Here is a 57,671-nt window from a genome sequence, read left to right as displayed (position 1 = left end):
AGCATGTTGCTGACGTAGTCGGCTTCGCGCAGGAAAACGCTTTGCTGGCCATCGCCGGCCACCACCAGGCTGTACAGCTGGATGGGCGGCGTTGAGCGCGGTACCCGGGCCAGCGACTCTTCAAGCAGCCGGCCCTGGTTGAGCAGGGCCAGGTCCAGTGGGTCGGGCAGCAGCTTGCCTTTCTGGTCGCGTACGCGCACACCGTTGGCCCAGGTGCCACCTTCGACCTGGCCGCTTGGCAAGGTCAGCTGGCCATGGCCATGGTAGGCATCGTTCAGGAAACCGCCGACGTAGATGCTGCCGTCGGCCAGTTGCAGGCTGCCCCGGCCCGACAGGCGCCAGTCGACGAATTCGCCCTTGTAGTGGCTGCCGTCACTGCCCAGCAGTTCGCCTTCACCCATCAGCGCGCCGTCCTTGAATTCGCCGATCCATACATCGCCATCGGCGTTTTCGTAGCGGCCTCGGCCTTCCAGGCGATTGTCCTTGAACTCACCGATGTACTGCTCGCCGTCGACGCTGTCGTACGTGCCGCTGCCTTGCAGCTGGCCGTTGACGAAGCGCCCACTGAACTGGTTGCCGCTGGCATCGCTGCGCACCCCGGCGCCGTTGGGCTTGCCCTTGGCGAACAGGCCCTGGTAGCGGCTGCCGTCGGCCAGTTCCAGCTCGCCTGCGCCATCGTACAGGTCGTCCTTGAACTGGCCGCGGTAGGTCTGGTCGGCTTGCTTGAGCGTGCCTTCGCCGTCGCGGCGGCCGTGCTTGAAGGTGCCGCCATAGTGGCTGCCCGGCGTGGTCAGGTCGCCCAGCCCCTGGAACAGTCCCTCGGCGAACTGGCCACGGTACACCTCGCCGTTCTGGCCATGCCATTCGCCCTGGCCATGCCACTGGCCGTCCTTGAAGCCGCCGGCGTACCAGCTGCCGTTGGGGTAATCGATACGGCCCTCGCCCTGCAGCAGGCCATCAACCACCTGCCCCCGGTAACGCCCCCCGTCGGGCAGGCGTGCGTCCGGCGCAAGCAGCGATTCGCCATCGCCACAGGCGGCGAGCAGCAGGACCAGGGTAATGGGGAGCAGTGGACGCATGGCGAGGACCGGGCAATAGGTCTGCCGAGTATGACGCAGAATGGGATCCTGAGACAGCTAGGGCAAGGCTTGTACGGCGCCTGAAGCTCACGCGGCCCCTGTGGGAGCGGGCGTGCCCGCGAACACCGGCGAAGCCGGTGCCATCCACCGCGGCGCATTTTTCGCGGGCAAGCCCGCTCCCACAGGATTCTGCACTGCCCCGGGGTCTTGTGCAGTACCTGTGGGAGCAGGATGTTGCTGCAGTCAGCGCACGCCCGGTGAAACGATGATCTTCACGTTCTCCTCTTTGTTGTTCACCAGTTCCTCGAAGCCCAGCTCGACAATCTGCTCCAGCCCGATCCGCCCGGTCACCAGCGGGCGGATGTCCAGCCTGCCATCTGCGATGAAGGCAATCACATCGGCAAACTCGCCGTTGTACGCCAACGCTCCCAGCACCTGCTTCTCGGTGGACACCAGCTCGAAGAAGTTGAACTCGCTGGGTTCTTCGAAAATGCCCACCAGCACACATTTACCTGCCTTGCGGATGGTGTCGATGGCCAGCTTGGCCGTGTGCTTGTTGCCGATGCACTCAAAGCTCACATCCGCCCCCAGCCCGGCGGTCAGCGCGCGGATTTCCTCCAGGGCGTCGCACTGGCTGGGGTCCAGCACCACGCTTGCACCCACTTCCTTCGCCTTGGCTTTACGCGCCGAAGACATCTCCAGGGCGATTACCTTCGCCGCCCCTGCGGCTTTGGCGCACATGATGGTGCACAGGCCGATGGTGCCGGCGCCAACCACCACAACAGTTTGCCCGAGCAGGCTGCCGGCCTTTTTCACCGCGTGCATGCCCACCGCCAGCGGTTCGATCAGTGCCCCTGCTTCTGCAGGGAAGCCTTGCGGCAGCCGGTACAACAGATTGGCAGGCACGTTGACCAGTTCGGCGAAGGCGCCGTTGTTCATCAGGCCGGTGAAGGCCAGGCGTTCGCAGATGTTGTACAGGCCGTGGGTGCAGTAATAGCAAGTGCCGCAATGCTGGCAGGCGTCAGCCGCCACGGGGTCGCCCACCGCGAACCCTTCCACACCTTCACCGAGCTTGGCGATCTGCCCGCAGAATTCGTGGCCGAGGATGCACTGGCCCTGGATGCCGGTCAGCGGGTGAGGGGCCTCCACCGGGATGAATACCGGGCCGGCGACGTATTCGTGCAGGTCGGAGCCGCAGATGCCGCACCAGTCCACCTTGATCTGTACCCAGCCGGGCGCAGGGTCGGCTGGCAAAGGCACCTGTTCGACGCGAATGTCGTTGCGGCCATGCCAGACGGCGGCGCGCATATGGTTGTGGCTCAGGTCATTCATTGTTGTTCTCCAGGCTCACGGATAGGGCTTAGTGCTTGCGCAGGAATGCAAGCAGTTGCTGGTTGACCTGTTCGGCCGCCTCCATCTGCACCATATGCCCAGCCTCGGGCAGCACCAGTACTTCTGCCTCCAGGCCTCCGGCATGGCTGGCCGGGATGATTGCGTCCTTGCCGCCCCACACCACCAGTGCCGGATGCTGCCCCAGCACCCCGCGCAGGTCGTGGCGCTGGCGGTCGCCGTCGGCAATGGCTGATGCCAGCTGGCGCAAGGCGTCATCAACACCTTCCAGGCGCTTGAACTTGAGCATGTCCTCCAGCATTTGCCGGGTGACCAGCGCCGGGTCGGCAAACAGTTGCACCATCTGCGGTTTGAGGGCGTTGCGGTTGGCGGCGGCGACGAAGCCTTGCAAGTACTGCCCGTTGATCGCTTCGCCCAGGCCGGCACTGGCGACCAGGCTGAGGCTGGCCACCCGCTGCGGCGCCAGGCGTGCCACGTTGAGGCTTACCGCGCCGCCCATGGAATGGCCCGCCAGGTGGGCCTTGGCGATGTCCAGGTGGTCGAGCAGGGCCAGCACGGTTTCGCTCAGTTCATCCAGGTCGCCCCGTTGCAGCGCCTTGGCCGACTCGCCGTGCCCCGGCAGGTCGAGGGCGATCACGCGGCGTTCAGCGGCCAATGCCGGGTGGTTGAACAGCCAGTTGTTGAGGTCGCCGCCAAAACCGTGCACCAGCACCAGCGGCGTGCCGCCTTCCCCCAGCTCGAACCAGCGCAACAGGCGGCCACCCACCTCTGCCTTCTGTGGGGCCGGCCCCTGGGCCTGATCGGCGCCCCCTTCGGCGACGAACTCGGCCTGGAAGCGCTGCACCAGCGCATCGATTTCGGCTTCTTCGGCTTCGCCTTCCACCACCACGGCCAGCAACGCGCCCACTGGCAGGGTTTCATCCGGCTTGGCCACCTGGCGGCGCAACACGCCACTGAACGGGGCTTCGACGCTGCTGCTGATCTTGTCGGTCTCGACGTCCAGCACCTCGTCACCCTTGTTGATTTCGTCACCTTCCTGCTTGAGCCAGGTATCCACCCGGCCTTCGGTCATCGACAGGCCCCACTTGGGCATGGTCAGGGTATGGATCTGGCTCATGCGGCACTCCTTGCGGCTTCGATCACCTTGCGCACGGCTGCTTCGATCTTCGCCGCGTCAGGGATGTACAGGTCTTCCAGGGCATCGGAGAACGGCACCGGGGTGTGGGGTGCAGTGACCATCTCGATCGGGCCCTTGAGTGCGCCGAAGGCCTTCTGCGCCACCAGCGCGCTGATGTCGGTGGCCATCGAGCAGCGCGGGTTGGCTTCGTCGATCACCACCAGCCGACCGGTTTTTTCCACACTTTCAAGAATGCTGTCTTCGTCCAGCGGGCTGGTGGTGCGCAGGTCCAGCACTTCGCAGTCGATGCCCTGGCGGGCCAGGTTGTTGGCGGCTTCAAGTGCTACATGGACCATGCGGCCATAGGTGACCAGGGTCACATCGTCGCCATCACGCAGGAAGTTGGCCTCACCGAACGGCACGGTGTACACCTCTTCCGGCACCTCGCCCTGCATGCTGTACAGCAGCTTGTGCTCACAGAAGATCACCGGGTCGTTGTCGCGGATCGCCTGTATCAGCAAGCCCTTGGCATCGTAAGGGGAAGAAGGGCACACCACCTTCAGGCCGGGGATGTGCGTCCACAGCGAGGTGAGCATCTGCGAGTGCTGGGCGGCCGCACGCAGGCCGGCGCCGTACATGGTGCGCATCACCAGCGGGGTGACCGCCTTGCCGCCGAACATGTAGCGGAATTTGGCGGCCTGGTTGAGGATCTGGTCCAGGCAGCAGCCGGCGAAGTCCACGAACATCAGTTCGCACACCGGGCGCAGGCCTTGGGTGGCGGCACCGACGGCAGCGCCGACGTAGCCGATTTCCGACAATGGAGCGTCCAGCACGCGGCCGGGGAACTGGTGATACAGGCCCTTGGTCACGCCCAGCACGCCACCCCAGGCGTCCTCCTCGCCGGGCGCACCGGCACCGCCGGCGACGTCTTCACCAATGATGAACACCGTGCTGTCGCGGCGCATTTCCTGGGCCAGGGCTTCGTTGATGGCCTGCTGGTAGCTGATCTTTCTTGCCATGGTGGTTCTCCTGTTGTTCTTGTAATCCGCGGCTCAGGGGTAGCTGACGTAGACGTCGGTGAGCAGGTCGGCGGGCTGTGGCTTGGGATCGGACTTGGCGCGGCGCACGGCGTCTTCGATCAGGTCCTCGATGCGCGCGTCTATGGCGTCCAGTTGCTCGGCAGTGAGCAGGCCGGCGCGGGTGGTCTTGTTGCGGAACTGCATCAGGCAGTCGCGGGATTCGCGCAGGTTCTTCACTTCATCCGGCGCGCGGTAGGTTTGCGCATCGCCTTCGAAGTGCCCGTAGTAGCGGCTGAGCTTGACCTCGATCAGTGACGGCCCTTGCCCGGCACGGGCGCGCTCGATGGCGGCGCCCGCGGCCTCGTACACGGCAAAGAAGTCGAAGCCGTCGATGGTGACGCCCGGCATGCCGAAGCCGGCTGCGCGGTCGGCAATGTGGTCGCAGGCGACGGACCAGTTGGAGGCTGTGGCCTCGGCGTAGCCGTTGTTCTCGGCCACGAAGATGCACGGCAGGTTCATGATCGACGCCATGTTCATGGCCTCGAACACGGCGCCTTCGTTGGAAGCGCCATCGCCGAAGAAGGCCACCGACACGTCATCACGGCCCTTGAGTTTGGCTGCCAATGCCGCCCCGGCCACCAGCGGTGCACCGGCGCCGACGATGCCGTTGGCACCGAGCATGCCTTTTTCCAGGTCGGCAATGTGCATCGAGCCGCCTTTGCCGCCGCACACGCCGGTTTTCTTGCCATAGATCTCGGCCATCATGCCGTACACATCCACCCCCTTGGCGATGCAGTGGCCATGGCCGCGGTGGGTCGAGGCGATGCAGTCGCTGTCGCGCAGGTGGGCCATGACCCCGGCGGCGGAGGCTTCTTCGCCGGCGTACAGGTGGACGAAGCCGGGGATCTCGCCAGTGGCGAATTCCACGTGCAGGCGTTCTTCGAAGGCGCGGATGGTGCGCATCACTTCATAGGCATGCAGCAGTTGTTCGGTACTGAGTTGATTGGACATCTTGTTGTTCTCCAGGGTTGTCTCAACGCGGGTTTGCAGGGTGCAACCGGTGGCCGCGCGGGACGGCCAGCAGGTGATGGCGGGCGGCATGCGCCAGGACGGCCTCGACATCCACGCTCAGCGGGCCTTGGTGGTCGAGGGTGATGGTGGGCGTGTCGTGCTCGGCGAATTCGATTTCGCGCTCGCCGTCCAGGGCCAGGGTGCCGCTGGCCAGGCTCAGGCGATGGGCGACGCCGGGCGTCAGCGGGCCGCTGGCGGTGATGCCGCAGCCTTGCAGCAGGCCGGGCGCCAAGGGGGCGAGCAGCGCCTGTTCGGCAGCGGGGTTCAGGCGTACCCAGGCGCCGTGCGGGTCCTGGCGCGACACCGGGCACCACAGCCCGCACAAGGCTGACAGGCCAATGGCATGGGGTTCGGCGAAGCAGGCAAAGACTTCGCTCAAGTCTTCGCTGCGGCTGAGTGCACGGGCACCGATGAAGCGCTGGGGCGATACCGCCACTTCCACCAGGGCCCATTCGGCAAGCTGTTGCTCGGGCACTTTCACCAGCAGGCGCTTGTTGCGGCGCAGGCCGATGCTGGCCGGTACCTGGGCGCTGGCGAGCAGGCCGCCGGCCAGGCCCGCACTGGTAGCTTCACGCAGTTCGGGGAAGGCATTGTTGGTGCCGGTGGACAGCGTCAGCAGCGGTATGTCACCGGCCTCGGCAGCGACTGCCTTGTGGGTGCCGTCGCCACCGAGCACGGCGATCATCGCCACGCCACGCTCGACCATGCGCCGGGTGGCCAGGCGGGTATCGGCAACGGTCTGGGTCAGCGGCAGGTCGAGTATTTCGATGGTCGGCCAGTGCTGCTCACGGGCGCCGGGGCCCTGGCTGGCCTTGAGCACGGCGGCGGCTATGCCGGTCATGTCGCTGGGCAGCAGCACCTGGCCGATGCCAGTGGCTCCGAAGGCCGCCAGCAGGCGCTGGATCGCCGAGGCCTTGTCGGTGCTCGAATAGAGCCCGGCATTGGCGGTCAGGCGGCGCAGGTCGCGGCCAGAAGCAGGGTTGGCAATGATCCCGACGGTCGGGGCGGGTAGCGGCATGGCGCACCTCGTATTTTTGTTTGCAAGGGCAGGAGCAAGCGCGGTGCCAGCTTTTCGTGGCGGGGCTGAAACGGCCGTGCCAGAGCGGTTTTGTAGCACTCAGGCAGGTGCTGATTGCGCTGCTGGCGAGACGCCGGGTGCCAGCGCGGGGCCTGGGTTGGCGAGACGCTGAGACGCAGCGTCTCAAGCCGGCCGGTAATCACACAGTGCTTGTCGGGGCATGCGTGGAAGCGCTTAATGGCCGGACAACGATAAAAACAGCAACGAGAACCGGAGGGCCTGAATGCTTGCCGCGAACTCCCGAGCCCATGTCGACTGCGTCAGCCGGGTGCTGAAGAACGCCGACCGCCTGCCACAGGCGCCGGTGCCAGCGCTGATCCTCGATTCATGGCGCCGTTCCATGGAGCTGTACCGCCTCGACCCCGGGTCCCAGCAGGGGCCGCGCATCCTGTCCCAAAGCCTGCTCAACGAATGCCGCGAACGCGCCGAGCTGTTTCTGCGCATCGCCAGCGATGCCGTGGCACGCCTGCACGAGCGGGTGCGCGGCGCCGACTACTGCGTGCTGCTGACCGATGCCCAGGGGCGCACCATCGATTACCGGGTCGAATCGGCCATCCGCAATGACTGCCGCAAGGCCGGGCTGTACCTGGGCACCTGCTGGTCGGAGGGCGAGGAGGGCACCTGCGGGGTAGCGGCGGTGCTGACCAGCAAGGCCCCGGTCACGGTGCACAAGCGCGATCACTTCCGCGCAGCCTTCATCGGCCTGACCTGCACCGCGGCGCCGGTGTTCGACCCGCAGGGCGAGTTGCTGGGGGTGGTGGATGTCTCGGCCTTGCAGTCACCCGACGACCGCCGCAGCCAGCACCTGATCCGCCAGTTGGTCGAGCAGACTGCCCGTGAAATCGAAAACGCCTTCTTCATGCACAGTGCCCAAGGCCACTGGGTAATGCGTGCCCACGGCACCCCGGGTTATGTGGAGAGCCAGCCCGATTACCTGCTGGCCTGGGATGCCGATGGCCGCTTGCAGGCCATCAACAGCCTGGCGCGGCAACGGCTGGTGCAGCACTTGGGGCGCTTGCCCGAGCACATTGGCGAACTGTTCGACATGGGCCAGCTACGGCGCGTCAACACGTCGTCCGCCCAGCGCCTGCCGGGCCTGGGTGGGCTGTATGGCCGGGTCAGCGCCCCGCAGCAACGCCAGCGCGCGCAGCCCTTGCAGCAGGCGCAGGACGCGCGCATCGAGCATCATCTGCGGCTGGCCACGCGGGTCAAGGACTGCAGCCTCGCAGTGCTGGTCCAAGGCGAAACCGGGGCCGGCAAAGAAGTGTTTGCCCGCCAGCTGCACCAGCAAAGCCAGCGCCGCGACGGGCCATTCGTCACCCTGAACTGCGCCGCCATCCCGGAAAACCTGATCGAGAGCGAACTGTTTGGCTATGTAGCCGGGGCCTTTACCGGGGCTTCCAGCAAAGGTATGCAGGGGCTGTTGCAGCAGGCCGATGGTGGCACCCTGTTCCTTGACGAAATCGGCGACATGCCGCTGAACCTGCAAACCCGCCTGCTGCGTGTGCTGGCCGAAGGCGAAGTGGCGCCGCTGGGTGCAGCACGGCGCGAGCGGGTGGATATCCAGGTGATCTGCGCCACCCACCGCGACTTGGCGAAGATGGTGGCGGAGGGCCGTTTTCGCGAGGACCTGTACTTCCGTCTGGCCAATGCCCGGTTCGAGCTGCCGCCGCTGCGTGAGCGCGAGGATCGCTTGGGGCTGATTCACCAACTGCTGGCCGAGGAGGCGCAAGCGTGTTCGGTGGAGGTGGTGTTGGCGGATGCTGCGTTGCAGTCGCTGCTGCTTTACCGCTGGCCGGGGAACCTGCGCCAACTGCGGCAGGTGTTGCGTTATGCCTGTGCGGTGAGTGAAGGCGGGCAGGTGCAGTTGCAGGATTTGCCGCAAGAGGTGCGCGGTGATGCGGTTGTTTCGGTTGAAAGCGGCGTGTCCTGCCCGGCCCGGCAGTTGTTGCTGGATGCACTGATCCGCCATCGCTGGAAACCGGCCGATGCAGCACGGGCGTTGGGTATTTCGCGGGCTACCTTGTATCGGCGTGTGCATGAGCACTGCATCGAGATGCCGCGGATGAAGGGGTAGGGCCCTGGGGCTGCGCTGCAGCCCAATCGCCGGCAAGCCAGCTCCCACCCCGACCGCATCGGCCTCAAGCCATGCGCAGTACCTGTGGGAGCTGGCTTGCCGGCGATGAGGCCCCGACAGGCAATAAAAAACCCCGGAACAAGTCCGGGGTTCTGGTACATCACACTATTCGATCAATGCTCGTTTGCCAGCTTGTGTTCGAGGTAGTGAATGTTGACGCCGCCTTTGCAGAAGCCTTCATCACGCACCAGGTCGCGGTGCAGCGGGATGTTGGTCTTGATGCCGTCGACGACGATCTCGTCCAGGGCATTGCGCATGCGTGCCATGGCTTCGTCGCGGTCCTTGCCGTAGGTGATCAGCTTGCCGATCAGCGAGTCGTAGTTCGGCGGAACCGAATAACCGCTGTACAGGTGCGAATCGACGCGAACGCCGTTGCCGCCTGGGGCGTGGAAGTGCTTGACCTTGCCTGGGCTCGGGATGAATTTCTTCGGGTCTTCGGCGTTGATCCGGCACTCCAGCGAGTGGCCACGGATAACCACGTCTTCCTGGCGGAACGACAGCTTGTTGCCAGCGGCGATGCTCAGCATCTCCTTGACGATGTCGATACCGGTAACCATCTCCGACACCGGGTGTTCAACCTGCACGCGGGTGTTCATCTCGATGAAGTAGAAGCGGCCGTTCTCGTACAGGAACTCGAAAGTACCGGCACCACGGTAGCCGATCTCGATGCACGCATCGACGCAACGCTTGAACACTTCCTGACGGGCTTTCTCATCGATACCCGGGGCTGGTGCTTCTTCCAGTACCTTCTGGTGACGGCGCTGCAGCGAGCAGTCGCGGTCGCCCAGATGGATGGCGTTGCCCTGGCCGTCGGACAGTACCTGCACTTCCACGTGGCGTGGGTTGGTCAGGAACTTCTCCAGGTAGACCATCGGGTTGCCGAAGGCGGCACCGGCTTCGGTACGGGTGAGTTTGGCCGAGGAAATCAGGTCCTCTTCCTTGTGCACCACGCGCATGCCGCGACCACCACCGCCACCGGCGGCCTTGATGATCACCGGGTAGCCGACGTCACGGGCAATCGCCAGGGCGACTTCTTCGTCTTCCGGCAGCGGGCCATCGGAGCCCGGTACGGTCGGTACGCCCGACTTGATCATCGCGTCCTTGGCCGAAACCTTGTCGCCCATCAGGCGAATGGTGTCGGCTTTCGGGCCGATGAAGGCAAAGCCGGACTTTTCCACCTGCTCGGCGAAGTCGGCGTTTTCCGCCAGGAACCCGTAACCCGGGTGAATGGCGGTAGCGCCTGTCACTTCGGCCGCAGCGATGATCGCCGGGATGTGCAGGTAGGAATCTTTGGACGAAGCAGGACCAATGCAGACCGACTCGTCTGCCAGGCCCAGGTGCATCAGTTCGCGGTCGGCCGTGGAGTGCACGGCGACGGTCTTGATGCCCAGCTCTTTGCAGGCACGCAGGATCCGCAGGGCAATTTCCCCGCGGTTGGCGATCAGGACTTTTTCCAGCTTCCCAGACATCGTTGGCTCTCCGCGAATCAAACGACGGTGAACAGCGGCTGGTCGAACTCAACCGGCTGGCCGTCTTCTACCAGAATGGCGTCGATGACACCGCCAACATCGGCTTCGATGTGGTTCATCATCTTCATGGCTTCAACGATGCACAGGGTGTCGCCTTTCTTCACGGACTGGCCCACTTCAGCGAAGTTCGGCGAGGTCGGCGAAGGCTTGCGGTAGAAGGTACCTACCATTGGCGAGCGGATCACGGTGCCTTTCAGGGCCGGGGCAGCGGCAGCGGCTTCGGCGACTGGAGCAGCAGCGGCAACCGGGGCAGCAGCAGGGGCAGCGGCCATCGGTGCTGGTGCGTAGAACTGCTGGGCAGCTGGAGTCTTGCTGTGACGGCTGATACGGACCGACTCTTCGCCTTCCTTGATCTCCAGTTCGTCGATGCCAGACTCTTCCAGCAGCTCGATCAGTTTCTTGACTTTACGGATATCCATTAATCATCAACTCCCAAAGGTTCGGTCAGGGGGCGAAATACAAAAAAACGTATCGGAAACGTTTCTCTCGAACCCCGGCCCACTTAGGCCAGGGTTTTCATCATTTGGGCTGTGCGTTGGCAGCCAGTTGTTCCAGCGCGGACTCCAGGGCCAGGCGATAACCGCTGGCGCCCAGGCCGCAGATCACCCCTACGGCAACATCGGAAAAGTAGGAGTGGTGACGGAACGGTTCGCGTTTGTGCACGTTGGACAGGTGCACTTCGATGAATGGGATGCTCACCGCAAGCAATGCGTCACGTAATGCGACGCTTGTGTGGGTGAAAGCAGCCGGATTGATCAGGATGAAGTCCACACCCTCGTTGCGTGCGGCGTGAATGCGGTCGATCAGTTCGTATTCGGCATTGCTCTGCAGGTACTGCAGATGGTGGCCCGCGGCGCGGGCACGTTGCTCCAGGTCCTGGTTGATCTGGGCCAGGGTTACGGCGCCGTAATGGCCAGGCTCGCGAGTACCGAGCAGGTTGAGGTTTGGGCCGTGGAGCACCAGTAGCGTTGCCATCTGCGGATTCCTTGGATTTGTAGGGCAATTCGACACAGCGCGGCGAGTGTGCCGTAAAGCAACGGCAAGTGTCCAGTTCCCGGCAATAGCCAGCACGATGTCCGAGATTCGCGCGAAGTATGTGACCAAATAATTAAATCTGGTCATCTATTACAGGATTTTTCCCGGCACGCGGGAAGTTATAGACCGACTTTGCCGCGCACGCGTGTCAGAATTTGCGCAAAATCACCGGCGTTTATCTCGCCAATCACCCGATCAGCGGTAATTTCGCTGCCGTTCGCGGCAAAGAACAGCAGGGCGGGTGGGCCGAACAGCTGGTAGCGGTCGAGCAGCTTACGTTGTTCGGCACTGCTCTCGGTGATGTCGAAACGCAGCAGCTTGAAGCCGGTCAGCTGCGTTTGCACCTGCGACGCATTGAGCACTTCATGCTCGATCACTTTGCAACTGATGCACCAGTCGGCGTACCAGTCCAGCAGCACTGGCTGGCCGGCCGCTTTGGCCTGGGCCAGTGCGGCGTCCAGTGCGCTGGGGGTGGTGATGGTCTGCCAGGCATCTGCCTGTGCCGCCTGGCTGCTGCCGGTGGCCGCCAGTGTTGCAACGGGCAGCGGGCGAAGCGGGTCGCCCTGGCCGCTGAGGGCGCCGTACCAGCAGGCCAGGGCGTATACCAGCAAGGCCAGGCCAAGCAGTTGGGCCAGGCGTTGGCGAGCGGTCTTGACCACGAACTCCAAGGCGCCGAGGAACAGGGCCACGCCAGCGGCGAGGAAACCGACCAGCAGCAATGTCACCGGCCCCGGCAGCACGCGGCTGAGCAAGCCGATGGCCAGGCCCAGCAGCAGTACGCCGATGGCGTTTTTCACCGTGTTCATCCACGGGCCGCTTTTCGGCAGCCATGCTGCGCCACCGGTGGCCACCAGCAACAAGGGTGCACCCATGCCCAGGCCCAGGGCGAACAGCTTGAGTGCGCCGCCCAGGGCATCGCCACTGGCACTGATATACAGCAAGGCGCCAGCCAGGGGGGCTGACACACAAGGCGAAACCAGCAGGCTGGAGAGCACGCCCAGCACTGCCGCGCCCAGCAGCGAGCCACCCCGGGTATGGTTGGCGACGTTGTTCAGGCGGTTGCTCAGTGCCTGGGGCAGCTTCAGCTCGAACAGGCCGAACATGGCCAGGGCGAACAGCACGAAAAACAGCGCGAAGGGCACCAGCACCCAGGCCGACTGCAGGCGCGCCTGCAGGTTCAGGCCGGCGCCGAACAGGCCCATCAGCGCGCCGAGCGCCGCGAAACTGGCCGCCATCGGCAGCACGTAGGCCAGCGACAGCGACAGCCCGCGCAGGCCACCGACCTGGCCGCGCAGCACCACGCCAGACAGGATCGGCAGCATCGGCAGTACGCACGGGGTAAAGGTCAGGCCGACCCCAGCGAGGAAGAACAACAGCAGCGATTTCCAGTTCCAGCCGTGTTCGGCGGTTGCGGGGGCGTTGGCGCCGCCTTCGCCATCGATGCTCAGGCGTGCGGTTTCCGGTGGGTAGCACAGGCCTTTGTCGGCACAGCCCTGGTAGCCCACCAGCAGGGTGAAGGCTCGCGGGTCGGTGCGCGGCAGCTCGATGTCGAGCACGCCGTGGTACACCTCGACATCGCCGAAGAATTCATCGTGCTTGGCCTCGCCCTTGGGGATGTTTGGCGTGCCCAGGGCGATGTCGGCGGGCTCGGTGCGGAACTGGAAGCGGTGGCGGTAGAGGTAGTAGCCCTCGGTGGCGACGAAGCGCAGCTTGACGGTTTGCGCATCGGCCTGGACCAGGCTGAGCTTGAAGGCTTCGTGTACCGGCAGGAAGTCGGCGTTGTTGGCCAGCGAAGCGGCGCCTAGGGTGGCGCTGGGACGGTTGTCGAGCAGGCCCGTGGCGAACGCAGGGCTGGCCAGCAGCAGGAACAGCAGGAATAACAGGCGGCGCATGGCGAACTCGCGAGGTGGAACGTGCCGGGCATGATAGCGGAGTTGGTGCAGGTTGGGGCCATGCAGGCGGTGGGGGCGACACATGGCCGCTGGATCATGTGTCGCCTGTGCCGGCCTTTAGCGATCTCTGTGGGAGCGGGCAAGCCCGCGAAGCAGGCGGCGCGATGGATGGCACCGGCTGCGCCGGTGTTCGCGGGCATGCCCGCTCCCACAGTTATCACGCATGCTTCCTTAAACCCTGAATGCTCGCACCGCCCGGTTCAGCTCACCGCCCAGGCTCAGCAACTGCTCGCCTTGCTCGCGCCCTTCACCTATGCGCTGCAGGTTATCTTCGCCCAGCGCGTGAATCCGCTCGCTGTGGTCACGAATTTCACTCACCGCGCCACTCTGCTGGGCCGTGACATCGGCAATGCGCACCGCTGTGTCGGAAATGGTGCGGATGGCACAGACAATCTCGTCCAGCGCGCCATCCGCCGCCTGGGCCTGGTTGGCCGTGGCCTCGGCGTGCTCAAGCTGCGCACGCATTCCCGCCACCGAACTTTTCGCGGCTTGCTGCAAGCGGTCGATCAGTGCCTGAATTTCGCCGGTAGCCCCCGTGGTGCGTTGCGCCAACGAGCGCACTTCATCGGCCACCACGGCAAAGCCGCGGCCCATTTCACCCGCGCGGGCGGCTTCGATCGCGGCGTTCAGCGCCAGCAGGTTGGTCTGCTCGGCAATCGAGCGGATCACCGTCAACACCCCGCCGATGGTCGCCGACTCGTCGGCCAGTTGCTCGATCATACGGGCGTTGCCTTGCACTTCATCGACCAGCTCGCGCAAGCCCGACAAGCTCTGGCCAATGACCGCCTGGCCCTGTTCCACTGCGCGCCCGGCATCGCGGCTGGCATCGGCAGCGGCGCTGGCATCGCCCGCCACTTGCTGAATGGTCGCTTCCAGCTCGCCCAAGGCATCGCGGATCTGGCCAGTATCGCCGGCCTGGCGCTCGGCGCCGTCGTGCAGGGCGGCGCTCATGCCTGCCAGGGCGTGGCTGCTGCCAGCCACCTGCTCGGCGTTGTGGCGGATGGTGCCTACCAGCTCCACCAGGTACTGACGCAGGCGGTTGAGCGACTCCTGGATGTCGTGCAGTTCGCGGTTGGTCTTGCCCAGGGAGATGGCCTGGGCAAAGTCGCCCTCGGCCCAACGTGACAAGGCTGGGGCAAGGCTGGTGAGGGTGCGGGTCAGGCGCCGCTGCAAGGTGTCGATCAGCAGGGCGATGAGCAGTATCAGGCCGATCATCAGGCCCTGGATGAGGCGCACCTCGGCGGCGATCCTGGCATGCTCGCCGCGTACTTCGGGTTCCAGCGCGGCGATGGCCTGCTGCACCGCCTCCAGGCGCTGATGGGTGCTGGCGGCAAGGGCGACGCGGCGTTCGATCTGTTCGCGGGTGCGTTGCAGTTCGGCCGGGTAGCGGCTCAGCAGGCTTTGCAGTTCACGCTTCAGGCCCACCGCAATGTCTTCCTGCTGGGCGCTGGCCTGGGTTTCCAGGCCCATCATGGCGGCGAAGTCGTCGGCACCGGATTCGGCTGCGCGGGTCACGCCCAGCAACGGCAAACTGTCGATGGCCTGCGCCTGGGTGCGGATCAGTTGCAGTTCACGCTCCACTTCGTCGGCCAGCTCCGGGCGGCCGCTGCTGATCAGTTTGTCCCTTGCCAGCGACAGGCGACCGAGGTGCACGCTGGCATCGAGTAACGGCAGCAGGTAGCGGTTGGCATCGGCGCTGCCGCTGTCGCGGGCATAGTCAGCCAGCTGTTCAAAGTTGGCCCCCATTTCCCGCTCGGCCTGCAGCAGCAGGGCTTGCGGATCGCCAGCCAGTTTACCGGCGGCCAGCAGTTCGTTGGCAGTGAAGGCCTGCAGGTTGTCGAGGCTGGGGCGCAGCTTGCCGGCCAGTTCTGCGGGCCACTCGCTCAGGCTGGCCTGCAATTGCTGGTTGGCCTCCATGGCGGCGGCATGGCGCAGGGCATCGCCGCTGCCCAGGTAAGCCTGGATGTTGCGTGCTGCCTGGTTCTGGAACTGCTGGGACAGGCCCAGGTAGCGCTCCATCATCTGGTAGGGGCGCTCCAGGGCACGCTGCGACCACCACAGGGTGACGCCCAGGGCGAGACACACCGTTACCAGCAACAGGGTGTTGAAATTGGTCAGCCACTTCAGGCGCATAGCCGCGAACTTCCTGCGCAGGGGAGAGGTAGGCGCCTGAAGTTATTGCGATTTTGTGACCGGGTGATGACGACAGGGGCTTGGTGCCAGAAAAAAGTGGCACAGTGCCTCTATCGGTTTGATCTGCACTGGCCTCTTCGCGGGCTCGCCCGCTCCCACGGGTTTACCTCCAGACTTGAGAAGAATGAAATTCCGGTGGGAGCGGGCAAGCCCGCGAAGAGGCCGGCACGGTGAGTGCGAATCTCAGGGCTCTACACGCACTACGCAATTACGCCCGGCATGCTTGGCACGGTACAGCGCCTCGTCCGCCGCACTGGCCATAGTCAATGCATCCAGCACCTCATCCAGCTGCACCACCCCGGCACTGAAAGTGCACTGCAAATCCCGCGGTTGCGCCGGGTAGAGAATTTCTGCAAAGCGCCGGCGAATTTCGTCCAGCACCTTGTGCGCTGCGTCCAGCGCAGTATTGGGCATGACGATGGCGAACTCTTCACCCCCATAACGGCCAATGAAATCAGTCTTGCGCAAGCGTTGCTTGAGGAACAGCGCAAGGCTCTTGATCACCCGGTCGCCCATGGGGTGGCCGTGGCGGTCGTTGATCTTCTTGAAATGGTCGATGTCGAGCATGGCAAAGCTCAACGGCTGCTGTTCGCGGCGGGCGCGGAAGCTGCAGTCTTCCAGCAGTTGCAGGATGTGGGTGTGGTTGTACAGCCCGGTCAGGCTGTCGCGCACCATGCGCGCCTTCAGGTGCCGGGCGCGGGCGGCGCGGTTGCGCACGGTGGTGATCAGGTGGCGTGAGCGAAACGGCTTGGTCAAAAAATCATCACCGCCTTCGCTCATCGCATCCAGCTGCTTGTCCAGGTCGTCTTCGGCAGACAGGTAGATGATCGGCACGCTCACATAGCGGTCGCTGTGGCGGATCACCTTGGCCAGTTCCGGGCCGGTGCAGGCAGGCATGTACAGGTCGAGGATGATCAGGTCGGGCTGGAAGTCGGCAAGCTCGGCCATGGTGCGGATGGGGTCGGTCAGGCTGCGGGTGACCATGCCGGCGCTGGCCAGCACGCGCTCGGTGTGCAGCGCCTGGGTGCGCGAGTCATCGATGATCAGCACGCGCAGCGGGTCGTGCGGGGTGGCGTTGGTCAGCAGTTCGACCTTTTCCAGCAGGCTGGAAGCTTCAAGGCTGCCGGTGAGAAAGTCCTGGCCACCCGCGCGTACGGCGGCAAGGCGGGTCGGGGTGTCGGCTTCGTGGTGGCTGAAGAACAGCAGCGGAACAGGTAGCACCAACCCCTGCTGCACCTGGGCGGCCAGCAGCAAGCCTTGGCCGGCACCGGTGAAGTCGACATCCATGATGATGGCCGAAGGCGGGTATTCGTTGATCGAGGCGAGAAACGCCGCAGCGCTGGGCAGCGCTTGCACCACCAGGCCAAAGAACTCCAGTTGCTGGGCCAGGCGCTGGGCACGCTCATGGTCCTGCAGCAGGATGTACACCGGCTTGCGCAGGGGCAGCAGCAGCGGGTCGAGCGGGTCGTCCTTGCGCAGGCCGCTACGCGTCACCTGTTGGGTGGGGCACTGCGGGCTCGGCTCAACTGCTTGGCTCATGTCCTGGCTACTTATAGGTTGGGATGTGCAGGGGCAATGATGGCTCTATGCTAGCAGCTCTTTGCAAATACGTGACTGCCCTGTATCAACAAAGCGGCCAGAACGAATATTCAGTTGCTGACTGATTGGTCGCTTATGCGTACGGTGGTGTCTGCTTTATAGTGCTGCCATGCGGGCTTGCCGTGGCACCCTGGCGCAGGCCTGTGGTCAAAGCCCTAGAACCGTCGTGACTGATTAAGGACAAAGCCATGCTGGACTGGAAAAACCGCGAGGCCAAAGCCGAGCCCCGTGAGCGTGTCGACGGCCGCGGCGCTGCCGCCCGTAGCTACCTTGGCGGCCTGTGGAGCCGTGCCCTGGGGACCCTGATCGGGTTATACCTGCTGGTGTGCATCGGCCTGGGCTGGTACTGGAGCCAGGAGCCGGAGCTGTTCCCGGTACAGCAGAATGCCCAGTCTGCCGCTGAGCGCGGCGGCCAGCAGATGGTGGTGGGCTACACCACCATCGAGACCCTCAAGACTGTGGCCGGCACCTTGCTGAACAAGCCGGGTGGCTACATTTCCAACGACCGCTTCCCGCCAGGGCTGTGGATGGACAACATGCCGAGCTGGGAATACGGCGTGCTGGTCCAGGTACGCGACCTGTCCCGCGCCTTGCGCAAGGATTTCGCCCGCTCGCAGTCGCAGTCCACCGAAGACGCCGACCTGGCCAAGGCCGAGCCGCGCTTCAACTTCGACAACAAGAGCTGGATCCTGCCATCGAGCGAGTCGGAGTTCGAAGAGGGCATCAAGTCGCTGAGCCGTTACCAGACCCGTCTGGCTGCCGGCGACAAGGGCGCGATTTTCTACACCCGTGCCGACAACCTGAACAACTGGCTGGGTGACGTGGCCACTCGCCTGGGCTCGCTGTCGCAGCGCCTGTCGGCCAGCGTTGGCCGGGTCAAGCTCAACACTACCCTGAAAACCGAGTCGGTCGTTGCCGGGCAGGCGCCGCAGGTGGACGAGGAGCTGGTGGAAACCCCATGGCTGCAGATCGACAACGTGTTCTACGAAGCCCGCGGCCAGGCCTGGGCGTTGTCGCACCTGCTGCGCGCCATCGAGGTGGATTTCGCCGACGTGCTGGCGAAGAAGAATGCCACGGTCAGCGTGCGCCAGATCATCCGTGAACTGGAGGCCTCGCAAGAGCCGCTGTGGAGCCCGATGGTGCTCAACGGCAGTGGCTTCGGCATGTGGGCCAACCATTCGCTGGTCATGGCCAACTACATTTCGCGGGCCAACGCTGCCGTGATCGACCTGCGTCAGTTGCTGTCGCAGGGTTGAGAATGGCCATCAGCCCGAACGAGGCCGCCCACCGGGCGGCCTCCGACCGCGAACTGGTCAGCTGGGTGGACGAGGCCGATCAGGTACTGGGGGCATTGCCCCGCGCAGAGTTGCGCGAGCGTGGCCTGATCGGCCGTTGCACCTTCATTCTGCTGTTCAACAGTGCCGGTGAGTTGTGTGTGCACCGGCGTACCCTGAGCAAGGCGCTGTACCCGGGTTACTGGGATGTGGCGGCGGGTGGCATGGTGACGGCCGGGGAGGGTTACGCTGACTCGGCGGCGCGTGAGCTGGCCGAGGAACTGGGAATTGAAGGGGTTGAGTTACGCTTTCACGAACGGTTCTATTTCGACCAGCCCGACAACCGGCTGTGGTGTGCGGTGTATTCAGCGGTGTCCGATGCGCCGTTGCGCTTGCAGCCGGAAGAGGTGATCGAGGCGCGGTTCATTGGCTTGGAGCAGGCTGAGCAAGAGAGCCTGAGCAAACCGTATTGCCCGGACTCATTGGCGGCGTTGCAGCGCTATAAAGTCAGCCAGGGATAGTTGTTTTCAATGCTGGCCCTTTCGCGGGCACGCCCGCTCCCACATGGATTGTGCAGTGTTCGAGAGCTGCGCTGTACCTGTGGGAGCGGGCGTGCCCGCGAATAGTCGCAAAACATTCGTAAAATGCCGCAATCCTGTACTTAGCAACAGCCGGATTTATCGTTACACTGCGCGCCCTTTTCGGGCTGTCGCAGGATCTTGCGGCAGTAGCGCCGCCCCTGCCAGAGTGGGGCTTCGCGGTCGGCCTCAACCCCAAGGCACGACCAGTTTTTGTCCTCAGCACAGAGGAACAAAAGTGGCCAAGAAAGCTTCTTCCTTTTCCGCCCTTGGCGGTCTCGTTTACTCCACCGACGCTGGTCGGCACTGCCCCGACTGTGGCCAGCCGGTGGATGCCTGCAGCTGCAAGCAGCAAATCATCCCCGAGGGCGACGGCATTGCCCGTGTGCGCCGTGAGAGCAAAGGCCGTGGTGGCAAGACCGTGACTACCGTCACCGGGGTGCCCCTGCCGCCCGACCAGCTCAAAGACCTGGCGACCACGCTCAAGCGCCGCTGCGGTACTGGCGGCGCCCTGAAGGACGGGGTTATCGAGATCCAGGGCGACCATGTCGAGCTGTTGATCGGCGAGCTGACCAAACAGGGTTTCAAGGCGAAAAAGTCCGGCGGCTGAGGCCATCGCACAATTTTTTGCCCAGCGCTTTCTAAACTCGTTCCTGTGGTCAGGGTCTATGCCTGAGCACGGATGAATCGTCATTTACAGCTTTTACACTCGCTCCGCTGCCTGCGGGGCAGTGTCTTCGACTTATCTATAGGGGACTTGAATGTCCGTACGACGCACACGCAAAGACGATGGTAGCCAGTGGACCGTGGCCGACAGCCGCAGTGTTTATGGCATCCGCCATTGGGGCGCTGGTTATTTCGCCATCAATGAAGCCGGGCGCGTCGAAGTGCGCCCCAACGGGCCCGACAGCGCGCCGATCGACCTGTACGAGCAGGTTGACGAATTGCGCCAGAGCGGCCTGTCGCTGCCCTTGCTGGTGCGCTTCCCCGACATTCTGCAGGACCGCGTACGCCAGCTGACCGGTGCGTTCGATGCCAATATCGCGCGCCTGGAGTACCAGAGCCAGTACACCGCGCTGTACCCGATCAAGGTCAACCAGCAAGAAGCGGTGGTGGAAAACATCATCGCCACGCAAAACGTTTCCATCGGCCTTGAAGCCGGCTCCAAGCCCGAGCTGCTGGCTGTGCTGGCGCTGGCGCCGAAGGGCGGTACCATCGTCTGCAACGGCTACAAGGACCGTGAGTTCATTCGCCTGGCGCTGATGGGCCAGAAGCTTGGCCACAACGTGTTCATCGTCATCGAGAAAGAGTCGGAAGTGGCTCTGGTGATCGACGAGGCCGCCGAGCTCAAGGTAAAACCCCAGGTCGGCCTGCGCGTGCGCCTGTCGTCGCTGGCCTCCAGCAAATGGGCCGACACCGGTGGTGAGAAGTCCAAGTTCGGGTTGTCTGCTGCCCAGCTGATCTCGGTGGTGCAGCGCTTCCGCGATGCCGGCCTGGACCAGGGCATCCGCCTGCTGCACTTCCACATGGGCTCGCAGATCGCCAACCTGGCCGACTACCAGCACGGTTTCAAGGAAGCCATCCGTTACTACGGCGAACTGCGTGCGCTGGGCCTGCCGGTCGACCACATCGACGTTGGCGGTGGCCTGGGCGTGGACTACGACGGCACCCACTCGCGCAATGCCAGCTCGATCAACTACGACATGGATGACTACGCCGGCGTGGTGGTTGGCATGCTCAAGGAGTTCTGCGACGCGCAGGGCCTGCCGCACCCGCACATCTTCTCCGAGAGTGGCCGCTCGCTGACCGCGCACCACGCCATGCTGGTGATCCAGGTCACCGACGTCGAGAAGCACAACGACGACGTGCCGACCATCGAGAACAAGGAAGCCCTGCCCGAGACCGTGCAGTGGCTGGCCGACCTGCTTGGCCCGACCGACATCGAGATGGTGACCGAGACTTACTGGCGCGCCACCCACTACATGGGTGACGTGGCCGCGCAGTACGCCGATGGCAAGATCAGCCTGAGCGAGAAGGCCTTGGCCGAGCAGTGCTACTTTGCCGTGTGCCGCCGCCTGCATAACTCGCTGAAAGCCCGCCAGCGCTCGCACCGCCAGGTGCTGGACGAGCTGAACGACAAGCTGGCCGACAAGTACATCTGTAACTTCTCGGTGTTCCAGAGCCTGCCGGACACCTGGGCCATTGGCCAGGTGCTGCCGATCATCCCGTTGCACCGCCTGGACGAAGAGCCGCTGCGCCGCGCCGTACTGCAGGACCTGACCTGCGACTCGGACGGCAAGATCAACCAGTACGTCGACGAGCAGAGCATCGAAACCAGCATGCCGGTGCATGCGCTGAAGGACGGCGAGGACTATCTGCTGGGCGTGTTCCTGGTCGGTGCCTACCAGGAAATCCTGGGTGACATGCACAACCTGTTCGGTGACACCGACTCGGTGAACATCTACCAGAACGCCGACGGCAGCGTGTACCACGCCGGCATCGAGACCCACGACACCATCGAAGACATGCTGCGCTACGTGCACCTGTCGCCGGAGGAGTTGATGACCCACTACCGCGACAAGGTCGCCAGCGCCAAGATCACTGCGCGCGAGCGCACGCAGTACCTGGATGCCTTGCGCCTTGGGCTGACCCGGTCTTCGTACCTGTCGTCGTAATTGCCGGGGCCGCTCCTGCAAAAGCCTGTGCTGCCTTTTGTGGGAGCGGCCTTGTGACGCGATGGGCCGCAAAGCGGCCCTGACATTAGTGAATCCACTCACCCTTCTGCTGCAACCGCCACCCCACCCACCCCAGCGTCACCGCCCGCAACCCCATGAACCCGAGAAACGCCAACCACAACCCATGGTTGCCGAACCCGCTCATGCCCACCGCCACCGGCAGTGCAATCAGCACCGACACCAACATCGCATTGCGCATCTCCCGCGCCCGGGTCGCGCCAATGAACAGGCCGTCCAGCAGATAACTCCACACTGCAATCAACGGCAGCAGCGCCAGGTAGGGCAAATATGGGTAGGCCGCCGTCCGCACACTGTCGATGTCGGTCTGCAAGTCGATGAACAAGTGCCCACCCAGCAGGAACAACCCGGCAAACCCCAGGCTGGTGATCAGCGACCAGCCACAGGCCACCACCAGCGAGCGGCGCAGGGTGTCGCGATCACGGGCGCCAATGGCATGGCCGCACAGTGCTTCCACCGCGTGCGCCAGCCCGTCGAGGGCATAGGCGGTCAACAGCAGGCCGTTGAGCAGCAGGGCGTTGGCCGCTACCGTGGACTCGCCCAGGCGTGCGCCTTGTACGGTAATCAGCAGAAACACCAGTTGTAGCGCCAGGCTACGCAGGAAAATATCGCGGTTCACCGCCAGCAGCGGGCGCCAGGCCTGCCAGCGTTTGAGCGCCGCCCACGCCACTTGCCCCGGGTAGGCCCGCAGGGCCGGGCGGGTCAGGGCCAGGCCCAGCAGGGCTGCACTCCACTCGGCGATCACCGATGCCCGCGCCGAACCCAGTACACCCCAATCCAGCCCCAGAACGAACCACAGGTTCAAGACAATGTTCAGCAGGTTGGTCGTCAGCAGGATGGCCAACGGGGCCCGCGCGTTCTGGGTGCCCAGAAACCAGCCCACCAGCGCGTAACTGGCCAGCGCTGCAGGCAGGCCCAGCAGGCGGGTGTGGAAGAAGTCTTCGGTGGATTGCTGCAAGGCTGCGCTGGGTTGCATCGCATGAAGTGCAAGCTGGCTGAACGGTATGGCCAGCAGGCCGATCAACACCGCGAAACCAACCGCCAGCAGCAGCCCTTGCACCAGCACCTGGCGCAACGCCGCGCCATCGCCACGGCCGGCGGCCTGGGCGGCGAAACCGGTGGAGCCCATGCGCAGGAAGCCCATCAGGCCGACCATGAAGGTGAACAACGTGGCGCCCACGGCCACGGCACCCAATTGATGGGCGTGGGGGAGGTGGCCGATGACCGTGCTGTCGACCAGCGCCACCAGCGGCACGGAGATGTTGGACAGGATCATCGGCGCGGCCAGCGCCCAGACCTTGTGGTGGGTAGGGCGGTGGCGCCAATCGGCAGAGAGTTGGGACATTTGCATTCCATGAGACTTGGGGCCGCTATGCGCCCCCTCGCGGGCTTGCCCGCTCCCACAGGAAAGTGTTGCTCTTGCGGACGGCGCCAAACCTGTGGGAGCGGGCAAGCCCGCGAAGGGGCGCACAGCGGCCCCCTTTGACAAATGCCACAGTGTAACGGCCAGGCAACCATTTAGCGCGACCATGGTCTCACTTGCCGCGCAACGCCCGGGTGCTGCACCTGACGTTGAGCTATAGTTGCTGCCCTCACGTACACGCTGCCTAAGAGTTCCTACTCCATGTTCAACAAAGGATTGTTGCTGGCCTGCGCGCTGGCTTTGCTCAGTGCCTGTGACTCTTCGACGCCGGACAAACCGGCGCCGGTCGAGAAACCCGTAGCTACAGCACCCGTCGAAACCCAGGCGCCCAAGCGCGAAGACCCGGCTGTGCTCGCCAAGCGCTACGAAGGCCGCGAGCTTTCGGTGCTGGATGTTTCGGAAGTGCAGCTCGATGGCGCAGCAACGCTGTCGATCAGCTTCTCAGCACCGCTGGATGCCAAGCAGGACTTCGCCACCAAGGTGCACCTGGTAGACACCGTCAAGGGTAAGCTCGATGGCGCCTGGGAACTCTCCGACAACCAGATGGAGCTGCGCCTGCGCCATCTGGAGCCGCAGCGCAAGCTGGTGCTGACCGTCGACAAGGGCGTGCTCGCGGTCAACGGCAATCAACTGGACAGTGAGTCGGTCACCCAGCTGGAAACGCGCGACATGCAACCGACCATCGGCTTTGCCAGCCGCGGTTCGCTTTTGCCCACGCGCCTGGCCGAAGGCCTGCCGGTGATTGCCCTGAACGTCGACAAGGTCGATGTCGAGTTCTTCCGGGTGAAGCCGGAAATGCTCTCGACCTTCCTGGCCAGCTGGGGGCGCAACAGCAGCCTGTACTACTACCAGTCCAAGGAAACCCTGGACATGGCCGAGCTGGTCTACAGCGGCCGCTTCGACCTCAACCCCGCCCGCAACACCCGCGAAACCGTGCTGCTGCCCATCGCCGGCATCAAGCCGCTGCAGGACCCGGGCGTGTACCTGGCGGTGATGCGTGCTTCGGGCACCTATGACTACTCGCAGCCAGCGACCCTGTTCACCCTCAGCGACATCGGCGTATCGGCGCACCGTTACCGCGACCGCATTGACGTTTTCGCCCAGGCGCTGGAAGGCGGCAAGGCGCTGGACGGCGTCAACCTCGAAATCCATGACGAGAAGGGCAAGCTGCTCGCCCAGGCCAGCACCGATGGCAATGGCCACGCCCAGCTGCCGATCACGCCCAAAGCCGATACCCTGATCGCTACCCAAGGTGTGCACACCACCCTGCTGCGCCTGAACACCGCCGCCCTGGACCTGGCCGAATTCGACATCACCGGGCCCCAGGCCAACCCGTTGCAGTTTTTCATCTTCGGCCCTCGTGACTTGTATCGCCCAGGTGAAACCGTGCTGCTCAACGGCCTGCTGCGCGACCAGGACGGCAAGCCCGTCAAAGCCCAGCCGGTGAGCGTGGAAGTGCGTCGCCCGGATGAACAGGTGAGCCGCAAGTTCGTCTGGGAAGCCGACAGCAATGGCTTGTACCAATACCAGTTGCAACTGGCTAACGAGGCCCCGACTGGCCGCTGGCAACTGCTGCTCGACCTGGGCGGCGGGCGCAAGCAGGTGTATGAATTCTTGGTCGAAGACTTCCTGCCCGAGCGCTTGGCGCTGGAGCTGAAGGGCAGCAGCACGCCGCTGTCGCCTGAGGAGGATGCGCGCATCCAGGTCAATGGCCGTTATCTCTATGGCGCCCCGGCTGCCGGTAATCGCCTGAGTGGCCAAGCCTATGTGCGTCCCCTTCGCGAGGCGGTGCCTGCGCTGCCGGGCTACCAGTTTGGCTCGGTCACCGAAACCGAGCTGAACCAGGACCTGGAGCTGGACGAAGTTACCCTCGACCAGGCTGGCAAGGCGGTGGTCGATATCGAAAGCCGCTGGGCCGAAGCGCGCTCGCCGCTGCAACTGACCGTGCAGGCCAGCCTGCAGGAGTCCGGTGGCCGGCCGATTACCCGGCGCCTGGAGCAACCGATCTGGCCAGCCGAGCGCCTGCCGGGCCTGCGTGGCCTGTTCGATGGCGAGGAAACCGATAGCGACGGGCCGGTGGAATTCGAGTTCTTGGTAGCCGACCGCGATGGTAACAAACTGGCGGCCAACGACCTCAAGGTGCGGTTGATCCGCGAGCGCCGTGACTACTATTGGAACTACTCGCAGAGCGACGGCTGGAGCTACGCCTACAACGAGAAATTCCTGACCCAGAACGAAGAGACAGTCAGCGTCAAGGCGGGCTCCACTGCCAAGCTGAGCTTCCAGGTTGAATGGGGCCCGTACCGCGTCGAGGTGGAAGACCCGCAGACCGGCCTGGTGTCCAGCGAGCGCTTCTGGGCCGGTTACCGCGCCCAGGACAACGCCGAAGGCGGTGCCGTGCGCCCCGACCAGGTCAAGCTGGCGCTGGACAAACCGTCCTACGCCGACGGCGCCACGGCCAAGGTTACCGTCACCCCGCCTGCCGCCGGCAGCGGCTACCTGATGATCGAGTCCAGCGATGGCCCGCTGTGGTGGCAGGAAATCGAAGTGCCCGCCGAGGGCAAGACCTTCGATGTGCAACTGGACAAAGCCTGGGCACGCCACGACCTGTACATTAGCGCGCTGGTAATCCGCCCGGGTGAGCGCAAGGCCAACGCCACGCCCAAGCGTTCGGTAGGCGTGCTGCACCTGCCGCTGGACCGCGCCGAGCGCAAGTTGGCGGTGAGCCTGCAGGCGCCGGAAAAAATGCGCCCGAAACAGCCGCTGACCGTGAAGGTGAAGGCCGCCAATGCTGATGGCAGCGTGCCCAAGCAGGTGCATGTGCTGTTGTCGGCGGTGGATGTGGGCATCCTCAACATTACCGATTTCAAAACCCCCGACCCGTTTGCCAGCCTGTTCGGGCGCAAGGCCTATGGCGCCGACCAACTGGACATCTACGGCCAGTTGATCGAAGCCGGGCAGGGCCGCCTTGCCAGCCTGGCGTTTGGTGGCGATGCGGCGATGGCCAAAGGCGGCAAGCGCCCTAACACCACGGTCACCATCGTTGCCCAGCAGAGCCTGCCGGTGACGCTGGACGACAAGGGTGAGGGCCAGGCCACGGTAGATATCCCCGACTTCAACGGCGAGCTGCGCTTGATGGCCCAGGCATGGACCGAAGAGCACTTCGGCATGGCCGAAGGCAAGACGGTGGTCGCCGCACCGCTGATTGCCGAGCTTTCGGCCCCGCGCTTCCTGGCCGGCGGCGACCGCACCAGCCTGGCATTGGACCTGGCCAACCTGTCGGGCCGCGCCCAGCAACTAAACGTTGAAATCACCACCGAAGGGCAACTGAGCCTTGCCACCAATGCCGTGCAGACCGTCGCCCTGGCCGAGGGGCAGCGTTCGACCCTGATGATTCCTGTGCAGGCCCAGGGTGGTCTGGGGCAGGGCAAGGTGCATGTGCGTGTCACAGGCCTGCAACTGCCGAACGAGCCGACCACCGCGTTCGAACGTGAGTGGACGTTGGGCGTGCGCCCGGCCTACCCGGCAATGCTCAAGCACTACCGTGTGGCCTTGAAGGACCAGCCATGGACCCTGCCCGAAGCAGACCTGGCCGCGTTCGAACCCGCAGGCCTGGAGGCCAGCCTGGCCTTGTCGAGCCGGCCGCCGTTGAACCTGGCCGAGCAGATCCGTGCGCTGGAGGCTTACCCTTACGGTTGCCTGGAGCAAACCACCAGCGGCTTGTATCCGTCGCTGTACGCCGATGCTGACAGCCTCAAGCGCCTGGGCATCAAGGGCGAGCCGGCGGATGTGCGCAAGCGCAAGATTGAAATGGGTATCGAGCACCTGCTGGGCATGCAGCGCTACAACGGCAGCTTTGGCCTGTGGAGTTCGGACAGCGAAGAGGAGTACTGGCTGACCGCCTACGTTACCGACTTCCTCTTGCGTGCCCGTGACCAGGGTTATGGCGTGCCGGCCGAAGCGCTGAAGAAGGCCAGCGAGCGCCTGTTGCGCTACCTGCAGGAGCGCAACCTGATCGAAGTCGACTACAGCGAAAACGCTGACCACACCCGTTTTGCCGTGCAGGCCTACGCGGCGCTGGTGTTGTCGCGCAGCCAGCAGGCGCCGTTGGGCGCGCTGCGTGGCCTGTTCGAGCGCCGCGCCGATGCCCGTTCCGGCCTGCCGTTGGTACAACTGGCGGTGGCGCTGGACAAGATGGGCGACAAACCGCGTGCCGAGCAAGCCTTGCAGGCGGGCCTGGGCATCAGCCGTGGCAAAGGCTGGATGGCCGATTACGGCAGCGCCCTGCGTGACCAGGCGCTGATATTGGCATTGCTGCAGGAGAGCAACCTGGCCAGCAGCCAGGTCGACCAGCGCCTGTTCGCCTTGTCGGATGAATTGGCGGCCAACCGCTGGCTGTCGACCCAGGAGCGCAATGCCCTGTTCCTGGCCGGCCGTGGCCTGCTGGGCAAGCCGGAAGGCAAGTGGCAGGCACGTCTGGACAGTGCGGGCGAGGTCCGCGAGTTCAACAATGCAGAGGCCGGCATGAAGCTGGAAGGCCCGCTGCTGGCCTCGCCACTGAGCGTACAGAACGAAGGCAGCGAGACGCTGTACCAGCAACTGACCTTGTCCGGTTACCCACGCCAGGCACCTGCGGCCGGCGGCAACGGTATGCAGATTCGTCGTGAGTACCTGGGCATGAACGGCCAGCCGCTGGACCTGCACAACCTGCGCAGTGGCGACCTGGTGTTGGTGCACCTGGCGCTCAAGGCCGAAGACCGTGTGCCGGATGCGCTGGTGGTAGACCTGCTACCGGCAGGCCTGGAGCTGGAAAACCAGAACCTGGCGCAAAGTGCCGCCAGCCTGGACAACGCCAGCAGCGCCGTGAAGGAATGGCGCGAGTCGATGCAGAACGCCAGCGTGGTGCACCAGGAGTACCGTGATGACCGTTATGTTGCCGCGCTCAAGCTCGACAGCTATGGCACCACCCACCTGCTGTACCTGGCGCGGGCAGTAACCCCGGGCACCTACCGCGTACCGCCGCCGCAGGTCGAGTCGATGTACCGGCCGAACCTGCAGGCTGTGGGGGATGGGCAAGGTGAAATGACCGTAAAAGCCCGCTAGAGACCTGATCTACACGACCATGTGCGAGCGGCCTTGCGTCGCGAAAGGGCCGCAAAGCGGCCCCGGCAATTCAAGCGGCGAAGCTGAAATCCTGGGGCTGCTGTGCAGCCCTTTCGCGACGCAAGGCCGCTCCCACAAAAACCGCGCAGATCAGCTTGGTCTTCAGTGAATCACCCAGCTCATCACCCACAACCCCAGCACCAGCCAGATGATCCCGAGGATGATCGAGGCGCGCATGAACGCGCGGATTGCCGAGTAAAGCAGCATCAGGCCGATGATCACGGCCAGGATGCTGATCAGCGAGGTGTCCGTGCCCAGGGTGCGCGCCAGGCCGTCGATAAAATTGCCACCGGCATTGGCCAGCAGGTTGAACAGCCCGCTCAAAGCGTCGACGATGAAGCGGATCACAGACCCCAGTGCCTGGCCCAGCCACTCGAAAAAACCTTCTACATGCATAGTTGCTTCCTGATGAACGAATTGGCGAGGTTGCCGTTCCCAAGCCTTTGGCCATTACCTGGCCAGGTCGGTTCCCGATGCCAAGCTTAGCGCGTGTGGCCAGGCTGTTGCGCGCCACGCTGATTGGCCTGCTGGTGCTGTGTGGCCTGCTGTGGCTGGCCGACCGCCTGTGGCCGCTGCCGCTGCCGGGCGACGACTTGGCGCGGGTAGTGCTGGCCGAAGACGGTACACCCTTGTGGCGCTTTGCCGATGCCGAGGGGGTATGGCGCTACCCGGTCAGCCCGGACCAGGTTTCGCCGTTGTACCTGCAGGCCTTGCTGACGTACGAGGACCGCTGGTTCTACCGCCATCCCGGGGTCAACCCGTTAGCCTTGGCACGTGCGGCCTGGCTGAACCTGCGGGGTGGGCGCGTGGTGTCGGGCGGCAGCACGCTGTCGATGCAGGTGGCACGGTTGCTGGACCCGCATGACCGTACCCTGGCCGGCAAGCTGCGCCAGCTGTGGCGTACGGCGCAGTTGGAGTGGCACCTGTCCAAGCGCGACATCCTGCAGATCTACCTGGACCGCGCACCCTTTGGCGGCACCTTGCAGGGCGTGGCCGCCGCCAGCTGGGCGTACCTGGGCAAGTCGCCGATGCACCTGACCCCGGCCGAAGCAGCGCTGCTGGCCGTGCTGCCCCAGGCACCCAGCCGGCTGCGCCCGGATCGCCACCCCGAGCGTGCCCAGCGTGCCCGCGACAAGGTGTTGCAGCGCCTGGCCGAATACCAGGTGTGGCCTGCGCAACAAATCCGCGAGGCAGCCGAAGAGCCGCTGGTGCTGGCGCCACGGCAGGAGCCAGCTTTGGCACCTTTGCTCGCCCGGCGCCTGAACAGCGCCGACAGCCCGCCGCTGATCCGCACCACACTGGATGCAGCGTTGCAGAGGCGCCTTGAAGACTTGCTGCTGGGCTGGCGCGCGCGGCTGCCGGAGCGCACCTCTGCCGCCATCCTGGTGGTCGAGGCGCAGAGCATGGCGGTGCGTGCCTACCTTGGCTCGATCGAGCTGGCCGACGCGCGCCGCTTCGGGCATGTCGACATGGTGCGCTCGCTGCGTTCGCCCGGCTCCACCCTCAAACCGTTCCTTTACGGCATGGCGCTGGACGATGGCCTGATCCATTCCGAATCGTTGTTGCAGGATGTGCCGCGCCGCTATGGCGACTACCGCCCCGGCAACTTCTCCATGGGCTTCAGTGGGCCGGTGTCGGCCAGCTCGGCGCTGGCCCTGTCACTCAACCTGCCGGCAGTGCAGTTGCTGGAGGCCTACGGCCCGAAACGCTTTGCCGCGCAACTGCGCATGGCGGGCATGCCACTGGCATTGCCGCCCTTGGCCGAACCCAACCTGTCGCTGATCCTGGGCGGTGCCGGCAGCCGGCTGGAAGACCTGGTGGGTGGCTACGCGGCGCTGGCGCGGGGTGGCAACAGTGCGCGGGTGCGCTTGCAGCCGCAGGACCCGCTGGTGGAGCGCCGGCTGCTGTCACCAGGGGCGGCGTGGATCATCCGGCGCATCCTCAGTGGCCAGGCGCGCCCCGACCGCGACCCGCATGCCGAACTGGTACAGCGCCCGCAACTGGCCTGGAAGACGGGCACCAGCTATGGCTTTCGCGATGCGTGGTCGATTGGCGTGGGGCCGCGCTACCTGATCGGCGTGTGGATCGGTCGCCCCGACGGCACGCCGGTGCCCGGCCAGTTCGGCCTGGCTTCGGCGGCGCCGTTGATGCTGCAGGTGCACGACCTGCTGAGCAACCGCGACAGCCAGCGTGGCATCAGCGTGCCGGTGGAGCGGGTGCCGGCGAATGTCGGCGTGGCGGCGATCTGTTGGCCGCTCGGCCAGCCGATGAGCAAACAGGACCCCAACTGCCGGCGCCAGCGTTTTGCCTGGACCCTGGACGGCACCACGCCGCCGACGCTGCAAGCCGCCGATCAGCCCCTGGGTCTGGGGTTGCGCGAAAGCGTGTGGGTCAACGACCTGGGGCTGCGAGTGGATGGCAGTTGCCCAAGCACCAAGGCCCGCGACATTGCCTTGTGGCCGGCCCCGCTGGAGCCTTGGCTGCCCCGCGTGGAGCGGCGCGCGGCGCGGCTGCCGGCCATCGACCCGGCCTGCCCACCGCAGGTGCCGGCCAGCGCTCCGCCGTTGTCGATAGTGGGCGTGCGACCGGGTGACAACCTGCGCCGCCCGGCGACCAGCAGCGAGCCGTTGCAGCTGCATGTATCGGCCCTGGGCGGTGGCGGGCGGCGCTGGTGGTTCCTCAATGGCCAGCCGTTGGGCGAAACCCTGGGGCAGGACAGCCTGCTGGTGCGCTTACCGCAGGCCGGGCAGGCCGAGGTCAGTGCGCTGGACGAAAGCGGCGAGACCGCGCGAGTGGCGTTCCAGGTCAGCGAGTAGGCGTTCGACGGCAGCCGGGCCAGCACCTACGCTTGCAAGTGACGGGTGTGACCGGCTGGTGCCCCGCAACCCAAGGGAACATGGAGCGCCCTATGCGTCCTCTGGCCGTGCCCCTGTTGTTGCTGCCTTGGGCGTTTTTGGCCCATGCCGAGTCGTTGCCGGGTTTTCTCGACAGCCATGAGTACGAACGGCGCCTGCCCGACACCAACCTGCCGGTAGACGCCTATCGGCCCGCCAGCCCCAATCTGCGAATGCCCCGGCCAAACGCCGAAAGCCAGGCCTGGGCACCTGCGGATACGCGCATGGTGCTGCACAAGGTGCGTTTCGAAGGCGGTACGGTGTTCCCCTTGAGCGACTTGCGCGAGCACTACCAGCCGTTGATCGGGCACAGCATCACATTAGGCGAGCTGCAGCAGTACACCGAGCGCCTGACCGAGCGCTACCGGCAGGACGGTTACCTGCTTTCCTACGCCTACCTGCCACCTCAGGATGTGGCCGAAGGCCGGGTGAATGTGGTGCTGGTCGAAGGTTACATCCGGGATTACCGCGTGGAGGGCGACATCGGCCCGGCGGGTGGCTATTTGCAGCAGCTGCTGACGCAACTGGAAGCCGAACGCCCGCTGACACGTGAAACCCTGGAGCGCTACCTGGGGCTCGCCGAACGCCTGCCGGGTGTGTCGATTGAGGCTGAGCTGGCGATGGCGCAAACCGCTGACGGTGCCGCCCGCTTGACCGTGCGTGCGCAGCGCAAGCCGTTCAGTGCCGCTGTTACCCTGGCCGATTCCAGTCGCGACGATGCGCAGGCACTGCTGACGGCCACCAGCAATGCCCAGACCCGCTTTGCCGAACAGTTCAAGGCGAGCCTGCTGCTGCCTCCGGGGAATGACCAGGTGCATTACCAGCGGCTGGACTACAGCCAGTACCTGGACGCTGCCGGCAGCCAGTTGCTGCTGTCGGCTTCGCGCTACCGCAGTGATCCGGGCACGCGCATACGCCTGGATGATGGCCGTGACATGACCCGCGAGCGGGACAGTGAACGCTATGCAGTGGGCCTGCGCCAGCCAGTGGTTGTCAGGCCGAACGAATGGATGGCGGTGCAGGGGCACCTGTATGCGGTCAGCGAGCACGTCGAAGACCAACTGGACGGGGAGCCTTCACTACGGGACTACGACACTTCCGTGCGCGCGCTGTCCTTCGAGGGCGACTGGCGCAAAGTGGAAGGTGGCCGCCTGCGTATTGTCAGTGCCGGGGTTTACCAGGGGCTGGATTACCTGGGCGCGCGTAGCGATGCTGACTACGATCTGGATTTCCTGCGGTTGCGGCTTTCCGGACTGCAGAGTGACACGCTGGCTGGCAACTGGCAGGGGGTGGCGTCGGGCGCGTTGTACTGGAGTGATGACCGGCTGCCCGACAGCGAACGGGCGGGCTTTGGTGGGCTGCATTTTGGCCGTGGCTACCCGCGTGATCAGGCGGACGGGGACAAGGGGTGGGGTGTGGCTTACGAACTGAACTACAGCCTGCGAGGTAACGGGCTGGCGCTGGTTCAGCCCTATGCGGCAGTGGATGTGGCGCAGGCCTGGCATAACCGGGGGCCTGTGGACGATGCCCACCTGGCTTCCGCGGCACTTGGCGTACGGTTGGGGGATGGGCGCTACCTCAACGTTGCGCTGGAGGTGGCGAAGCCTTTGGCGGATGTGGCGTTGGATAGCCTGGACCGTGGCCCCCGGCTAATCCTGAGTTTGGGTTTTCAAATGTAGGGGGCTGCAAAGCAGCCCCGGCAATCTCCAGCCAAACCCCTCAATGGGTAGTAAACCTCAGATGCACCGGCGACGAGCTGGGCGTCAGCGCCAATGCCAGCTGGGTACGGTTGTGCATGTGGGTCAAACGCAACACTTGCGACACATACAGCTTGACGGTGTTTTCGGTAATGCCCAGCTCACAGGCGATCTGGTAATTGGTCTTGCCCTTGCTCACCAGCCGCGCCACTTCCAGTTGGCGTGGCGACAGCTTCTCGAAGGCAGCTGGCAGCTCGCTTTCGCTCTCTTCCACATCGGTGGCACGGCGGTGGGTACCTTGGCCACGGGCTTTTTCCAGGTCCTGGTACAGTTCGTCCACCGAGTCGGCCAGGTCCTGCAAGCGCTGGTTCAACCCGCCCAGGGCGCGGAAGTTGCGCTGGCGTTCTTGCAGGGCCTCTTCCTGGCGGCGCACGCCCTCCAGCAGTTCGTCGAGGTTCATGGGCTTCTGGTAATAATCGGCAAACCCTTCGCGCAGGGCGCGGATCACGTCCTGTTTGTCCGCACGCCCGGTCAGCATGATGGCTTCAAACATACGTGGCCCGGTGACTTCCTTGAGGGCGCGAACCAGTGCGATGCCATCACGCTCAGGCATGTGCAGGTCGCAGATGATCAGGCCGATGGCCTCGTCGGCCAGGTAGCGCTGGATGGCTTCGTCGGTCGAATGAGCTGGCAGGCAGTGGTAGCCCTGGGTTTCGAGAAACTCACACAACTGTTCGACGATGACTGGTTGGTCATCGACCACCAATAGCTTCATTTCACTGAATGGTCTGGACACGATCAACTCCCTGTTCGTATACGGCCCTGCTCCCGTGCCAGACACGCTGGCAGCTTAAAAATAGTCGCACTTTCTGGATATGTACAAGTTGCAAGTTATGTACAACCCATAGGACCACAGGAGTGATTATTGGATCCATACCGCCGTTAGAAGAAAACCTGCTAACACGTAGGGTACGAATGCCTGTTTGTCGCCCATTTCTTCGGTCAGGGCCTGCAAACGCTTTTTCACCTTGGGGTTGAGCAGTGTCCACAGGCGCCGACGGGTGAGCAGCCACACCAGCACACTGACACCGGCGCCAATGAAGGTGCCGAGCACGTAATGCGGGCTGGTCGCCAAGGCCAGTGCGCCCATCAGCTTAACGTCGTCGGCACCGAAGCGGCCGAGCATGTAGCCGGGCAGTGTAAGCAGCATGACGATGGCCAGCGCCCAGCCGGCATCACTGGCATCGGCGCCGATCCAGCTGTGGCCGGTGGCGAACAGCCAGAACAGGGCGCCGGCAGCCACGCCCAGGGTCAGCAGATCCGATATCTGGCGTTGACGCACATCCTGTTCGGAGCACAAGGCAAGCCACAGCAGGAGAACAATGCTTTGCATTGGCAGGTCGCCTTTCCCAAATGTTGAACACATCTACCCGGTCAGTCAGGTTTCCTTAAGTGAAGATAGACAAGAACCTGCGCACGAGTGGGCGGGAAAGGGAAAAAGGCGTGGCTGGAATGGATTTTGTCGTAGCTGTCACAGACCTGGCAGGTGGTGCAGCCGTGTTCAGAATCGCGATCTCTGTGGGAGCGGGTTCACCCGCGAACACCGGCGGAGCCGGTGCCATGCACCGTGTCGCTTGCTTCGCGGGTGAACCCGCTCCCACAGAGTCCGCGGCGTCTATAAAAGCCGCGTTTGAATGTTACTTCTTGCTACCCGGGGGATAGTTGGCCAGCACCTTGGTCACGGTATTGTGAATGGCGCTGTTGCGTTCTTCCGGGCTTGGCGGGTAGTTGTTCATGATCTGCTCGGCACTGCCTCGCCAGACCAGCTTGCCGTCACGCCCGTCGAACATGTCGATCTGGATGGTGGCGACCTTGTAGTCGACACTGCGGGTTTCGTTGTACATCGGGCCGCCCCAGTAGCCGCCCCAGTAACCACCCCAACCACCGCCGTAGTTGGTGGTGATCTGCTGCTGGCGCTGCTCGACAATCAGGTACGCGCGCACGCCCAGGTCAGGCCGCACGCCAGCCTGGACCGGGCGCAGGCCACGCTGGTCGAGCTGGTCGGCGACCGCTTGGCGGATGCGCTGTTCGGTGAGGTCGCTTTTGATGCGGGGGTCGTCCGGGCGGTATTGCAGGCCCGGCTCCTGCCACGCCCAGCTCCGGTAGGCGGCAAAATCGCGGCTGGCATCGAAGTCCTGCTGGACATTGTTGCTGGAGCAGGCGGCGAGCAATAACGCGAACGACAGTAGAACGAGACGGCGCAACATGGTGGTTCTCCGTTAAACGTTAACTGGGAGGATAGCCGCTGAGCGCCTTGTGCACAGAATCGCGCAGGGCGCTTTCGCGTTCACGCGGCGAGTCCTTGTCGCTGCCGCTTTCGGCGCTGGCGCTCCACACCGGCTGGCCGCTGCGGGCGTCGTACAGGTCGATGCGCACCACCATCACCTCCACCTCGTAGGTGCGCACGATGGGCACGCTGGCATAGCCCCCGTAGCCATGGCGATAGCCGCCATAACCGACACCACCGTAGGGGTAGGGGCCGTAGTACGGGTCGTAGGTGTCGTAGTCACGCACCTGGCGCAAGCGTTTTTCCAGGCGCATGTCGGCGCTGACCAGCAAATCGCCGGAAGCCCCCCGGGCAGGGCGTAGGCCATGCTGGTCGAGTGCGCCGCTGACGGCATCGGCCAGTTGCGCCGGGTCGGCATTGGCCGTGCCGCCGGGCAACTGGCCGTTGCGCCAGCTCCAGCTGCGGTAGTGCCCGTAATCCCGGGCGGGGGCGGGGTAGGCACTGGCGTCGAAGGTGGTGGCCGCCTGGGCGGGGGCCGGTGGCAGCGGGCGGCTGCTGGCCACATACGGGTTGCTGCCCTGGCAGGCAGCCAAGGCAAGCGGCAGCAGGGCCAGGCACAACAGACGGTACGGCATGTATTCCTCCCGGCGGGCGGGTCAACGGGGGCGGCAGACCCAGTGCAGGTAGCGGCCAAGCCCGGCGAAGCCGGGGTGGCGGCGGTAGGCCAGTTCCATTTCCAGCAGGTCGAGCAGCTCGGCCTTGGCTTGGAACTCTTTGGGCATGTAATCGTGGAACACCCGCACACCACTCTCGGTTTCAACCTGCCACATAGGATCAAGTTGCGCCTTGAGCTCGCGTGGATCAAGCGGTTTCTGTGGGGTCAGGCTCTGCTTTTCACCTTCCAGCCGGTTGCTGCGCAATTTGCGGAAATGGCCCTTGAGCAGATTGCGATAGACCAGCGCGTCGCGGTTGTAGAAGGCCAGTGACAGCCACCCGGAAGGGGCCGTGAGCTGGTGCAGCACGGGCAGGATGCTTTCGGGCTCTGCCAGCCATTCGAGCACGGCATGGCATAGCACCAGGTCGTAGGGCTCGGTCAGTTGGCCAAGCAGGTCTTGCCAGGGTGCCTGGATGAACGTGGCGGTCTGGCCGGCCTCGGCAAAGCGAGCCCGGGCGCCGTCGAGCATGGGGGCGGCAGGCTCGGCCAGGGTCAGATGGTGGCCACGCTGGGCCAGCCACAAGGCCATATGCCCCAGCCCGGCGCCGATGTCGAGGATGCGCAGCGGGCGATCGGGCAGCGCCTCGGCCAGGTCGGCCTGCAGCACGGCCAGGCGGATCGCGCCCTTGGCGCCGCCGTAGATCTTCTCGGCAAAGCGGGTGGCCAGCTCATCGAAGTGACGGTCGTTCATCGGGCGAAGCGCCTCTCGCTGTCGGCCAGCTTGGCCCGCACCACCTGGTCCATGTCCAGGCCCAGCTCGCTGCACAGCAGCAGCAGGTAGAGCACCACATCACCGACTTCCTGGCCGGCGTGGGCGAGTTTGTCGGCAGGTAGCTGGCGAGATTGGTCTTCGCTCAGCCACTGGAAGATTTCCACCAGCTCGGCCATTTCGACGCTGGCGGCCATGGCCAGGTTCTTCGGGCTGTGGAAGCCGCGCCAGTCATTGTTGTCGCGAATCTGGTGCAGGCGTTGGGTGATTTCTTGCAGGTTCATCGGGGGTCTCCTAATGCTGCATAGCTTCGGCCCAGGCCCGATGCAAAGCAAGCGTATACCGCCTCTACAGCGGAGCCCAGCGCCCGACCATATGCAGCACCCCGGCATGCCCATCCAGCCGCAACGCACCCTCAGGCCCCGCCTCACTGGCACTGAGTACCACCTCCGACGGCAACCGCACCGGTTTGCGGAAATCCACTTCAAAGGCGTAGCCGCTGTGCGGCAGGTGCCCACGCAGTGCCGCCAGGGCCATGGCCTTGCTCCACATGCCATGGGCAATGGCCGTGGGGAAGCCGAACAGCCGCGCGCTGGTGGCGCTGAGGTGGATAGGGTTGTAGTCCCCGCACACCTTGGCATAACGTCGGCCAATATCACTGTCGGCGTACCAGCGGGTGGCCTCGGGCAATGGCTCCGGTTCATCGTCGGCTGGCTCGCCTGCCTGGCCCTCCAGCTTTAGTCCGCGCACCAGCATGCGGCTGGTCTCCCGCCAGAGCAGGCCAATGCCGTCGTCTGCCTCGGTAACCAGGTCGAAGGTGCCGCCCTTGGCATGTGCCTGAAGGTTTTGCGCATACACCGCAAAGCGCAGCCCTTCGATACCACCAAGCGGGCGCAGCACCTCGATTCGGTTGTGCAGGTGCACCAGGCCGAGCAGCGGGAAAGGGAAGTTTGGGGCGGTCATCAACTGCAGCTGCAGCGTGAACGCCATGACGTGGGGATAAGTGCCTGGCAGGCGGCCATCGTCGGTAAAGTGGCAAAGCCGTCTATAAGCTGCCAGGTTGCCCGGCTGAACCGGGATGAAGCAGCGCAGGCCATCGTCCGGCAAGCGGTCACCGCTGATGCTGCGCTTGCTGGCTGCACGCAGGTACAGGCTGGCGCGGGCAGCCGGGCTTTGCAGGTCGTGCCAGTTTCTGCTCATGTTCACGCTCCCATCAAGGCCTGGCCGCACACACGCAGCACCTGGCCGTTGACTGCCCCGGAGCCTGGCTGGCTGAGCCAGGCGATGGCCTCGGCGACGTCCTGCGGGCGGCCGCCCTGGCCCAGCGAGCTCAAGCGCCGCCCGGCCTCGCGCAGGCCCATGGGCATGGCCGCGGTCATGTGGGTTTCGATGAAACCGGGGGCGACAGCGTTGATGCTGCCGCCGTGTTCGGCGAGCCGGGGCGCCCAGGCTTGGGCCAGGCCGATCAACCCGGCCTTGCTCGCGGCGTAGTTGGCCTGCCCGCGGTTGCCGGCGATGCCGCTGACCGAGGCCAGCAGGGTGATGCGCGCGTTTTCGCCCAGTGCGCCGTTGTCGTACAGCGCCTGGGTCAGTACTTGCGGTGCCTTGAGGTTGACCGCCATGACCGCGTCCCAGTATTCCGGGGTCATGTTGGCCAAGGTCTTGTCGCGGGTGATGCCGGCGTTGTGCACCACGATGTCGATGCCGTCGGGCAGGGCGGCGAGCAGTTGCGTTGTCGCATCGCTGGCGCAGATATCCAGAGGCAGCGCTTTGCCACCCAAACGTGCGGCGAGGGCGTCGAGGTCTTGGCTGGCCTGTGGCACATCGAGCAGCAGCACATCGGCGCCGTCCCGCGCCAGGGTTTCGGCGATCGCGGCGCCGATGCCGCGTGCCGCACCCGTGACCAGGGCGCGGCGGCCAGCCAGCGGGCGGGTCCAGTCGCCTACCTGGCTGGTGCAGGCTTCCAGGCGCAGTACCTGGCCAGAAATGAAGGCACTCTTGGGCGACAGGAAGAACCGCAAGGCGCCTTCCAGCTGGTCTTCGGCACCGGGCGCGACATACAGCAGCTGGGCAGTCGCGCCATTGAGCAGCTCTTTTGCCAGCGAGCGGCTGAAGCCTTCAAGGGCCCGTTGGGCAACGCTGGCCAATGGGTCCTCGAGGCTTTCCGGCGCGCGCCCCAGCACCACGACATGGGCGCTCGGGGCCAGGCTGCGCAGCAGTGGCTGGAAAAATTCGCGCAACTGCTTCAGCGCATCGCTGTCGGACAGATGACTGGCATCGAACACCACGGCTTTGATTTTCGGCCCCAGGCCGGCCACCCAGGCTTCGGCCTGCAGGTGGTTGGCATTGAAGCTGTAAAGCGCGTCGGTCAGGCGCGGGGCGATGGCTTCGACCTGGCCTGCCAGCGGCCCGCCCCCCAGTACCAGGGCCCCTTCGACCGGGCGCAGGCGGCCGGCTTGCCAGCGCTCCAGCGGCGCCGGGCGTGGCAGGCCGAGGGCATCCACGAGGCGGCGGCCGAGGTTGGAGTTGGCAAAACCGAGGTAGCGATCGCTCATGAGTGGGTCTCCGCAAAAGGCAAGCTTGAAAGTGTGGACCAACTTTGTGGCAAGGTCGTTCGAATGCGGTAAAAACACCTAGGCTGTACGGATCAAATTGTTTCAGGAGGAACAAGCACATGCGTTCACCTCGCCGGGTCGCGATCTTGGGCGGCAACCGAATCCCCTTTGCCCGCTCCAATGGCGCCTACGCCACGGCCAGCAACCAGGCGATGCTCACGGTCGCCCTTGAGGGCCTGATCGAACGTTATCGCCTGCATGGGTTACGGCTGGGGGAGGTGGTGGCTGGCGCGGTGCTCAAGCACTCACGTGACATGAACCTTACCCGCGAATGTGTGCTGGGTTCGCGCCTGTCGCCGCAGACCCCGGCGTATGACATCCAGCAAGCCTGCGGTACTGGGCTGGAAGCTGCGCTGCTGGTGGCCAACAAGATTGCCCTGGGGCAGATCGACTGCGGTGTTGCCGGCGGCGTGGATACCACTTCCGATGCACCGATTGCCGTCAACGAAGGCCTGCGCCACATCCTGTTGCAGGCCAACCGTGGCAAAAGCCTGGGCGAGCGACTCAAGCCTTTCCTCAAGCTGCGGCCTCACCATCTGAAACCCGAGTTACCACGCAACGGCGAACCGCGCACGGGCTTGTCGATGGGCGAGCATTGCGAGCGCATGGCCCAGACCTGGCGCATTAGCCGTGCAGAGCAGGACGAGCTGGCGTTGCTCAGCCACCAGAAGCTGGCCGCCGCGTATGCCGAGGGTTGGCAGGAAGACTTGCTGACGCCGTTTTTGTCGCTGACACGGGACAACAACCTGCGCCCGGACCTGAGCCTTGAGCAGTTGGCCAGGCTCAAGCCCGCCTTCGACCGCAGTGGCCAGGGCACGCTGACGGCGGGTAATTCCACACCACTCACCGACGGGGCCTCGGTGGTGTTGCTGGGCACTGAAGAATGGGCTGCGCAGCAGGGGCTTGAGGTGTTGGCTTACCTGGTCGATGGCGAAACCGCTGCGGTGGATTTCGTCACCGGTCGCGAAGGGCTGTTGATGGCCCCGGTGTATGCCGTGCCACGCTTGCTGGCGCGCAATGGCCTGACCCTGCAGGACTTCGATTACTACGAGATCCATGAAGCCTTTGCTGCCCAGGTGCTGTGCACCCTCAAGGCCTGGGAAGATGCCGACTATTGCCGCGAGCGGTTGGGGCTGGATGCGCCGCTTGGGGCGATTGACCGCAGCAAGCTCAACGTCAAGGGCAGCTCGCTGGCAGCTGGGCACCCGTTCGCCGCGACCGGGGGGCGGATATTGGCCAACCTGGCCAAGTTGTTGGCCACGACGGGGAAGGGGCGTGGGCTGATTTCGATTTGTGCGGCGGGTGGGCAGGGGGTGACCGTTATCGTCGAGCGTTGATTTTCTGCAATACCGCGTTGCCTGCTTTGCGGGTAAACCCGCTCCCACAGGACAGCGCAGATGTCCCCGTGATGGCCACCAGCTGTTAGGCTTGTCTGCTCAGAACTACAAGAAACCGCCATGCCGATCATCGGACATCCTCGCGCTATTCCTGCGCTGGACCATTTGCCCAGGCCCCTCTATGCCCGTGCCGAAAGCCTCGGTGCCGGCTCCTGGACCACCCGCCACCAGCACGACTGGGTGCAGTTTTCCTACGCCATCAGCGGCGTACTGGCCGTGTACACCCGGGACGGCAGTTACTTTGCCCCACCCCAGTGGGGTGTGTGGATCCCTGCCGATGCCGAACACGAAGTGCTGACCTCGATGCAGGCCGAGATGCGCAGCCTGTATGTGCGCCGCGATGCCTGCCCATGGGCACCGGAGCAATGCCGGGTGCTGGAGGTGACGCCACTGGCACGCGAGCTGATCAAGCAGTTCTGCCTGTTCCCGGCGGACTACCCGGAATATGACAGTGCCGAGGCGCGGCTGGTGGCGGTGCTGCTCGACCAGTTGCGCACCTTGCCGGAAGTCGGGTTTTCGCTGCCGTTGCCACGTCACCCTGGGTTGCTGGCCCTGTGCAACGGCTTGATCGCCGCACCGGACCAGCCCCAGACCTTGCAGCAATGGGCACGGGAGCTGGGGTGTTCGGAGAAGACGCTGATGCGGATGTTCCAGCGCGAGACCGGGTTGAGCTTTCGCAACTGGCGGCAGCGCATGCGGCTGTTGTCGTCACTGGCGTTGCTGGAGGCGGGGGAGAATGTGACCGAGGCGGCGTTGGGGTGTGGGTATGACTCCACCTCGGCTTACATTGCCGCATTCAAGCAGCTGTTCGGGGCTACCCCTGGCGAGTTGAAACTCTAGGCATAGTCTGCCTGTACCGGCCCTATCGCCGGCAAGCCAGCTCCCACAGAGACTGCAAACCCTGAGGGCAGCGGGGGCCTGTGGGAGCTGGCTTGCCGGCGATAGGGCCGGGACAGGCAATGCATCAATCAGGTGCGGAACCTGCGCACCAGCGAATCCAGCTCATTGGACAGCCCAGCCAGGCTCTCGGAGTCCTGGCGCGCCGCTTGGGCCAGTTCGGCCACCAGCTGCGCATCCCCGTGAATCTGGCTGATATGCCGGTTGATGTCCTCGGCCACCTGGTGCTGCTCCTCGGCCGCCGTGGCGATCTGCGTGTTCATGTCGCGGATCACATCCACCGACTCACGGATTTGCCCGAAGCTGTCGCGGGCCAGGCCGATACGGCTTACCGACTGCTGCGACACTTCCAGGCTGGCATGCATCTGATCGGCCACTTCGGCCGTGCGGCTGGCCAGGTTGCCCAGCAGGCCGTCGATTTCGGCAGTGGAGTCGGCTGTGCGCTTGGCCAGGGCCCGCACTTCGTCGGCCACCACGGCAAAACCACGGCCCTGCTCACCGGCACGGGCTGCTTCGATGGCCGCGTTGAGGGCCAGCAGGTTGGTCTGTTCGGCAATTGAGCGGATGGTGCCGAGGATCGACTGGATAGCGTTGCTGTCACGCTCCAGCTGCTGGATCGACTGCGCGGACTGTTCGATCTCGTGGCTCAGGCGGTCGACGCTTTGTACGGCGGCGTCGATCTGCTGCTGGCCCTCGCGTGCTTGCTGCTGACCGCTGTCGGCCGACTGCGCCGCCTGGCTACAGGAACGGGCCACTTCGTTGGCGGTGGCGACCATTTCGTGGAAGGCGGTGGACACCATGTCCACGGCTTCGCGCTGGCGGCCAGCGGCTTCGGCCATGTCGCTGGAAACGCGGGTCGAGCTGCTGGAAGTGCTGAGGATTTTGCCGGCAGCAGCGCCGATGTGCTGGATCAGGCTGCGAATGGCGCCGAGGAACTGGTTGAACCAGCTGGCCAGTTGCGCGGTTTCGTCGCGGCCACGGATTTCCAGGTTCCGGGTCAGGTCACCCTCGCCCTGGGCAATGTCCTCCAGGCCGCTGGTGACGCTATTGATCGGGCGCACGATCAGCTTGGCGAAGCCTGCACCGACCACTGCGAACAGCGCGGCCAGCACCACGGCAATGCCGCCGATCAGCCAGGTCAGCCGGGTGGTGGTCTGCATCACTTCGCTTTGTTCGATCAGGCCGATGAAGGTCCAGCCCAGTTGCTCATCGGGGTAGACGTTGGCCATGTAGCGCACGCCATTGAGCTCGACCTCGACCAGGCCTTTGCCGGCCTTGGCCAGCGCGGCATAGCCGTCGCCAAAGCTGGCCAGCTGCTTGAAATTGTGAGCGGCGTCGCGTGGGTCGACCATGACGTTGCCGTTGCTTTCCACCAGCATCAGGTAGCCGCTTTCACCCAGCTTGATCTGTTTGACGATTTCGGTCAGGCCTTTGAGCGACACGTCGATGTTGACCACGCCGCCGGGATTGCCCAACTGGTTGGCCACGGCGCGCACGGTGCTGACCAGTACCGCGTCGTCGGCCGCCCAGTAGTAGGCGCCGGTACGCACGGTCTTGCCCGGGTTGGCCATGGCCAGTTGGTACCAGGGGCGGGTGCGTGGGTCGTAATTGACGAACTTCTGCCCGGCCGGCCAGCCGGTGTAGCCGCCGTCGTTCACACCGTAGGACAGGTAGGCATAGGACGGATGCGCGTTGGCCAGGCGGGTCATGAAGTCGAGGAGCTTGCCGGCCTGCTCGCCCAGTTCGTAGGACGGAGCGGCGCTCATGTACTTGTTCAGCTCGCTGCCGGTGGCGGCGACCATTGGCTGCGAAGCCATGTACTCGACGTTCTGGTTGATGCCCTGGAAGAAGATGTTCATCGCGTTGCTGACCTGGCGGATTTCCCGGCTGCTACCGTCGAGGAATCCGTCGCGGGCTTCGCCGCGCAGGTTGAGGACCACCAGGGTGGCCACGAGGACAATGGGCAAGCCGGCGATGACCGCGAATGCCCAGGTCAGTTTCTGTTTGATGCTCATCGACGCTCCCGGAATTTTTATTGTCGACCCACGAGGCAGGTAGCCAGTGCATCGGCAGCGTCCGGGTTTTATGTATGAAAACGCCCGTATTTATTGGATAAAGTCGCGGTTGGTGACTATTCGGTCGCGTTTGGACGCTTTTGGCATACCAAGCGCGGGTGACCGATCAGTGACAGCAACTTCCAGCAGCACCGTTGGCCAGGTCCTTGAGGATCGGGCAGTCCGGGCGGTCGTCCCCCTGGCAATGCGAAACCAGCTCGCCAAGGGTGTCGCGCAGGCTCACCAGTTCCTCGATACGCCGGTTCAGTTCATCGATGTGCTGCATGGCCAGCGCCTTCACATCGGCGCTGGCACGCTGGCGGTCTTGCCACAGGGTCAGCAGCTTGCCGACCTCTTCCAGGGAAAAGCCCAGGTCGCGGGAGCGCTTGATGAAGGCCAGGCTGTGCAAGTCTTCTGCCTGGTACAGGCGGTAGCCGCTGTCGCTGCGCGTGGCAGGTTTGAGCAGGCCGATGGATTCGTAATAACGGATCATCTTGGTGCTAAGCCCGCTGCGGCGGGCGGCCTGGCCGATGTTCATGGCGCTTCCTCGTTGGTGCTGGTGGGTTTCCACGCCTTGAGCCACAGCGCGTTGCTGACCACGCTGACGCTGGACAGGGCCATGGCGGCGCCGGCCAGTACCGGGTTGAGGTAACCCAGCGCGGCCAGCGGGATGCCGATCAGGTTATAGATGAACGCCCAGAACAGGTTCTGGCGGATTTTGGCGTAGGTCTTGCGGCTGATTTCCAGGGCGGCCGGCACCAGGCGCGGGTCGCCACGCATCAGGGTGATGCCGGCGGCCTGCATGGCCACGTCGGTGCCGCCACCCATGGCAATGCCGATATCGGCTGCCGCCAGGGCCGGGGCGTCGTTGATGCCATCGCCAACCATGGCGACCACGCCATCCAGCTTGAGCGCGGCCACGGTGGCGGCCTTGTCGGCCGGCAGCACTTCGGCATGCACATCGTCGATGCCCAGGGCGTCGGCCACCACCTTGGCGCTGCCGCGGTTGTCGCCGGTCAGCAGGTGGCTGCTGATGTGCTGTGCGTGCAGGGTATTTATGGCTTGCGCGGCGCCGGGCTTGAGGCTGTCACCAAAGGCGAACAGGCCCAGCACACGGGGTTGCGTGCCGCGTTCGATCAGCCACGACAGGGTGCGCCCCTCGGCTTCCCAGGCCTGGGCCTTGGCGGCCAGGTCACCAGGTTGCAGGGCGCTTTCGTCGAGCAGGCGGCGGTTGCCCAGGGCCAACTCGCGGCCCTCTACACATCCGGCGATGCCGCGCCCGGTCAGCGACTGGCTGTCGGTAACGCTTGGCACGTCCAGCTTCTGTTCGGCGCAGGCATCCAGCACCGCCTTGGCCAGTGGGTGCTCACTGCCGCGCTGCAGGGCGCCGGCCAGGCGGTGCAGGTCGGCGCTGTTGCCCAATTGCGCCTGGCTGTGGACAACCCGCGGGCTGCCAGAGGTCAGCGTGCCGGTCTTGTCGAAGACCACGCGGTTGACCGCATGGGCACGCTCCAGGGCTTCGGCGTCCTTGATCAGGATACCGTGGCGGGCGGCAACCCCGGTGCCGGCCATGATTGCTGCAGGCGTGGCCAGGCCGAGGGCACAGGGGCAGGCGATGACCAACACGGCAACGGCGTTGATCAGTGCGGTTTCCAACGGTGCGCCGGCCAGCCACCAGCCGATCAGGGTGATCAGGGCCAGTACCAGCACGGCCGGGACAAACACTTGGCTGACCCGGTCGACCAGCTTCTGGATCGGCGCCTTGGCGGCCTGGGCGTCTTCCACCAGGCGGATGATACGGGCCAGCACGGTTTCGGTGCCCAGCGCCTGGGTGCGCACCAGCAATCGGCCTTCGCCATTGATGGCACCACCGGTAACACTGTCGCCGGGTTGCTTGGGCACCGGCAGGCTCTCGCCGCTGATCAGGGCTTCATCGGCATGGCTGCTGCCGTCTTCGACCACACCGTCTACCGGGAAACGCTCGCCGGGCTTGACCAGCACCAGGTCGCCCAGGCGCAACTGCGCGATGGCCACGTCTTGCTCCTGGCCGTCGACTACACGCAGGGCGCGTTCCGGGCGCAGTGCCTCAAGGGCGCGAATGGCGCTGGCGGTCTGGCGCTTGGCACGGCTTTCCAGGTACTTGCCCAGCAACACCAGGGCAATCACCACGGCCGAGGCTTCAAAGTACAGGTGTGGGGCCATGCCGGCAGGGGCCTGCGCCCACTGGTACAGGCTCAAGCCGTAGCCAGCGCTGGTGCCTAGCGCCACCAGCAGGTCCATGTTGCCGGCACCGGCGCGCACGGCCTTCCAGGCGGCTACGTAGAAGCGGGCGCCAAGAATGAACTGCACCGGTGTGGCCAGCAGGAACTGCGCCCATGCAGGCAACATCCAGTGCAGGCCGAATGGCTGCACCAGCATCGGCAATACCAGTGGCAGGGCCAACAGCAAGGCTGCGCCGACCGCCAGGCGCTCGTTGCGCAGGCGGCGCTGGGCAGCGCTTTGGTCGCCGTTTGCCGTTTGCGGCAGGCTGGCGCTGTAGCCGGCCTTGTGCACGGTGTCGATCAGCAGGTTGTCATCAACGGCTGCCAGCACTTCAAGGTGCGCGCGTTCGCTGGCAAGGTTGACGCTGACCTGCTCAACACCCGGCAGCTTCCCCAAGGCGCGCTCTACGCGGCCGACGCAGCTGGCGCAGGTCATGCCGCCAATCTGCAGTTCGACGGTACGGGTGGGCACGCCGTAGCCGGCTTCGCGCACGGCATCGACCAGGGCGGGCAGGCTGTTGGCCGGGGCCTGGACCCGGGCCTGTTCGGTGGCGAGGTTGACGCTGACCTGTTCAGCGCCGGTGACCTTGCGCAAGGCGCGTTCGACCCGGCCGGCACAGCTGGCGCAGGTCATGCCGGAGATCGGCAGGTCATACGTGGTGGATGCGGGCATGGCTCTCCTCCTTGGACAGGCCTCCAGCATCAACCTTGCCATGCAGGTAAGGTCAATAGCCCAGGCCGGCTCGCTTCAACTCCAGCCCATAATGCCCCATGGCGATGCGGTATTTGTTGATCTGGCCCGCCTGCAGGTTCAAGCGTGTGCTGCGTTGGTCTTCGACGCCCGCTGCGCAGCCTGGCATCTGCCCTGGCAAAAGGCGCAGGCGCACATCCACCGGGCCGGGCGGCAGGTTGAACGAGGTGGATTGCTCCTGGAACACACGCCCGGAAAGCTGATCGTTGAGGTAGACGCCAATTTCGCAGTTGGTGGCCACTTCCAGGCGTTCCCGGGAAATGATCAGTACGCTGTAGTCCGAATTGCCCTCGGCACTGGCCGGTGGCACCGCAGCCAGCGCGCTCAATAGCCCGACGACGCCCAATGCTGCCCTGAACATGAAAAGTCTCCTGCTTGCCTGATCGTCAAACGCGAAGCTTGGCCGACGCGGGCGCGGATTTCCACCCCAGGTGTTGCTGGCAGGTCTTGACCTTGCCCCGATGGCAAGCTTGAGACTCGTTGAAAACCTGAAGGAGGCAACCCCCATGCAAGTGTTCAATGTACAAGGCATGACCTGCGGCCATTGCGTGAAAGCCGTGACCCGCGCGGTGCAGGAGCAGGATGCAGCGGCCAAGGTCGAGATCGACCTGGCAGCCAGGCAGGTACGGGTGCAGAGTGAACTGGGGCAGGAGCAGATCCTTACGGCCATTCGTGATGAAGGTTATCAGGCCGAACTTGCCTGAAGACTTGGCAGTGGGAGACTCACCTGTGGGAGCGGGCGTGCCCGCGAATACGCGTAGCCGGTGCCATCCACCGCGTTGCCTGATTCGCGGGCACGCCCGCCCCCAGAGGGACCACGGCAATTTTCAGGTTTCGAGCCAGGCAGTTGTCCCCGCAAGGCCCAGGTTTGTTGCAAATGTTTTCATACCGATAGTGGCCACAGCAGGTAGAATCAATCACTTGCTTAGCCTGCTATGGATTCCTGATGAACCTGCGAATGGTGCTCATCCTGGGCGCACTCAGTGCGTTCGGGCCCTTGGCGATCGACTTCTACCTGCCCGCCTTCCCGGCCATGGCGCAGGCGTTCGCCACCGATGAAAAACACATCCAGGCCACTTTGGCCGCCTACTTCCTCGGCCTGTCCATCGGCCAGTTGGCCTATGGCCCGGTAGCCGACCGCTTTGGCCGGCGCATACCGCTGATGTTCGGGGTGACCCTGTTCACCCTGGCGTCGCTGGCCTGTGCCTATGCCCCCAACCTCGACACCCTGGTACTGGCGCGCTTTGTCCAGGCACTGGGCGGTTGTGCCGGCATGGTGCTGTCGCGGGCCATCGTCAGCGACAAGTGCGACCCGGTGGCCTCGGCCAAGGTGTTTTCACAACTGATGCTGGTCATGGGCCTGGCGCCGATCTTGGCACCGATGCTGGGCGGGGTGCTGGTGAACCTGGCAGGCTGGCAGTCGATCTTCCTGGCCTTGAGCCTGTTCAGTGCCGGCTGCCTGCTGGCGGTCAGCCTTGGCCTGCCGGAAAGCCTGCCTGAGCACATGCCGCGTCAGCCGCTGTCTGGCGCTTTGCGCCAATACCTGCGTTTGCTTGCAGACCGGGTGTTCCTTGGCCATGCCTTGACCGGTGGTATCGCCATTGCCGGCATGTTTGCCTACATCGCCGGTTCCCCTTTCGTGTTCATCAAGCTCTATGACGTGCCGGCCGAGCACTACGGGTGGCTGTTCGGTACCAACGCCGCCGGCTTCATCCTGGTGGCACAGGTGAATGCACGTCTACTGGCCAAGCGTGGCCCGGCGTTCCTGCTGGCGCGCGGGGTGTGGGTGTACCTGGCGGCAGGCCTGGCGCTGTTGGGCGTGGCAGCCTTGCAGCCGACACAGTTGTGGCCGCTGCTGGTACCGCTGTTCATCTGCATCGCCAGCCTGGGCTGCATCATCCCCAACGCCTCTGCCTGCGCCATGAGCGGGCAGGGCGCACGCGCTGGCAGCGCCTCGGCACTGATGGGCTGCCTGCAATTCAGCGTCGCCGCAGGGGCGGCGGCACTGGTCGGCCTGCTGCATGATGGCAGTGCGGTGCCGATGGCGACGGTAATCAGCTTGTGCGGTGCACTGGCGGTCAGTGTCGCGCTGCTGACCCGACGTTTGCAGGCCAGGCGTCCCGCATAAGCGGGTGAGGTGCCTGCAGGCGGGTTTCGAGCGTGGCGACGAAGGCCCGCGCCTCGGCCTCGCTGCGGAAACTGACCACGTGTTGATCGAGCTGGACCTGCCAGGGGCAGGCAGGGTTTCGGCTCGATGCACTGACGACAATTTTCATCGCGGCAAACCTCCAGAAGGGGGAGCCGCTCAAGTGTAGCGCCGCCCCTCGTGGCTGCCACGGGCTGCATCAGTGTCCTGACTGACGGTCGACAGGCGCATTTCCTCTCCCTGTTTCCCGCTTTGGGCGTAATGCCCGCAAACCCGCAGAACCTTCGCTTCGTTGCGCGCTATTTGCGGAACATGGCTGTGGGCCGTATCTGAAATTGCAGCCGGTCTTTTTTCATCAAGATGTTTCTACGCCGCTGTACGCGTATATCGGACCTTTGGTTGACCGGGTTCCGGGCAGTTTTCCGAGGCTGTTTCACTGTTTGAAGGGTAGGCATACCCAGTGTTTTTTCGCCGCAGGTATGTCGGCAGGTGAGCGTCTGAACGGCGTTTGCTGCGGCCTATACTGGCGACCCAGGCCAGTGACAGCGAGAGGTGCTTCCCTGCCAGGGTTGGCCCATCGCATCCACACCGTGAACTTGCAGGGAGTTACAGGGATATGAACGCAGCCAGCAGTATCAGCCAGATTGCCAGCCTGATGGCCGACCCGAAGCGCAGTGCCATGTTGTGGGCATTGATCGACGGCACGCCACGCCTGGCCAATGAGCTCGCGATAATGACCGGCCTGACTTCGTCATCGGCCTGCGCGCACCTTTCGTTGCTGTCGTCGGCCGGGTTGCTCAGGCATGAAGCACGTGGCCGCAAGCGCTATTTCCGCCTGGCGACACCGCAGGTCGGGGCCGCCGTGGAGGCCTTGGCCAGCGTTCAGCTGGAGGGCGCCAGGGGGGAGCAGGCCAAGGCGCCGGTATCACCGTTGCCCATGTCGATGCGCCGCGCACGTCGTTGTGGCGATCACCTGGGTGGGGAGCTGGCCAGTGAGCTGTACCATCGCGTGGTGGTGGCCGGCTGGCTGGAAGGCAGCGGCCGACAGTTGATGGTAAGTGACGAGGGGCGGGCGCAGTTGGCGCTTGTCGGGGTCTACATCGATGCCCTGGCGCCACACCAGCAACGTGGTTGCGTGATCTGCCGTTGCACCGAGTGGAACGATCAGGCCCCGCACCTGGGTGGCGTACTGGGCCAGGCCTTGTTCAGGCTGTTTCTGCAATCTGGCTGGATGCGCGAGGCCGAGGACACGCGGGCATTGCATATCTCGGCGCTGGGTATCCAGCAGATCAATCGCATAGCCCGCGTGGCGACGTTGCAGGTCGGCTGAGCGCAACGGCGTCGGTCAATCAGACCAGCCGGGCATCCAGGCTGTTCTGCGCCAGCCGACGGGCCTGGTCTTCGGTCATGCCCAGGTGGGTGTGCAGGGCGTGGAAGTTTTCCGTCACGTAGCCGCCGAAGTAGGCCGGGTCGTCCGAGTTGACCGTAACCTTCACGCCGCGTTCGAGCATGTCCAGGATGTTGTGCTGGCTCATGTGGTCGAACACGCAGAGCTTGGTGTTGGACAGCGGGCACACGGTGAGCGGGATCTGCTCATCGATGATGCGTTGCATCAGGCGCTCGTCCTCGATGGCGCGTACGCCGTGGTCGATACGCTTGATCTGCAACAGGTCGAGCGCTTCCCAGATGTACTCGGGCGGGCCTTCTTCGCCGGCATGGGCAACGGCAACAAAGCCTTCGCTGCGGGCCCGGTCGAACACGCGCTTGAACTTGCTTGGCGGGTGACCCATTTCCGAGCTGTCCAGGCCGACGGCGATGAACGCGTCGCGGAACGGCAGGGCCTGGTCGAGGGTTTTTTGCGCTTCCTCTTCACTGAGGTGGCGCAGGAAGCTGAGGATCAGGCCACTGCTGATGCCCAGTTGCTTGCGGCCGTCGTTCAGCGCCTGGTTGATGCCATTGAGCACCACTTCGAAAGGGATGCCGCGGTCGGTGTGGGTTTGCGGGTCAAAGAACGGTTCGGTGTGGATCACGTTCTGGGCTTTGCAGCGTGCAGGTAGGCCCAGGTCAGGTCGTAGAAGTCCTGCTCGGTACGCAGCACATCCGCGCCCTGGTAATACAGGTCGAGGAACTCCTGCAGGTTGTTGAAGGCATAGGCACCGCGCAGGGTCTCCACATCGGCCCAGGGCAGGGCGATCTTGTTGCGCTCGGCCAGGGCGAACAGCAGCTCGGGCTCCAGCGAGCCTTCCAGGTGCAGGTGCAGTTCGGCCTTGGGCAGGGCGTTCAACCAGTCATACATAGTGGGGCATCTCAATCAGGTACGGTTGCCGCCATTCTACAGGGCCTGGCCGGGCATTGCGCCCGGCCAGGCTGCGACCCGGTGGATCACCAGACCAAGGGTTCGCCCTTGTAGTTGATGAAGCGCAGGCCGCCGTTGCCGCTTTGTGCGTTGATCTGGTCGAGCATGCCGCGGGTGCTGGTGAACACGTCGATTTCGGCGTTTTCGCCGCCCATGTCGGTTTTCACCCAGCCCGGGTGCATGGCCAGCACGCACAGGTCGGGGCGCTGTTGTTCAACCACGAAGCTGTTGATCATCGAGTTGAGCGCTGCCTTGCTGGCCTTGTACAGGCAAATTTCGCCCCCGTCGGGGATGGTTACGCTGCCCAGGATCGAACTCATGAAGGCCAGCACGCCGCTGCCCTCGCGCACCTGGCCGACCAGGCGGCGGGCCACGCGGATGGGCGACACGGCATTGGTCATGAACAGGTCGCCGATGTCCTTGTTCTGAACCGTCTCCAGGTCTTGCGGCAGGGGGCCCATGACGCCCGCATTGACGAATACCAGGTCGAACACCTGGCCTTGCAGGCGTTGTTTCAGCCCATCGAGTTGGGCGGTGTCGTTCATTTCCAGCTGTTCGATGCGCACGCCGGGCACGTCCGCCAGGGCACCGGGTTGCTGGGGGTTGCGCACGGTGGCAACGATATTCCAGCCGTCTTCGTTCAGGCGTTGCACCAGGCCCAGGCCAAGCCCGCGCGAGGCGCCGATGATAAGTGCGGTTTTTGCATTAGCCATGTGAACGCGCTCCGTGGTCGGTGAAAGAGAAAGGTAGTTGAGAATAATCCACAGCGGCACTCACTGCCTTGCCGTTGGCTGTATAAAAAACGATCAACTGCGCCGGGGCCTTGCCCGGCCGGGCGCTTCGCCTGTTGGCGCACGGGTTATCCACAGGCTGATCCACAGTTATTGTGTGCAAGCCTACGACCTTGCAAGGCGCCCCGCCTGGCCGCGTGTTGGGGATAACTCGTGAGCTTTCAGCAGTTTGCGGCTGTCATCAAACAGTGATCAAAATATGATCAAAGCTCTGGAGGCCATGAAAACAGTAGCTTGCAAGCGACTGCCCCAAGCTTATCCACAGGCGGGCCCACAGTTGTTGTGGGCAATGTTCAGCATGCTTCGAGCAGGATGCGCCCGCGGCTCAGGTCGGCCAGTTGCTGCTGCAGTGGCGCCCTGTGGGCATCACCAAGCGCGATCAGCAGGTCTACGCCATTGGCGGTGAACTGTTCATCCAGTACCAGGCCGTCCACCTCCGCCAGCCGCAGTTTAACCAACGCAAGTTCGCTGAAACTGCAGCTGCAGGTGAATTCGCTGCGCTGCACCAGCAGCCGCTTGGGTGCCTGTTGCAGGCACTTGTTGGCGCCGCCGCCATAGGCCCTCGCCAGGCCGCCGGTACCCAGCTGGATACCGCCGTACCAGCGGATCACCAGCACCACGACCTGGTCGCAGTCCTGCGCTTCGATGGCTGCCAGGATCGGCCGGCCTGCGGTGCCGCCGGGTTCGCCGTCATCGTTGCTGCGGTACTGCCCGCCGAGCTTCCAGGCCCAGCAGTTGTGGGTGGCGGCCAGGTCGCTGTGGCGTTCGATAAAGCTCATCGCATCGGCGGCACTGCTGATCGGCCCGGCGAGGGTGATGAAGCGGCTCTTGCGGATGTCCTCGCGGTATTCGCAGAGGTCGAGCAGGGTAGAAGGCATAAATGACGGTTACACAGCGGGCTTGATGCCGCAGCCTTTCAGAATGATGTGGATAAGGTTGTTGCTTGCGTCTTCCATGTCCTGCTTGGTCAGGCGGCTGCGGCCGGTAACCTGGCAGATCTGGGTAGCGAAGTCGGCGTAGTGCTGGGTGCTGCCCCAAAGCAGGAAGATCAGGTGCACCGGGTCGACCGGGTCCATCTTGCCGGCTTCGATCCAGGCCTGGAACACGGCAGCCCGGCCGCGGAACCACTCGCGGTAGTCAGCACTGAAATATTCGGTCAGGCAGGTGCCACCGCTGATTACCTCCATGGCGAAAATCCGCGAGGCCTGCGGGTTGCGGCGCGAGAACTCCATCTTGGTGCGGATGTACTGGCTCAGCGCTTCACCGGGGTCGTCCTCGACGCTCAAGGCGTTGAAGGTACTGTCCCACAACTCGATGATGTTGCTGAGCACGGCAATGTACAGGCCCAGCTTGTTGGTGAAGTAGTAGTGCAGGTTGGCCTTGGGCAATTCCGCCTTCAGGGCGATGGTGTTCATGCTGGTGCCCTTGAACCCATGGCGAGCGAACTCGTCCTCGGCGGCCTGGATAATGGCCTGTTCGTTTTTCTGGCGGATGCGGCCCGCGGGCTTGCCCGAGGCGGAGAGGCGGTGCGCAGGGACTTCTAGGGTCATGGACGATTCCGTACGGGTCAGTGGCTGCGGCTGTCGGACAAGATTACCTGCCTGCGCCGAAGTGACAAGCGTTTGCGGCACAGACTGGCATCAACGTGTCGCAGCCAGGCTGTCGAGGAAGCTTTCCAGTACCAGATTGGGCCGCCTGCCCTTGCGCGTTACCCAGCTCAGGCTCAGGTCATAGAAGCGCTGTTGGGGCTTGAGGGCGCGCAAGCGGCCTTGCTGCACCCACAACGTGGCGTAGTGGTCGGGCAGGTAGCCAATGTAGCGCCCGGTGAGGATGAGAAACGCCATGCCTTCGCGGTCCGAAGCACTGGCCGTGCAGTTCAGCGCCTGGTAATGGGCCTGGATGTCGGCGGGCAGGCGGAATGTGGGGGTGATGGCTTCCTGGCTGTTGAGGCGGTCGTCGTCGACCTGCTGGTCATCGGCATAGAACAGCGGGTGGCCGACCGCGCAGTACAACAGCGAGCGTTCGCTGTACAACGGCTGGTACTCAAGGCCCGACAGCGGGCTGGTCTGAGGTACCACACCAACATGCAGGCTGCCGTCGAGCACGCCGTGTTCGACCTGGCTGGGGGCGATCATGCGGATCTGGATACGCACATCGGGCCCGCGGTCCTTGAGTTCGGCCAGGGCATGGGTGATGCGCATGTGCGGCAGGGTGACCAGGTTGTCGGTCAGGCCAATGTTCAACTCGCCACGCAAGTGCTGGTGCAGGCCGTTGACCTCGGTGCGGAAACTTTCCAGGGCGCTGAGCAGTTGCAGTGCCGAATGGTAGACCTCGCGGCCTTCCTCGGTCAGCGAGAAACCGGCGCGGCCACGCTGGCACAGGCGCAGGCCAAGGCGTTGCTCCAGGTCGTTCATTTGCTGGCTGATGGCCGAGCGGCCAATGCCCAGCACGTTCTCGGCGGCCGAAAAGCCACCGCACTCGACCACGCTGCGGTAGATCTTCAGCAGGCGGATGTCGAAATCGCTGACTTGGGCGAGTGGATCGGGGCGTCGGCTCATCAGTTTAGTCACGGCCTGTCTGAAGATTAGAAATGTTGGCTTTTTCAGACTTTATCGCCGTGCCAATTTAGCTGCAACAACATACATCGTTGCCTAATCGTCTTTCGAGGAACCGCCGATGAACATGCCCGAAACCGCTCCCGCCGGTATCGCCAGCCAGCTCAAGCTGGATGCCCACTGGATGCCTTACACCGCCAACCGCAACTTCCACCGCGACCCACGGTTGATCGTGGCGGCCGAAGGCAACTACCTGGTCGATGACCAGGGGCGCAAGATCTTTGATGCGCTTTCTGGCCTGTGGACCTGCGGCGCCGGGCACACCCGCAAGGAAATTACCGATGCGGTCACCCGTCAGCTGAGTACCCTGGACTATTCCCCGGCGTTCCAGTTTGGCCATCCGCTGTCGTTCCAGCTGGCGGAAAAGATTGCTGATCTGGTTCCAGGCGATCTGAACCACGTCTTTTATACCAACTCCGGTTCCGAGTGCGCCGACACCGCGCTGAAGATGGTGCGTGCCTACTGGCGCTTGAAAGGCCAGGCGACCAAGACCAAGATCATCGGCCGTGCCCGCGGCTACCATGGCGTGAACATCGCCGGTACCAGCCTGGGTGGGGTGAACGGTAACCGCAAGATGTTCGGCCAGTTGCTGGATGTCGACCACCTGCCTCACACCGTGCTGCCGGTGAACGCCTTCTCCAAGGGCATGCCGGAGGAGGGCGGTATTGCCCTGGCTGACGAAATGCTCAAGCTGATCGAGCTGCACGATGCCTCCAACATCGCTGCGGTGATCGTCGAGCCGCTGGCGGGGTCTGCCGGTGTACTGCCGCCGCCTAAGGGTTACCTGAAGCGCCTGCGTGAAATCTGCACCCAGCACAACATCCTGCTGATCTTCGACGAAGTGATCACCGGCTTTGGCCGCATGGGCGCGATGACCGGTGCTGAAGCCTTCGGCGTCACCCCGGACCTGATGTGCATCGCCAAGCAGGTAACCAACGGCGCCATCCCGATGGGCGCGGTGATTGCCAGCAGTGAGATCTACCACACCTTCATGAACCAGCCGACGCCGGAATACGCCGTGGAATTCCCGCACGGCTACACCTATTCGGCCCACCCGGTGGCCTGCGCCGCCGGTATCGCCGCGCTGGACCTGCTGCAGAAGGAAAACCTGGTGCAGTCCGCCGCCGAGCTGGCGCCGCACTTCGAGAAGCTGCTGCACGGCGTGAAGGGCACCAAGAACGTTGTCGATATCCGTAACTACGGCCTGGCCGGCGCCATCCAGATCGCCGCCCGTGACGGTGATGCCATCGTCCGCCCGTACGAAGTGGCGATGAAATTGTGGAAGGCAGGCTTCTATGTACGCTTCGGTGGCGACACCCTGCAGTTCGGCCCAACGTTCAACACCACGCCGCAGGAACTGGATCGCTTGTTCGACGCCGTCGGCGAAAACCTGAACCTGATCGACTGATCTTTCCGATTTCGATGCCAGGCGCGCGCATGTATAGCTAGCGCGCCTGCCTCTACCTTCTATATCCGGAGTTTTGCATGAGCATTGTTCAGCACCTGATCCATGGCGAGCTGGTTTCCAAAGGTGAGCGCACCGCCGATGTCTTCAACCCGTCCACCGGCCAGGCTGTACGCAAGGTCGAGCTGGCCAGTCGCGCGACCGTGCAGGAAGCGATCGACTCCGCCAAGGCGGCCTTCCCGGCCTGGCGCAACACCCCACCGGCCAAGCGCGCCCAGGTAATGTTCCGCTTCAAGCAACTGCTGGAGCAGAACGAAGCCAAGATTTCGCAGATGATCAGCGAAGAGCATGGCAAGACCTTGGAAGACGCAGCCGGCGAACTGAAGCGCGGCATCGAGAACGTCGAGTTCGCCTGCGCAGCGCCAGAAGTATTGAAAGGCGAGTACAGCCGCAACGTCGGCCCGAACATCGATGCCTGGTCCGACTTCCAGCCGCTGGGCGTGGTCGCTGGCATTACCCCGTTCAACTTCCCGGCCATGGTGCCGCTGTGGATGTACCCACTGGCTATCGCCTGCGGCAACGCTTTCATCCTCAAGCCGTCCGAGCGTGACCCCAGCTCGACCCTGTACATCGCCCAGTTGCTGCTGGAAGCCGGCTTGCCGAAGGGCATCCTGAACGTGGTGCACGGTGACAAGGAAGCGGTGGATGCACTGATTGAAGCGCCAGAAGTAAAAGCACTGAGCTTTGTCGGTTCAACGCCGATCGCCGAGTACATCTATGCCGAAGGCACCAAGCGTGGCAAGCGCGTGCAAGCCTTGGGTGGCGCGAAGAACCACGCGGTACTGATGCCGGATGCCGACCTGGACAACGCCGTCAGTGCACTGATGGGCGCGGCCTACGGTTCGTGCGGCGAGCGCTGCATGGCCATTTCGGTGGCGGTATGCGTGGGTGACCAGGTGGCCGATGCCCTGATTGCCAAGCTGGAACCGCAGATCAAGGCACTGAAGATTGGTGCCGGCACTTCGTGCGGCCTGGACATGGGCCCGTTGGTAACGGCTGCTGCCCGTGACAAGGTAGTGGGTTACATCGATGACGGTGTTGCTGCTGGCGCCAAGCTGGTGGTGGATGGCCGCGGCTTCCGTGTAGCCGGTAATGAAGATGGCTACTTCGTGGGTGGCACCCTGTTCGACAAGGTGACCCCGGAGATGCGTATCTATAAAGAAGAGATCTTCGGGCCGGTGCTATGCGTGGTGCGTGTGAACAGCCTGGAGCAGGCCATGCAGCTGATCAATGATCACGAGTATGGCAACGGGACCTGCATCTTCACCCGTGACGGTGAAGCGGCGCGCCTGTTCTGCGACGAGATCGAAGTGGGCATGGTAGGTGTGAACGTGCCGCTGCCGGTGCCGGTGGCTTATCACAGCTTTGGTGGCTGGAAGCGTTCGCTGTTCGGTGACCTGCATGCCTATGGCCCGGACGGGGTGCGCTTCTATACCCGTCGCAAGGCGATTACCCAGCGCTGGCCGCAGCGTGCCAGCCATGAAGCGTCGCAGTTTGCGTTCCCTAGCCTTTAAAGGCAGGTAATTAAAGCGGGGAGGCCGAAAGGCCTCCCCGCTTTGTTTTTTGGGGGTGTTCGCCTTGGGGATTCAGCAGTGTTCGGCTTGGGTTTTTCAGCGCCTGTGAGATCGAGCGCCGCCCGCGCGGCGCATCGCGACGCAAGGCCGCTCCCAC

Annotated in this window: 46 protein-coding genes and 2 pseudogenes (1 of these 48 running past the window's edge); 15 read left to right on the top strand and 33 right to left on the bottom strand. The window is 64.3% G+C overall.

The genetic code is table 11. The annotated features are described in order from the left end of the window. The 6 genes from WF331_RS12750 to WF331_RS12725 all read right to left on the bottom strand — a co-directional run. A protein-coding gene (locus tag WF331_RS12750) for a C13 family peptidase (RefSeq protein ID WP_284398766.1) crosses the window boundary here: on the bottom strand, nt 1-1,079 show its 5' portion. 655 nt of this gene lie to the left of the window's left edge; only the first 1,079 of its 1,734 coding nucleotides appear in the window; the start codon lies at nt 1,077-1,079; its stop codon lies off the left edge, out of view. Between the two features lie 243 nt (nt 1,080-1,322). Next, nucleotides 1,323-2,387, bottom strand: coding sequence for a 2,3-butanediol dehydrogenase (locus WF331_RS12745; protein WP_239669875.1), 1,065 nt, complete (start codon nt 2,385-2,387; stop codon nt 1,323-1,325). Nucleotides 2,388-2,439: 52 nt separating this feature from the next. Beyond that, complete coding sequence (locus WF331_RS12740; RefSeq protein ID WP_284364910.1) at nt 2,440-3,546, bottom strand: acetoin dehydrogenase dihydrolipoyllysine-residue acetyltransferase subunit; 1,107 nt, start codon at nt 3,544-3,546, stop codon at nt 2,440-2,442. Continuing rightward, nucleotides 3,543-4,565 carry an alpha-ketoacid dehydrogenase subunit beta gene (locus tag WF331_RS12735; RefSeq protein WP_016497851.1) on the bottom strand — a complete coding sequence of 341 codons (1,023 nt, stop codon included), beginning with the start codon at nt 4,563-4,565 and terminating at the stop codon, nt 3,543-3,545. Before WF331_RS12735 ends, WF331_RS12740 begins: the two co-directional genes overlap by 4 nt. 33 nt (nt 4,566-4,598) lie before the next feature. Then, nucleotides 4,599-5,576 carry a thiamine pyrophosphate-dependent dehydrogenase E1 component subunit alpha gene (locus WF331_RS12730; RefSeq protein WP_016497852.1) on the bottom strand — a complete coding sequence of 326 codons (978 nt, stop codon included), beginning with the start codon at nt 5,574-5,576 and terminating at the stop codon, nt 4,599-4,601. Nucleotides 5,577-5,598: 22 nt separating this feature from the next. After that, nucleotides 5,599-6,654 carry an ATP-NAD kinase family protein gene (locus WF331_RS12725; protein ID WP_284364914.1) on the bottom strand — a complete coding sequence of 352 codons (1,056 nt, stop codon included), beginning with the start codon at nt 6,652-6,654 and terminating at the stop codon, nt 5,599-5,601. A 283-nt stretch (nt 6,655-6,937) separates the two neighbouring features. Here WF331_RS12725 and WF331_RS12720 point away from each other — a divergent pair, with 283 nt between their 5' ends. Then, nucleotides 6,938-8,791 carry a sigma-54-dependent Fis family transcriptional regulator gene (locus WF331_RS12720; RefSeq protein ID WP_229609769.1) on the top strand — a complete coding sequence of 618 codons (1,854 nt, stop codon included), beginning with the start codon at nt 6,938-6,940 and terminating at the stop codon, nt 8,789-8,791. 173 nt (nt 8,792-8,964) lie between these two features. On the opposite strand, the gene accC is transcribed toward WF331_RS12720, so the two are convergent. The 6 genes from accC to WF331_RS12690 form a co-directional block, all read right to left on the bottom strand. After that, on the bottom strand, nt 8,965-10,320 hold the full coding sequence (gene accC, locus WF331_RS12715) for an acetyl-CoA carboxylase biotin carboxylase subunit (RefSeq protein WP_012270325.1): 1,356 nt from the start codon (nt 10,318-10,320) through the stop codon (nt 8,965-8,967). A gap of 17 nt (nt 10,321-10,337) precedes the next feature. Next, nucleotides 10,338-10,799, bottom strand: a complete 462-nt coding sequence (gene accB / locus WF331_RS12710) for an acetyl-CoA carboxylase biotin carboxyl carrier protein (RefSeq protein WP_016497855.1) — start codon at nt 10,797-10,799, stop codon at nt 10,338-10,340. A gap of 100 nt (nt 10,800-10,899) precedes the next feature. Next, a complete protein-coding gene (gene aroQ, locus WF331_RS12705) occupies nt 10,900-11,355 on the bottom strand; it encodes a type II 3-dehydroquinate dehydratase (RefSeq protein ID WP_003255330.1) in 456 nt (151 codons plus the stop codon). Between the two features lie 179 nt (nt 11,356-11,534). Further along, nucleotides 11,535-13,307, bottom strand: coding sequence for a protein-disulfide reductase DsbD (locus WF331_RS12700; RefSeq protein ID WP_284398763.1), 1,773 nt, complete (start codon nt 13,305-13,307; stop codon nt 11,535-11,537). A 231-nt stretch (nt 13,308-13,538) separates the two neighbouring features. Next, a complete protein-coding gene (locus tag WF331_RS12695) occupies nt 13,539-15,113 on the bottom strand; it encodes a methyl-accepting chemotaxis protein (protein ID WP_431357572.1) in 1,575 nt (524 codons plus the stop codon). Nucleotides 15,114-15,743: 630 nt separating this feature from the next. Then, nucleotides 15,744-17,099, bottom strand: a complete 1,356-nt coding sequence (locus WF331_RS12690; RefSeq protein ID WP_016497858.1) for a diguanylate cyclase — start codon at nt 17,097-17,099, stop codon at nt 15,744-15,746. Between the two features lie 248 nt (nt 17,100-17,347). Here WF331_RS12690 and WF331_RS12685 point away from each other — a divergent pair, with 248 nt between their 5' ends. From WF331_RS12685 to speA, 4 genes are all read left to right on the top strand, one after another. After that, complete coding sequence (locus WF331_RS12685) at nt 17,348-18,415, top strand: DUF2333 family protein (protein ID WP_016497859.1); 1,068 nt, start codon at nt 17,348-17,350, stop codon at nt 18,413-18,415. Nucleotides 18,416-18,417: 2 nt separating this feature from the next. After that, nucleotides 18,418-18,954, top strand: coding sequence for an NUDIX hydrolase (locus tag WF331_RS12680; RefSeq protein WP_016497860.1), 537 nt, complete (start codon nt 18,418-18,420; stop codon nt 18,952-18,954). 295 nt (nt 18,955-19,249) lie between these two features. Then, complete coding sequence (locus WF331_RS12675) at nt 19,250-19,621, top strand: translation initiation factor Sui1 (RefSeq protein ID WP_016497861.1); 372 nt, start codon at nt 19,250-19,252, stop codon at nt 19,619-19,621. Nucleotides 19,622-19,772: 151 nt separating this feature from the next. After that, complete coding sequence (gene speA, locus WF331_RS12670) at nt 19,773-21,686, top strand: arginine decarboxylase (protein ID WP_016497862.1); 1,914 nt, start codon at nt 19,773-19,775, stop codon at nt 21,684-21,686. A gap of 85 nt (nt 21,687-21,771) precedes the next feature. Here the strand turns inward: speA and WF331_RS12665 are convergent, their stop codons facing one another. Next, nucleotides 21,772-23,109, bottom strand: coding sequence for an MATE family efflux transporter (locus tag WF331_RS12665; RefSeq protein WP_340622971.1), 1,338 nt, complete (start codon nt 23,107-23,109; stop codon nt 21,772-21,774). Between the two features lie 279 nt (nt 23,110-23,388). Between WF331_RS12665 and WF331_RS12660 the strand changes: the two genes are divergently transcribed. Further along, nucleotides 23,389-28,290, top strand: coding sequence for an alpha-2-macroglobulin family protein (locus WF331_RS12660; protein WP_340622970.1), 4,902 nt, complete (start codon nt 23,389-23,391; stop codon nt 28,288-28,290). Between the two features lie 162 nt (nt 28,291-28,452). On the opposite strand, the gene WF331_RS12655 is transcribed toward WF331_RS12660, so the two are convergent. Then, complete coding sequence (locus WF331_RS12655) at nt 28,453-28,746, bottom strand: hypothetical protein (RefSeq protein WP_016497866.1); 294 nt, start codon at nt 28,744-28,746, stop codon at nt 28,453-28,455. Nucleotides 28,747-28,823: 77 nt separating this feature from the next. Here WF331_RS12655 and pbpC point away from each other — a divergent pair, with 77 nt between their 5' ends. Together pbpC and WF331_RS12645 are read left to right on the top strand one after the other, a co-directional pair. Beyond that, nucleotides 28,824-31,166 carry a peptidoglycan glycosyltransferase PbpC gene (gene pbpC / locus WF331_RS12650; RefSeq protein ID WP_340622969.1) on the top strand — a complete coding sequence of 781 codons (2,343 nt, stop codon included), beginning with the start codon at nt 28,824-28,826 and terminating at the stop codon, nt 31,164-31,166. A 92-nt stretch (nt 31,167-31,258) separates the two neighbouring features. Then, nucleotides 31,259-32,923 carry a ShlB/FhaC/HecB family hemolysin secretion/activation protein gene (locus tag WF331_RS12645; protein ID WP_340622968.1) on the top strand — a complete coding sequence of 555 codons (1,665 nt, stop codon included), beginning with the start codon at nt 31,259-31,261 and terminating at the stop codon, nt 32,921-32,923. Nucleotides 32,924-32,963: 40 nt separating this feature from the next. Here WF331_RS12645 and WF331_RS12640 read toward each other — a convergent pair whose 3' ends face one another. The 8 genes from WF331_RS12640 to WF331_RS12605 all read right to left on the bottom strand — a co-directional run bounded on the left by WF331_RS12640 (nt 32,964) and on the right by WF331_RS12605 (nt 39,207). Further along, a complete protein-coding gene (locus WF331_RS12640; RefSeq protein WP_340622967.1) occupies nt 32,964-33,737 on the bottom strand; it encodes a response regulator transcription factor in 774 nt (257 codons plus the stop codon). Between the two features lie 126 nt (nt 33,738-33,863). Further along, nucleotides 33,864-34,334 carry an A24 family peptidase gene (locus WF331_RS12635; protein ID WP_016497870.1) on the bottom strand — a complete coding sequence of 157 codons (471 nt, stop codon included), beginning with the start codon at nt 34,332-34,334 and terminating at the stop codon, nt 33,864-33,866. Between the two features lie 304 nt (nt 34,335-34,638). Further along, a complete protein-coding gene (locus tag WF331_RS12630) occupies nt 34,639-35,208 on the bottom strand; it encodes a DUF4136 domain-containing protein (protein ID WP_284398756.1) in 570 nt (189 codons plus the stop codon). A 19-nt stretch (nt 35,209-35,227) separates the two neighbouring features. Beyond that, nucleotides 35,228-35,863 carry a DUF4136 domain-containing protein gene (locus tag WF331_RS12625; RefSeq protein WP_284398753.1) on the bottom strand — a complete coding sequence of 212 codons (636 nt, stop codon included), beginning with the start codon at nt 35,861-35,863 and terminating at the stop codon, nt 35,228-35,230. Between the two features lie 21 nt (nt 35,864-35,884). Continuing rightward, the gene (locus tag WF331_RS12620) at nt 35,885-36,634 is read right to left on the bottom strand and encodes a methyltransferase domain-containing protein (protein ID WP_229609778.1); all 750 of its coding nucleotides are present in this window, start codon (nt 36,632-36,634) and stop codon (nt 35,885-35,887) included. Further along, nucleotides 36,631-36,936 carry a MazG-like family protein gene (locus WF331_RS12615; RefSeq protein WP_016497875.1) on the bottom strand — a complete coding sequence of 102 codons (306 nt, stop codon included), beginning with the start codon at nt 36,934-36,936 and terminating at the stop codon, nt 36,631-36,633. The genes WF331_RS12620 and WF331_RS12615 overlap by 4 nt, the downstream gene beginning before the upstream one ends. Before the next feature lie 64 nt (nt 36,937-37,000). Further along, nucleotides 37,001-37,852, bottom strand: coding sequence for a MaoC family dehydratase (locus WF331_RS12610; protein WP_340622966.1), 852 nt, complete (start codon nt 37,850-37,852; stop codon nt 37,001-37,003). A 2-nt stretch (nt 37,853-37,854) separates the two neighbouring features. After that, the gene (locus tag WF331_RS12605) at nt 37,855-39,207 is read right to left on the bottom strand and encodes a 3-oxoacyl-ACP reductase (protein WP_340622965.1); all 1,353 of its coding nucleotides are present in this window, start codon (nt 39,205-39,207) and stop codon (nt 37,855-37,857) included. Between the two features lie 119 nt (nt 39,208-39,326). Between WF331_RS12605 and WF331_RS12600 the strand changes: the two genes are divergently transcribed. After that, nucleotides 39,327-40,604, top strand: coding sequence for an acetyl-CoA C-acetyltransferase (locus WF331_RS12600; protein WP_340622964.1), 1,278 nt, complete (start codon nt 39,327-39,329; stop codon nt 40,602-40,604). Nucleotides 40,605-40,724: 120 nt separating this feature from the next. Then, nucleotides 40,725-41,504: an AraC family transcriptional regulator gene (locus tag WF331_RS12595; RefSeq protein WP_096425548.1), complete on the top strand. Its 780-nt coding sequence runs from the start codon at nt 40,725-40,727 to the stop codon at nt 41,502-41,504. Between the two features lie 128 nt (nt 41,505-41,632). Here the strand turns inward: WF331_RS12595 and WF331_RS29320 are convergent, their stop codons facing one another. The 5 genes and pseudogenes from WF331_RS29320 to WF331_RS12575 all read right to left on the bottom strand — a co-directional run bounded on the left by WF331_RS29320 (nt 41,633) and on the right by WF331_RS12575 (nt 46,988). Beyond that, nucleotides 41,633-42,361, bottom strand: a complete 729-nt coding sequence (locus WF331_RS29320) for a methyl-accepting chemotaxis protein (RefSeq protein ID WP_370453624.1) — start codon at nt 42,359-42,361, stop codon at nt 41,633-41,635. A 129-nt stretch (nt 42,362-42,490) separates the two neighbouring features. Further along, nucleotides 42,491-43,378: pseudogene (locus WF331_RS29315) on the bottom strand (cache domain-containing sensor histidine kinase); the annotation flags it as partial. 364 nt (nt 43,379-43,742) lie between these two features. Next, on the bottom strand, nt 43,743-44,153 hold the full coding sequence (gene cueR / locus WF331_RS12585; RefSeq protein WP_016497881.1) for a Cu(I)-responsive transcriptional regulator: 411 nt from the start codon (nt 44,151-44,153) through the stop codon (nt 43,743-43,745). Then, nucleotides 44,150-46,549: a heavy metal translocating P-type ATPase gene (locus tag WF331_RS12580; protein WP_016497882.1), complete on the bottom strand. Its 2,400-nt coding sequence runs from the start codon at nt 46,547-46,549 to the stop codon at nt 44,150-44,152. Before WF331_RS12580 ends, cueR begins: the two co-directional genes overlap by 4 nt. A 52-nt stretch (nt 46,550-46,601) precedes the next feature. After that, nucleotides 46,602-46,988 (bottom strand): hypothetical protein, encoded by a 387-nt coding sequence (locus tag WF331_RS12575; RefSeq protein WP_016497883.1) that lies wholly within the window; start codon nt 46,986-46,988, stop codon nt 46,602-46,604. A 145-nt stretch (nt 46,989-47,133) separates the two neighbouring features. Between WF331_RS12575 and WF331_RS12570 the strand changes: the two genes are divergently transcribed. Together WF331_RS12570 and WF331_RS12565 are read left to right on the top strand one after the other, a co-directional pair. After that, nucleotides 47,134-47,331: a heavy-metal-associated domain-containing protein gene (locus tag WF331_RS12570; RefSeq protein ID WP_016497884.1), complete on the top strand. Its 198-nt coding sequence runs from the start codon at nt 47,134-47,136 to the stop codon at nt 47,329-47,331. Between the two features lie 242 nt (nt 47,332-47,573). Beyond that, entirely contained in the window at nt 47,574-48,755 is a 1,182-nt protein-coding gene (locus tag WF331_RS12565) for a multidrug effflux MFS transporter (RefSeq protein ID WP_016497885.1), read from the top strand. Here WF331_RS12565 and WF331_RS12560 read toward each other — a convergent pair. After that, nucleotides 48,706-48,903, bottom strand: a complete 198-nt coding sequence (locus WF331_RS12560) for a hypothetical protein (protein WP_340622963.1) — start codon at nt 48,901-48,903, stop codon at nt 48,706-48,708. The two genes, WF331_RS12565 and WF331_RS12560, sit on opposite strands and share 50 nt — an antisense overlap. A gap of 486 nt (nt 48,904-49,389) precedes the next feature. On the opposite strand from WF331_RS12560, the gene WF331_RS12555 reads away from it, so the two are divergent. Continuing rightward, nucleotides 49,390-50,103, top strand: a complete 714-nt coding sequence (locus tag WF331_RS12555) for an ArsR/SmtB family transcription factor (RefSeq protein ID WP_049273704.1) — start codon at nt 49,390-49,392, stop codon at nt 50,101-50,103. A 19-nt stretch (nt 50,104-50,122) separates the two neighbouring features. Here the strand turns inward: WF331_RS12555 and WF331_RS12550 are convergent. The 5 genes and pseudogenes from WF331_RS12550 to WF331_RS12530 all read right to left on the bottom strand — a co-directional run bounded on the left by WF331_RS12550 (nt 50,123) and on the right by WF331_RS12530 (nt 54,481). Then, nucleotides 50,123-51,069 (bottom strand): annotated as a pseudogene (locus WF331_RS12550) (adenosine deaminase). 86 nt (nt 51,070-51,155) lie between these two features. Next, on the bottom strand, nt 51,156-51,842 hold the full coding sequence (locus WF331_RS12545) for an SDR family oxidoreductase (RefSeq protein WP_016497888.1): 687 nt from the start codon (nt 51,840-51,842) through the stop codon (nt 51,156-51,158). A gap of 371 nt (nt 51,843-52,213) precedes the next feature. Further along, entirely contained in the window at nt 52,214-52,798 is a 585-nt protein-coding gene (locus tag WF331_RS12540; RefSeq protein WP_016497889.1) for an IMPACT family protein, read from the bottom strand. A gap of 9 nt (nt 52,799-52,807) precedes the next feature. Next, nucleotides 52,808-53,470, bottom strand: coding sequence for a TetR/AcrR family transcriptional regulator (locus WF331_RS12535; RefSeq protein WP_016497890.1), 663 nt, complete (start codon nt 53,468-53,470; stop codon nt 52,808-52,810). Between the two features lie 90 nt (nt 53,471-53,560). Next, complete coding sequence (locus tag WF331_RS12530; protein WP_172488781.1) at nt 53,561-54,481, bottom strand: LysR family transcriptional regulator; 921 nt, start codon at nt 54,479-54,481, stop codon at nt 53,561-53,563. A 115-nt stretch (nt 54,482-54,596) separates the two neighbouring features. On the opposite strand from WF331_RS12530, the gene WF331_RS12525 reads away from it, so the two are divergent. Then, nucleotides 54,597-55,943 (top strand): aspartate aminotransferase family protein, encoded by a 1,347-nt coding sequence (locus tag WF331_RS12525; RefSeq protein ID WP_016497892.1) that lies wholly within the window; start codon nt 54,597-54,599, stop codon nt 55,941-55,943. Between the two features lie 77 nt (nt 55,944-56,020). Beyond that, nucleotides 56,021-57,514: a CoA-acylating methylmalonate-semialdehyde dehydrogenase gene (locus tag WF331_RS12520; RefSeq protein ID WP_016497893.1), complete on the top strand. Its 1,494-nt coding sequence runs from the start codon at nt 56,021-56,023 to the stop codon at nt 57,512-57,514. Nucleotides 57,515-57,671: the final 157 nt, after the last annotated feature.

Source organism: Pseudomonas sp. YNh (genome assembly GCF_037993085.1).
GTDB lineage: Bacteria > Pseudomonadota > Gammaproteobacteria > Pseudomonadales > Pseudomonadaceae > Aquipseudomonas > Aquipseudomonas putida.
Note: the sequence above shows the minus strand (reverse complement) of the source record. Positions and strands in the feature narration are given on the sequence as shown.

Coding starts and splice junctions, on each gene's coding strand:
- WF331_RS12745 (WP_239669875.1), bottom strand. CDS start 2,387: ATGCGCGCCGCCGTCTGGCATGGCCGCAACGACATTCGCGTCGAACAG.
- WF331_RS12740 (WP_284364910.1), bottom strand. CDS start 3,546: ATGAGCCAGATCCATACCCTGACCATGCCCAAGTGGGGCCTGTCGATG.
- WF331_RS12735 (WP_016497851.1), bottom strand. CDS start 4,565: ATGGCAAGAAAGATCAGCTACCAGCAGGCCATCAACGAAGCCCTGGCC.
- WF331_RS12730 (WP_016497852.1), bottom strand. CDS start 5,576: ATGTCCAATCAACTCAGTACCGAACAACTGCTGCATGCCTATGAAGTG.
- WF331_RS12725 (WP_284364914.1), bottom strand. CDS start 6,654: ATGCCGCTACCCGCCCCGACCGTCGGGATCATTGCCAACCCTGCTTCT.
- WF331_RS12720 (WP_229609769.1), top strand. CDS start 6,938: ATGCTTGCCGCGAACTCCCGAGCCCATGTCGACTGCGTCAGCCGGGTG.
- accC (WP_012270325.1), bottom strand. CDS start 10,320: ATGTCTGGGAAGCTGGAAAAAGTCCTGATCGCCAACCGCGGGGAAATT.
- accB (WP_016497855.1), bottom strand. CDS start 10,799: ATGGATATCCGTAAAGTCAAGAAACTGATCGAGCTGCTGGAAGAGTCT.
- aroQ (WP_003255330.1), bottom strand. CDS start 11,355: ATGGCAACGCTACTGGTGCTCCACGGCCCAAACCTCAACCTGCTCGGT.
- WF331_RS12700 (WP_284398763.1), bottom strand. CDS start 13,307: ATGCGCCGCCTGTTATTCCTGCTGTTCCTGCTGCTGGCCAGCCCTGCG.
- WF331_RS12695 (WP_431357572.1), bottom strand. CDS start 15,113: ATGGGGGCCAACTTTGAACAGCTGGCTGACTATGCCCGCGACAGCGGC.
- WF331_RS12690 (WP_016497858.1), bottom strand. CDS start 17,099: ATGAGCCAAGCAGTTGAGCCGAGCCCGCAGTGCCCCACCCAACAGGTG.
- WF331_RS12685 (WP_016497859.1), top strand. CDS start 17,348: ATGCTGGACTGGAAAAACCGCGAGGCCAAAGCCGAGCCCCGTGAGCGT.
- WF331_RS12680 (WP_016497860.1), top strand. CDS start 18,418: ATGGCCATCAGCCCGAACGAGGCCGCCCACCGGGCGGCCTCCGACCGC.
- speA (WP_016497862.1), top strand. CDS start 19,773: ATGTCCGTACGACGCACACGCAAAGACGATGGTAGCCAGTGGACCGTG.
- WF331_RS12665 (WP_340622971.1), bottom strand. CDS start 23,109: ATGTCCCAACTCTCTGCCGATTGGCGCCACCGCCCTACCCACCACAAG.
- WF331_RS12660 (WP_340622970.1), top strand. CDS start 23,389: ATGTTCAACAAAGGATTGTTGCTGGCCTGCGCGCTGGCTTTGCTCAGT.
- WF331_RS12655 (WP_016497866.1), bottom strand. CDS start 28,746: ATGCATGTAGAAGGTTTTTTCGAGTGGCTGGGCCAGGCACTGGGGTCT.
- pbpC (WP_340622969.1), top strand. CDS start 28,824: ATGCCAAGCTTAGCGCGTGTGGCCAGGCTGTTGCGCGCCACGCTGATT.
- WF331_RS12645 (WP_340622968.1), top strand. CDS start 31,259: ATGCGTCCTCTGGCCGTGCCCCTGTTGTTGCTGCCTTGGGCGTTTTTG.
- WF331_RS12635 (WP_016497870.1), bottom strand. CDS start 34,334: ATGCAAAGCATTGTTCTCCTGCTGTGGCTTGCCTTGTGCTCCGAACAG.
- WF331_RS12630 (WP_284398756.1), bottom strand. CDS start 35,208: ATGTTGCGCCGTCTCGTTCTACTGTCGTTCGCGTTATTGCTCGCCGCC.
- WF331_RS12625 (WP_284398753.1), bottom strand. CDS start 35,863: ATGCCGTACCGTCTGTTGTGCCTGGCCCTGCTGCCGCTTGCCTTGGCT.
- WF331_RS12620 (WP_229609778.1), bottom strand. CDS start 36,634: ATGAACGACCGTCACTTCGATGAGCTGGCCACCCGCTTTGCCGAGAAG.
- WF331_RS12615 (WP_016497875.1), bottom strand. CDS start 36,936: ATGAACCTGCAAGAAATCACCCAACGCCTGCACCAGATTCGCGACAAC.
- WF331_RS12610 (WP_340622966.1), bottom strand. CDS start 37,852: ATGAGCAGAAACTGGCACGACCTGCAAAGCCCGGCTGCCCGCGCCAGC.
- WF331_RS12605 (WP_340622965.1), bottom strand. CDS start 39,207: ATGAGCGATCGCTACCTCGGTTTTGCCAACTCCAACCTCGGCCGCCGC.
- WF331_RS12600 (WP_340622964.1), top strand. CDS start 39,327: ATGCGTTCACCTCGCCGGGTCGCGATCTTGGGCGGCAACCGAATCCCC.
- WF331_RS12595 (WP_096425548.1), top strand. CDS start 40,725: ATGCCGATCATCGGACATCCTCGCGCTATTCCTGCGCTGGACCATTTG.
- WF331_RS29320 (WP_370453624.1), bottom strand. CDS start 42,361: ATGGTGTCCACCGCCTTCCACGAAATGGTCGCCACCGCCAACGAAGTG.
- cueR (WP_016497881.1), bottom strand. CDS start 44,153: ATGAACATCGGCCAGGCCGCCCGCCGCAGCGGGCTTAGCACCAAGATG.
- WF331_RS12580 (WP_016497882.1), bottom strand. CDS start 46,549: ATGCCCGCATCCACCACGTATGACCTGCCGATCTCCGGCATGACCTGC.
- WF331_RS12575 (WP_016497883.1), bottom strand. CDS start 46,988: ATGTTCAGGGCAGCATTGGGCGTCGTCGGGCTATTGAGCGCGCTGGCT.
- WF331_RS12570 (WP_016497884.1), top strand. CDS start 47,134: ATGCAAGTGTTCAATGTACAAGGCATGACCTGCGGCCATTGCGTGAAA.
- WF331_RS12565 (WP_016497885.1), top strand. CDS start 47,574: ATGAACCTGCGAATGGTGCTCATCCTGGGCGCACTCAGTGCGTTCGGG.
- WF331_RS12560 (WP_340622963.1), bottom strand. CDS start 48,903: ATGAAAATTGTCGTCAGTGCATCGAGCCGAAACCCTGCCTGCCCCTGG.
- WF331_RS12555 (WP_049273704.1), top strand. CDS start 49,390: ATGAACGCAGCCAGCAGTATCAGCCAGATTGCCAGCCTGATGGCCGAC.
- WF331_RS12545 (WP_016497888.1), bottom strand. CDS start 51,842: ATGGCTAATGCAAAAACCGCACTTATCATCGGCGCCTCGCGCGGGCTT.
- WF331_RS12540 (WP_016497889.1), bottom strand. CDS start 52,798: ATGCCTTCTACCCTGCTCGACCTCTGCGAATACCGCGAGGACATCCGC.
- WF331_RS12535 (WP_016497890.1), bottom strand. CDS start 53,470: ATGACCCTAGAAGTCCCTGCGCACCGCCTCTCCGCCTCGGGCAAGCCC.
- WF331_RS12525 (WP_016497892.1), top strand. CDS start 54,597: ATGAACATGCCCGAAACCGCTCCCGCCGGTATCGCCAGCCAGCTCAAG.
- WF331_RS12520 (WP_016497893.1), top strand. CDS start 56,021: ATGAGCATTGTTCAGCACCTGATCCATGGCGAGCTGGTTTCCAAAGGT.